Source organism: Actinoallomurus soli (assembly GCF_024055715.1).
GTDB lineage: Bacteria > Actinomycetota > Actinomycetes > Streptosporangiales > Streptosporangiaceae > Actinoallomurus > Actinoallomurus soli.
This window is the reverse complement of sequence record NZ_JAMXMV010000010.1, coordinates 278,349-322,246: the sequence shown is the minus strand read 5'-3', so window position 1 is coordinate 322,246 and position 43,898 is coordinate 278,349. Positions and strand designations below refer to the sequence as shown.

Sequence of the window (43,898 nt, the reverse complement as noted above, 5' to 3'; positions counted from 1 at the left end):
AGGGCCGACCTGTCCACGGATCGCCGATCCGCCTCTCGGCGGCGTCGGTGCGCCCGGGACGCGAGGGAAGGCCCGGCTTCTCGACTCGGAGGCGCCGGCCCGGACGCGCCGAGGCTCGGCGTCAGCGACGCGCCTGCGGTCCGATGACGGACAGCACCTGCAGCTTCTCGTGGCTCTCAGTGCCGGGGACGGCGGTGTAGACGAGCAGCGAGTGACCCTCGTCGGGGTCGACCAGTCGCTGGCACGTCAGCTCCAGGGCGCCGACCTCCGGGTGGATGAAGTGCTTGACGTGGTGGGGGCGGATCCCGACCTCGTGCTGCTCCCACACGAGCCGGAACTCCTCGCTGCGGGCGAGGAGCAGGTCGGCGAGGTGCGCGGCTCGGGAGTCCGGGCCGCGGAGGGTGGCGATCTCGCGCAGCCCCGAGGCGTACATGCGGGTGAGGAACGGATGCTCCTCGGGCGCGTAGAGCCGCCGGGCGGCCGGATCGGTGAACCACCGGTACCCCGCGCTGCGGGCGGGCCCGGTGTACCGCGTCGTGTCGCCGGTGAGCGCGACGCCCATCGGGGTCTGCCGCAAGGTCTCGCCCAGCTCGGTGACGATCTCCGCGGGGGTGTCGGTCAGGCGATCGAGGATGCGCAGCAGGCCCGGACTGATGTGCGCACTGAACGCTCCCCTGGGCGGCGGGTTGTGCCCGGCAAGGCGGAACAGGTGGTCTCGCTCGTCGAGCGACAGGTGCAGCCCCTGCGCGATCGACGTGAGCATCTGGCTCGACGGCTGCGGCCCGCGCTCCCGCTCGAGCCGGGAGTAGTAGTCGGTCGACATGAGGCACAGCGCCGCGACCTCCTCGCGCCGCAACCCGTCGGTCCTGCGACGAGGACCGCGGGGAAGACCGACATCCTCGGGTTGCAGAGCCCCCCGGCGACTCCGCAGAAACTCCGCGAGCCCGGTGCGATCGATCATGGATTTCCCCTCATCTCGCGGTGACAGTCGGTTTCTACCGCCTGCGGTCAGAGGCATCCATGGGCCACCGATCCCCCCCATACCGGCGCTCAGCCTCCTTCGAGTTCCCGGCGCACGGTAGCGGCGATGCGGGTGAGTGCGGCCCCGAGGTGGCGGCGCTGAGCGGCGCTGAGCGGGTCGAACACGAGCCGCTTCACCTGTGCGACGTGTTCCGGCGCGCTCTCGACGAGCTTCTGCCGGCCGGCGTCGGCCAGGGTGGCGAGGGTGTATCGACCGTCGCTCGGGTCGGGTCGGCGGGCGACCCAGCCGCGGGCTTCGAAGCGATCCATCACCTTCGACAGGCGGGGCTGGGTGCTGTCGCAGACCCGGGCCAGCTCGCTGAGCCGCATCGTGGCCTCGTCGGCCATGGACAACCGGGCCAGAACCCCGTACTCGAAGTTGGAGATGCCCGCCTCTCGCTGCAGCTGGCGGTCGAGGGCCGCCGGGAGTGCGATGACGACTGTGAGGAGCGCCTGCCACAGGTCCTGCTGGTCGTCGTCGAGCCAGGCCGACTGGGTGTTCATGAGCCCCATCATACTTGCCCAGGCAACTCGTATCACTTGCCTGGGCAAGTCATGATGGACTACCTTTCACTTGCCTCGGAAAGTGAAAAAACTTGCCGAGGCAAGTGAAGGAGCTGATTTCGATGACCACCAGGAGCAGCCTGGCCTCCCCGAACGGCCTGACGTCCCCCTTCCCGTCGTCCCCACCGGCCGCGGCGTACGACGACCTCCTCGCCCGGGTCCTGCCACAGGCGCGCGAGCAGCGGGTGTGGAACCCCTCCGACGGTCCCCTGCCCAGCCTCTTCGTCAGCCACGGGGCCCCGTTCACCCTCGACGACCCGCAGTGGCTCGGCGACCTGTTCGACTGGGCCCGGTCGATGCCCAAACCCCGGGCCATCGTCGTCATCTCGGCTCACTGGGAACGGGCGCCGGTCGCGATATCCGGAGCCGCGGCCGGCACCCCGCTCTTCTACGACTTCAGCGGCTTCCACCCCCGCTACAAGACCCTTCCCTACGCGACCCCGGACGCCACCGACCTGGCCCGGCGGCTCACCGGCCTGCTGGGCCCGACGCCGGTGCACGAGTTCGCCGGCCGCGGCCTCGACCACGGCGCCTTCATCCCGCTCATGGCCATGTACCCCGCGGCCGATGTCCCGGTCGTGCAGCTGTCGATGCCCAGCCTCGACCCCGGCGCTCTGCTCGAGCTCGGGGTACGCCTGCGGCCGCTGCGCGAAGAGGGCATCCTCGTTCTCGGCTCGGGCTTCATGACGCACAGCTTCGCCGTCTTCCGCCGGCCGGAACTCGCCGCCGACACCAGGGCCTTCGACGAATGGGCCGTTGACGCCCTGGCCCGGGGCGACGCCGACGCCCTCGCCGACTACCGGCACAAGGCGCCCAGTGCCGCGGTCGCCCATCCGACGGCCGACCACTTCGTCCCGCTGCTGCTCACCGTCGGCGCCGCCGATGACCCCGGCAGCGCCGTGAGCGCCATCGACCGCATGGTGATGGGCAACTCCACCCGGTCGGTGCAGCTCACCTGAGCACCTCGACGTGCCTCACCTTTCTGATCGCCTCATCCCTTGGCGATGACATCACTACACACTGGAGAAAGTGCCATGAAGGCAATGCGTTTCCACGAGTTCGGCAGCAGCGAGGTCCTGCGCTACGAGGACGTCGACCGTCCCGCTCCCGGCACCGGGCAGGTACTGGTGCGGGTTGCGGCCACGTCGTTCAATCCGGTCGATGACCACATCCGCGCCGGTGTCCTGGCCGAGATGATCCCGATCACCCTCCCGTACGTGCCGGGGATCGACCTGGCGGGCACCGTCGCCGAACTCGGCGCGGACGTGAGGGGACTGGAGGTCGGCGACCGGGTCGTGGCGATGCTGCCCCTCGACTCCGCCGGCGGCGCCGCCGAGTACGTGCTCGCCCCGGCCGAGTCCCTGGCCCCGGCGCCCCGGACGACCGAGCTGGTCGACGCCGCGGCGCTGCCGCTGACCGGCCTGGCGGCCTGGCAGACGGCGTTCGAGCTGGCCGAGCTGAAGCCCGGTCAGACCGTTCTGGTCAACGGGGCGGGAGGCGCGGTGGGCGGCCTCGTGGTGCAGCTCGCCGTCGACGCGGGAGCGCACGTGACCGCGGTGGACGCGCCGCAGCACGCCGACCGCCTTCGGGACTACGGCGCGGACCAGGTCGTCGGCCCCCTCGACCTCACCGCGGGCCCGGCCGCCGTGGGCGGTCCGTTCCAGGTCGTGGTGAACCATGTGCGCGTCTCCCCGGAGGAGCTCGCGCAGCTGACGAACTACGTCGCCGATGGCGGGGTCGCCGCCAGCACGGCCGGCTCGATTCCCGAGGACCCCGCCCGGGGGGTGCGCAGCGCGAACCTGTGGGTCCGCAGCGACGGAGCCCAGCTGGCCGAGCTCGTCGCCAAGGTGGATGCCGGCAGGCTCCGGCTCCACGTCGCCGCCCGTCGCCCGATGGCCGAGCTGGCCGCCCTGCATGAGGATGCCGGCGCCGGGCGGCTGACCGGCAAGACGGTCGTGCTCGCTCCCTGATCACACCCTGACCGCACCTGACCGGGCCGCCCACCGTTCGTTCCCGCCGGTGGCCGGCCCGGAAGTTCGACGGCGGCCGCACCCGCGACCCGTCGACACCGGCGAGGCCATGCGGCAGGTCCTACGCTCGGCCCGGCCGGACGGTGACGTCGGCTTCGTCGGCGCCGGCGTTCCTGCGGTCACTCGGCGGTCGTGCAGACCGTGCCGTTCAGGCGGAAGACGCCTGGGGGGATGTTCGGGCCGGTGTAGGCGCCGACGAAGCCGATGCTCACGGTGGCGCCGGCGGCCAGTTGCCCGTTCGTGTCGAGGCTGGTGGCCTTGACGTCCCGGCCGTCCTGGGTCCAGGTGGCGTTCCAGCCGCTGCTCACCTGCTGCCGGCCGGTGGGCCAGGTGAAGGTGAGGGTCCAGCCGTCGAGCGGGTCGGGGCCGTTGTTGGTGACGTCGACGCCGGCGACGTAGCCGCTGGCCCAGTCGTTCTGGTCGGTGAAGCGGACCGTGCACGCGCTGGTCGCCGGGCTGCCGGTGGTGAACGTCAGCGGCGGTGAGGCCCAGGACACCTTCCCGGCGGTGTCGCGGGCCAGCACGTTGACCGTGTACGGGGTGCCGGGGTCGAGGTTGTGGACCGTCAGGGAGGTGCCGGCGGTCTCGCCGAGCTCCTCGCTGGTGGTGCCGTTCTGCCGGTACACCTCGTACTTGGCGATCGGGTGCGTGCCCGCGGTGGCCGCCGGCCAGGAGATCGTCGCGGTCCGGTCGGTGACCGCCGAGGCGGTCGGCAGGCCGGGCGCCGTGGGCGCTCCGGTGGGCTCGCTCGCCGGGTGCAGGACGAGGGTGGTCAGGGAGTACGGCGGCAGGGTCTGGCTCGTCGCGCTGCCGGTCTGGGTCGAGTGCACGGACGTGTCGCCGTTCCCGAACGAGTACACGGTGGGCGTCGCGGCGGCGGGCGTGTAACCGGCGTAGTCGATGCTCACCGGGTGGGCGTTGTCGGGGTCCTTGTTCACCAGCAGCACCGCGAGGTCCCCGTTGGGACGGCGGGCGGCGTGCGCGGTGACCAGGGCCTGGTCGGTGCCGACCCGGACGAACTGGTCGCCGGGGCGGGCGAACTGGTTCATCATGGCCAGGCCGTAATACGGCGCGAAGGGCGTGTCGAGCGGCGGTTCACAGGTCGTGCCGTCGGAGGTGCAGGTGCCGCTGGACAGCATGCCGAAGTCGCCGTAGTCCGTCTGGCCGGCCACCGTCGAGATCGTGCCGATGCCGTTGTGGACGTCCCACCAGTCGACGGTGAAGACGCCGTTCGCGAGCAGTCCGCTGTACGCGTCGGCGAGGAAGAGCGCGCCGGGCTGGGTGTCCTCGCCCACGCCCACGTTCGTCTCGGTGAGGCTGATGCCGATGCGGTCGGCGCCGGCCCCGGCGTACCGGGCGATCTGCCGCCGCAGCAGGTAGACGGCGTCGTCGATCTGCTCCGGTTTGGCCAGGGCCTCGCCGGCCGTGGTGCCGCCCGGGTACCAGTGCACGTCCACGAAGTCGATCTTCGACCCGGCGATGGACAGCAGGGTCTGGTTCCAGTTGGCCGCGTCGCCGTCGCCGACCACCGCGTCCGGCCAGTTCGCCGGCATGGTGAGCACCGCCCCGACCTTGATCGTCGGGTCGACCGCCTTCATCGCGTCGGCGTACGCGACGACGCCCTTGGCGTACGCGGCCGGGCTCTTGTCGGCGTGGTCGTCGGCCTCCCAGCCGGACCCGTAGTGGCCGTTGCCGTAGTTCTCGTTGCCGACCGTCCAGTACTTCGCGCCGTACCCCTTGGTCACGTTGGCGTACCGGACCCAGTCGGCCGCCTCCTCGGGCGTCCCGGTGCCGTAGTTGGCGATGATCATCGGCTGGGCGCCGATCCGCCGTACGGAGGCCATGAAGGTGTCGAAGTCGGTGTTCGGGGCGACGTACCCGCCGGGAGCGGTGTTGGTCTTCCAGTGGTAGATGTCGCCGTACGAGCCGCCCGGATACCGGATCATCCGCACGCCGGCCGCTCCCAGCCGGTCGGACACGGCGGTCGTGCCGAGTTCGGCGTCCCAGATGGCGTCGTTCACGCCGAGCCCGGTGCCGGGCATGGTCGCCAGCCCCGCGCGGGCGTTCACGGTGACCTGCACGGGCGTGTCGGCCGCGCTCGGGCGGGCCGAGGTGAGTCCGGCCGGTGAGACGGCCGCGACCAGTGCGGTCAGCGCCGCGGCGACGGCGGGACGTAGGCGCATCCTCATCAGGGGTCCAATCACGGGTGATCAAGGTCGCCTCATGCTGAGATCCCGCCCCAGGACTGTCAACGGACCTCGTCGGCACCGGGGAACGGCCCGAACGGGCGCCGTCGAGGAGCCGGGGAATCCGGCCTGGTACGGGGCCGGGAGGCCCACGACGGCTCCCCGCCTCGTACGCCGGGTGCGGCCCGCCGGGCATGAAACTTTCGCGCGGGAGACCAGGTCGGGGGCACCTCCCCGCCCACGGCGTTGACCGTTCCGTCGAACGGTTCTTACCGTTCGACCCGTCCGGAATACCGAACGGATTTCCGTATACCGCACGGCGCTGTCCCACCCAGCCCACCGCATCGTGAGGAGGACCGACGCGGCCATGAAGCTGAGGACGAGAGGTCTGGCGACGGCGCTCGCCGCACTGCTGGCCGCGGCCGGTGGGCTGGCGTCCATGCACAAGGCGTCGGCGGCGTCGCTGGTCGAGGTGACGAACTTCGGCAACAACCCGACGAACCTGCGGATGTATGAGTACGTGCCGAGCTCGGTCGCCGCACACCCGGCGATCCTCGTCGTCTCGCACTACTGCACCGGCTCGGGGCCGGCGATGTACTCGGGTCGCCCGGAGTTCCCCCAGCTCGCGGACAGGTACGGGTTCATCATCGTCTACCCCTCGGCGACCCGCAGCGGCTCCTGCTTCGACGTGTCGACGGCCGGCGCGCTCAAGCACAACGGCACCAGCGACCCGGCGGGCATCATGTCGATGGTCCAGTGGGAGGAACAGCACCGGAACGCCGACGCGAGCCGCGTGTACGCCACGGGCGAGTCCTCCGGCGCGATGATGACCAACGTGCTGCTGGGCGACTACCCCGACGTCTTCAAGGCGGGAGCGGCCTTCGCCGGGGTACCGTTCGGCTGCTTCGCCACCACCGACGGCTCGCTGTGGAACAGCGCCTGCGCGAACGGCCAGATCAGCAAGACGCCGCAGCAGTGGGGCGACCTCGTCCGCGCCGCCTACCCCGGCTACACCGGACCCCGTCCGCGCATGGAGGTCTGGCACGGCACGGCGGACGCCACGCTGAACTACAACAACTTCGGCGAGGAGATCAAGGAGTGGACCAACGTGCTCGGTGTCAGCCAGACGCCGAGCTACACGGACCACCCGCAGTCCTCCTGGACCCGCACCCGGTACGGAGGGACGGGCACCACCGCGCCGGTCGAGGGGATCAGCGTCTCGGGTGCCGGCCACGGCGTGTACCAGACCGGAATGGGCGAGCTGGCCCTGCGCTTCATGGGCCTCATCGGCGACGGCTCGACGCCCACCCCCACTCCGACGCCCACGCCGACGCCGCCGGGCGGGTCGGGCCCGTGCACGGTCAGTGACACGGTGAGCGCCTGGAACACCGGCCTGACCGAGAACATCACCATCAAGAACACCGGCAGCTCGGCGATCAACGGCTGGTCCCTGGCCTTCACCCTGCCCGGCGGCCAGACGATCACGTCCGGCTGGAACGCGACCTTCACCGGTTCGAGCGGCCAGGTCACCGCCGCCAACGTCTCCTACAACGGCTCGCTGGCACCGGGCGCGTCGACCAGCTTCGGTTTCCAGGCCGACCACACCGGGAACGCCGCCGCGCCGTCCGCCTTCACCCTGAACGGAACCGCCTGCACGGTCTCCTGACCCGGAGACCCCGAGAACGGCTGATCCCTGGCGCCCGCCGAGCGGAGAGATAGGGCGGACGCCAGGGATCAGCACTGCCCGCATCGAGCGCCATCCCACGCCGAAAGCGGCCGCGTCCGGCCTCCGCGTACTCCGATGCCGCTGTTGTCGCGTCTCTCGCAGGGGCTCTTCGGAGCAAAGGGTGATTCAGGGAGGCGCGATGCAGGGCTACGCCGTCGTCGACGTGGAGACCACTGGGCTGTACGCCGGCGGCACCGACCGGGTGATCGAGGCGGCCGTCGTCCATGTGGACCCGTTCGGCACGGTCACCGGCGAGTGGGCCACACTCGTCAACCCGCAGCGCGATCTCGGCCCGACCGGTATCCACGGCATTCGCGCGATCGACGTCCGGCAGGCACCGTCTTTCGCAGCGATCGCTCCCACCCTGGCCCGGCTCCTCGCGAGGCGCGTGACGGTCGCGCACAACCTTCCGTTCGACGCCAGGTTCCTGGCCGCCGAGTACGCACGGCTCGGTGTGACGCCGCCGCTGGACCATCGGAGCGGTCTCTGCACCATGCGGATGGCGGCTGAGTTCCTGCCGGGTTCAAAACGGGCGCTGGCCGCCTGTTGCCAGGCGGCCGGTGTCCCCCTGGAGAATCGACACGACGCCTTGAGCGACGCCCGCGCGGCGGCCGGGCTGCTCTCCTGCTACCTGGGCAAGGTGGGCACCCCGCCACCGTGGACCGACCTGCTGTGGCGAGCGCTCGCCATGCCCTGGCCGGCGTTGCCCCCGGTCGACGTCGCCCCGGTCCGCAGAGGCTGCGCCTCCGCCGTTCCGAACGACTTCCTCGCCCGCCTGGCCGAGCGACTCCCGCGGTCCTCCGATGCCGTCGTCGACTCCTACCTCGCCCTCCTGGACGAGGCCCTCCTCGACCGGTACATCAGCGTGACCGAGGCGGAGCGCCTCGTCGCAGTCGCCCATGACCTGGGGATCGATCGGGCCTCGGCGCTGGCCGCGCACCGCCTCTACCTGAGGACGCTGGCCGAGGCCGCCTGGGCGGACGGCGAGCTCACGCCGGAGGAACTGGGGGACATCCGGGAGGTGGCGGCGCTTCTGGGCCTCGATGACTCCGACGTCTCTGACGCGCTGGAGGAGGGACGGACATCACCAGGTGCCCGAGAGGGGACGACCCGATTCCGGCTCCGTCCCGGAGACGTCGTCGTCTTCACCGGCGAGATGTCCGAACCACGCGATGTGTTCGAGCGGCGCGCTGAGGCGGCGGGCCTGGTGATCGGCTCCGGCGTGACGAAGAAGACGGCGCTCGTGGTGGCCGCCGACCCGGAGTCGCTGTCCGGTAAGGCGCGCAAGGCCTCCACGTATGGCATTCCCATCGTCGCCGAGAGCGCCTTCGACACACTACTCGCCGACTTGTTCTGAGCGCTCGGCCGTCTCAGTGGCCCGCCACAGATCCTTGCATCGGCGGTGCTCCGGTGAAGGCCGGGCAGCCTCGGCGGCGAAGTCGACAGTGGGTGGAGGGAACCGTTGCTCGATCAGACAGTGGGCGTGGTTCGAACTCGAGCGCCGCTCGTCATCGGCGCCTCTTACCGTCGGCCATGACTCCGGCGGATCATCCGGAGGAGCGCGACTGTAGCGGCGCCTGCGCTCATCCAGAACAAACGTTCCCTCACCGAAACCGCAGGTTCGACGATGGGTGTCGCGGTGGTGCGTCCCGTGGTCATCGGCGGCTGGGTGCCCTGGTACTCCTCGTCGAGGATCTCGTGAAAGCGTCGCTCACGGCGGCTCGCCGACGTGGAGAGCCGGGTCTCTCGGGCATTGCTCCAGTAAACACGTCCTACGTGCCCCTGGAACATCTCGTTCGCGATGACGCGCAGGCGAGCTTCCGGGAGAGCCCTCGTCTCGAATGACAGTGACCACTCAGCGATGATCATGTTGGTGTAGAGCAGTTGCTTCCGCGTCTTCGGATCGTCGGGCTGTGGCACCGGGCCCCAGCACTCGTCGAGGTCGGGGTCCTCCATCGCCATTTTGAGGAGATCGCCGATGGCCTGGCGGCGGGTCTCTTCCCGGGGCGAGTTTCGTCTCCCGCGCCTGATAGCTCAAGGTCAGGACGATGCCGACGAGCGCCAGCACCGAGATGATGGCGGATGCCGCACCGTATGTCTGGCCGATGAAGCTCAGCCGCTCCCATCTATCCGTGGCACCGTGGAAGGCACCCAGCGCGATCGGGGATATGCCGATCAGGGCGACGGCCGTCAGAGCGATGAGCAGGAGAAGAGTCGTGGTGAGCGCGCCTTTGACGCTTCGGTTACTGAGGCTTCGGCTCATACCTCTTGGTGGATCCGGCTGGTCACGGGGCCGATGGCAGGAGCGTCATGATCTCACGGGTGAAGTAGCGCGCGAACGGCTCCGCCGACTCCCAGAGCGCCGCGATCTCCCGCGTGGCTTCACGCATCACGTGAGGATCGTCGATGCGTCTGGCTCCGCAGGCCCGCCAGTCCTCGTCGTAGCTGACGTGGTAGAGCGCATGCTCGTCGACGACGACCTCGGGGAGAACGGCGTCGTGCTCGAGGGCTTCGATCTGCGTCGCGTCAAGGACGCGAATCAAGGTTCCTTCCTCGGCCAGGATCCTGAACCATTGCATCTCCCACAGCAGGTACGGCGACACCGGCCGCTCGACGACGCGTAGGCGCCGAAGCTCACTGCCCTGCCGGGCGTAGCTCTCCACCTCGGCCCGTGCCTCGGCTCGTTCGCTCTCGAACACGGCGATGACTCGTGCCCAGTCATTCTCGACGAAGGCCCGCCAGCTGGGGTCGTCGTCGGGTTCGTGGAAATACTGGGAGCGCTCGAGCTTCCAGATCGGTTTGGTCAGGTGCTGAGTTTCCTCTCGCCGTAGGGCGTGGTAGGACGCGACGTCCAGCGTCTGTCCCGGAATACTGCGGATGCGGTCAAGCATCCCGAATATCCGGTTTCGCGGCGCTCAGCATGTTGCCGGGGATGACGACCAGGCGTTCGTCGGCGCCGATGCGGACGTCTGCGGGCAACCGGTCGGTGAACGCCGTCGTCATGTCCCGCCCGACGATCGCGATGTCGCCATTGTCCAGCTCCCAGATGTCCGGGCAGTCGTTGGTGGTGCGGCTGTTTCCTAATTCGGCTGCGGTCTTGCCGAGCCGGCGACTGAACCGCGCTTCGCTGTCCGCTTCCCAGGGGCGTGGCACGGCGATCTCCTTTGGCCTGTGGCGGCAACTCGTCAGAACTGTCGCACGCCGTAGGGGGCGACACAACCTCTGTCGAGGTGCGTCACTCCTTCCGTTACCGGCATCTCGACCGGCTCCGGGCCATCGACTTCGTGCCGGTGATCTCTCCCGGGACCGCAACGACGAGGACCGCTACTCCGAGTGGACGGGGGAGAAGCAGCAGAAAAGCCGTATCAAGGCATTCACCCAGCCCTTCCCCGAGGAGATCGATGAGGGTGATCGGCCGATCACCTTCCTCATCGTCAAGTCGATGCTGCTCACCGGCTTCGACGCGCCGATCGAGCAGGTGCTGTACGTCGACCGTTCGCTGAAGGAAGCCGAACTCCTGCAGGCGGTCGCGCGGGTCAACCGGACGGCGGACCGCAAACTGTGCGGCTACGTCGTCGACTACTACGGAGTCGCCAACCACCTCAATCAGGCGCTGCAGGTGTAGTTCGGCGGCGACCTGGCGAGCGTGCTGGGGTGTCCGCGGAGGCGCCGCTACGGACAACAGGAGTGTGTCGAAGCCGACGGAGACGACGCAGGCGTCGAACCGCTTCTCCCAGGAGCGAAGGACCGCCGAGATCTCCTGCGTGTGATCGGTGATGAAGGGAATCGCCGGCACTGCCCGCCTCCCGGGCCGCCTTCGGCCGTCTCGCGGGCGGAAGGGGCCGCGTCCGGCCGCCACTTACTCCGACGCCGCAGGTGCCGCGTCTCCTGCAGGGGCCCTTGGCGCACATCGACGCGCTGAAGCATGCGTGACCCGGACCGTGGTGTGCTGGGGGCGACATTCCTCCGACTACTTGCCTTGCTGGAAAGTAGCGAGTAGTTTCCATGTAGGCAAGTAGTCGAAGGGGGCTGTCATGAACGAACAGAGCGAGCGTCAGGCGGCAGAGGCGCTGGCGATGGTCCGCACGTACCAGGAGCGGACCCGACGGGCGGCCCGCCTTCCGTGGTGGGTCTATGCGGCGATCTTCGTGCTGACCGCCGGGGGAACGGCGGCCAACGACTTCGTCGGTGTCGGCGGCGCCAAGCTGATCGCCCTCGTGGTCCTGGCCGCGCTGGTCGTCGTGCTCGTGACCAGCTTCGCCGGCCGGACGTCGCTGCTGGGTAGGATGCGCGGAGTGGAACGTCGGCAGTCGTTCGACCCGCGGGTCTTCGGAGCAGTTCTCATCGTCGCGGCTCTCGGCACATGGCTGGTCTCCCGTTACGGCACCGATCTCACCGGCCACGTCGCCGGTATGGTCGGCCTGCGCGACTACCCCAACACCGTGGACGGGGTTCTCTACGGCGTCGCCTTCACCGCGCTGTTCGGGCTGAGCCGGCTGCTGACCGCGGTCTCGCAGCGGCGAAGGAACCAATGACATCTCCGCCGGGCGGGGCACCGGGACTGGACCGCCTGCTGTCGGACCCGACACGGCTGGCGATCATGTCGGTGCTCTGCGCGGCGGAATGGTGCGACTTCGCCTTCCTGCGAAGCGAGGTGTCCCTGTCGGACTCCGCACTGTCCAAGCAACTGGCCACCCTGAGGAAGGACGGATACGCCGAGCAGCGCCGGACGTATCTCGGCCGGGTGCCCAAGACCACGGTGCGGGCCACCGACCCGGGACGAACCCGATTCCTCGAGCACGTCGAGGCGCTGCGGCTGATCGTCGAGCGAGCCCAGCGCCCGCAACCCGGCGACAGGGGCTGAACGGCCGGGGCCTGATCATGGTGGGCGGCGTCGCCACTGTGACCTCCGGCGTGACGAAGAAGACGGCGCGCAGCGCTACGCCATGGGCGACATGCCGATGGGTGCTGATCAGTCCCACCAGAAGGACCAGGAGTCCTCGTCGAGGAGGCCGTCGGCGTACATCTCGAGGTCTCCGCAGCCCTGCCAGATGTTGTCGGGGCAGAAGGCGAGATGCTCGGCGGTGACCTGGAGGGCATGCTCGAACGTGCGTGGGGGCGCGGCCACGGACAACTGGAGCGTGTCGAAGCCGACCGACACGACACGGGCGCCGAACCGCTCCTCCCAGGAACGAAGCACCGCCGAGATCTCTTGCGTGTGATTTGTGTGGTTAATCGGCCCGGACCAGCCGCACAACGTGACCGAGTCCGCTCCGCGAGTCGCGGGGACCAGGCCGAGCAGCCAGTGCCGGGAAGCGCCGAGAGACTCCGCGAACGCGGCCGCCGTGTCCGCATCCGGGCCCCCGACCCCCGGCGGTGCCAGCCCGGGCCAGGGGCCGGACGGCTCCTCCTCGGCGCCGTCTTCGGAATCCGGGACCACCGAGTCCCAGAATCGGCGGAGTACGCCCTCCGCGGTCAGCATGTCGATGGCGCCGGCGGGCGTCGGGGGCTTGAGCTCCCCATCGTGCCACGGTCGGCCGGGGTCGCCCCGAAGGGTGTCCAGGAGCAGTGGGTACAGGCCGGTCCGCTCGTGCTGCGCGAACAGCTCGATCCAGCGGGTCCCCGCGTCGGGCAGCGGCTCGTCCGACACCCAGAGCGCCGGGCCGGTCGGCCGGGCAGGCCGTGCGAAGCTTCGCTGAGGCGTCACCAGACGGCCGGGCGGAAGGTATTCGGGGAGGGCTTCGAACGGCGATTCACGGCGCATGCCCGCGAAACTAGCCGCCGGCTACGACGTTCTCCGGCGGGTCACGATCGGCCAGGCTCCTTCGCGCCGGTGACGGTGTCACCGCCAGGCTCGCTCTTCGCCGCCGGCCGGCGGGCATCACGGCCGGCGATTGGGCCGTCGGTCATGCCGGCGATTGAGCCCTGGGTCACTGTCGGGCCGGATCGCGGGGTGGAACGATCATCCGAGTTTCAGCCCCCCATCCCCCTCTTCCAGGGAGAAGACGTGGCGCGTACCCCTGTTCGTGTCGCTTCCGTACTGATCGCGGCCGGTGTCGTGGCGGCGAGCCCGTCGGTCGCCTCCGCCGCTCCGAAGGCTCCCGCCGCCGGATCCCCGCGGGCGGTGGCGCCCGCCGCCGCGCAGGTCACCGAGGGCGGTCATCACTACAAGCTGCTCGCCGAGCCGCCGTCGGACGTCACCGCGGCGGCTCACTACTGGAAGTCCATGTCCATCAAGGGCCAGAAGCAGAAGAAGGGCAACTGGTGCGGCCCGGCCGCCGCCGCCTCGGCGCTGACGTATCAGACGGGCGTCAAGGTCACGTCGAGCACCCAGAGCTATCTGGCGAAGAAGATGGCCACCGACAAGATCGGCTTCACCTCGCCCATCGCGATGGGCCGGGAGATGACCAACTACATCAACAAGGCGTGGCACCGGAAGGGTACGAAGTACAAGGCGTACCGGAGCATCACGAACCCGAACCTGTGGGACGGCGTGCGCGGCGCCTACTACTACGGTGAAGGACCGGTCGTCATCACGGTCTACTCCAGGAAGAGCTGGTACCCGAAGGCGCCGAAGACCATGGCCCACTACGTGGTGATCTACGGCTTCGACGACACCACGAGCTGGGACCAGTCGACCTACCTGATCTGGGACCCCGCGCACGGCAAGCGCACGCTGAAGGCGACCCAGTGGCAGAAGATCGCCTACGCGGGCCGGTTCGTCGTCGCGTGGAGCGGCCTGCCGTTCTGACGCACGGCCCGCGGCGGGGGAGACGGGCTCGGCCGTCTCCCCGCTCGCCCGACCGGCCGGTGCCGGAACCCTCGGCAGGGCGGCGGCGTCGAAGATCGCATCAGGCCGTGAGGGGTGGATGAATGCTGAGACTGGCCGACGAGCTCCTCCTGCTGGCCCTTCGGGAGCAGGACGGTGTCGCGATGATCGGGTCCGCCGAGCTCGACTGCGGCGTGGCGGGTGCGCTGTTGGTGGAGCTCGCGCTGGCCGAACGCGTTCGGCTCACCGACGGGCGCATCGTCGCGGTCGACTCGTCCCCGGTCGACGATCCCGACCTCGACGCGCTCCTGGCGCGGATCGCGGCGGACGGCGAGCCCCGCAAGGCCGAGCACTGGGTGAACAGAAGCCGCCGGGACGAGGTACGGAAACGGCGCCTGGCCAGGCTGGCGGCGATGGGCGTCCTGGAGGAGCGCGAGCGCAAGGTGCTCTTCGTCCGGCACACCAACTATCCGGAGCGGGACCCGGGGCCCGAGCAGGAGCTTCGCGCCCGGCTCGGAGCGGTGCTGGGCGGCGCCCCGGCCGACGTACGGTCCAGCGCCCTGCTCGCGATCGTGCACGCCTGCCGCCTCGACCGCAAGGCGTTCCCGGAGGTCGACGGCAAGGTCCTGCGGACCCGTGTCAAGGAGATCACCGAGGAGCAGTGGGCGGGCCGGGCCGTCGCGAAGGTCATCGCGTCGATCCAGGCCGCCGTCATGGCCGCGACGTCCGCCGTGGTGATCGCGACGAACGCGAGCATCGCTACCGGCGGCTGAGGCGATCTCGGCCCACGTGAGCATCGCGACCGGCGGCTGAGGCGATCTCGGCCCACGTGAGCATCGCGACCGGCGGCTGAGGCGATCGCGACCGGCGCGGGCATCGCGACCGGCGGCTGAGATGATCCGGTCGGCGTCACCGACGCGCCGGCCGGGCGTCCGTCCGGGCGGATGACCGAGGTGATCCGAGTGGCGTCGCCGGCGGCGCCCACCGGGCGTCCATCCGGGGCAGACTCATTCTCATGGGGACGCTCGACGAGCTGCGGGACGCGGAGTGGCGGCGGCTGCTGGCCGCGGCCCGCCGTCGGCTGCTGAGGACCGGAGGAGAGCCGGTCGGAGTCATCGCGCTCACCGATCCCTCCGAGGACGAGCGGCGGATTGTCGCCCGGATCACCGATTCCGCCGCGGACGGGACGCGCGCGCGGCGGCTCACCGTCTCGATGAGCGACCTGGACCGCATGCTGCGCCGGGCGTACGGCATCGGCCTGCTGGCCGTCCTGGCGCGGATGGACGCGCCGCAGCCGCCGGCGGGCATGGCCGCGGCGCTGCAGGCCGCGTTGCGCGGTCGGCACGCGGGCGAGGGATGGTACTCGGCGTGGCTGGGCCAGGTCTCGCGGGACGGGACCGCCGCCCGGCTCGTACGGGAGGGGCGTGGCGAGCTCTTCGCCCAGGCCGGGGCCGTGCTGGACCGGCTGCCCGCCGAGGACGTGCCGCTCCCCGTGCTCGCGGAGTGGGCGACGGGCGACGCGACGGCGCTGTACGCCACTCCGCTGGCCGACCTGGTGCTGCGGGCGCTGCGGCTCTGGCAGGGGGCGTCGCAGCCGTCCGACCGGGCGGCCGAGCGCCGGATCTGGAACGACGCCGGCGTGCTCGTCGACGACCTGACGAGCCAGGTCCTGGTCCTCAACCTGCGCGTGGCCGAGGAGCACGCGGTCGCCCGGTGGCTGGGGGAGGCGGCGGCCGGGGGGCTGCCGTTCCGCGCCACTCTGCAGCAGCTGATGAGCGGTCCGCTGACGCCGCAGGCACGGGAGGTCTTCGTCTGCCAGAGCCCGGCGGTGGTCCGCGCGGCGGCCGCCCGGCTGGGCGCCGGGTGCGCCACGCTGGTGTGCACGGAGGGCCGGGCCTCCGTGGCCTGCCGCCGTCTCCTCACCGCGGCGGTCGTCGCCGGGGCGCGGATCCGGTGGCACAGCGACTTCGACTGGGCGGCCCTGCGCATGACGGCCGCGGCCGTGCACCGGTACGCCGCGCTGCCCTGGCGGATGGGCGCCGAGGACTACCTGGAGGCCGTGCGGACGGCCCGCGACCCGCTGCGCGGCGTCCGCACCGCCACTCCCTGGGACGAACGCCTCGCGATCGAGATGGCCAGGGAGAGGTGCGCCGTCCGCGAGGACCGGCTCGTGCCGGTGCTGCTCGACGACCTGCCGGCCGACACCGCCTGATCCCTGTCCGAATGAGGGGCATTGGGTCCGGGGTCCCGGTTCGGATGGGGACCGCAGGATCTAGTGCGGTTGGCCCGAAACCCCGATTCTGTATCCAGGGTCTCCGGCCACGGCTGGAAGACAGAGGGTCGCGCCGGTCCGGCGGCGCGGCCCTCTTCTCACGCGTCGGCCCTCGTTGGGAGAGCCGTCCCGGGCACACGCGGGGCGGGCCCCCGTCTGAGCGCGTCGGCCCTTGTCGAGGGCGCCGTCCCAGCCCACACCGGGGCGGGCCCCCGTCTGAGCGCGTCGGCCCTTGTCGAGGGCGCCGTCCCAGGCCACGCCGGGCCGGGCCCTCGTCTGAGCGTCAGCCTTCGTCGAAGGAACCGTCCCAGGCCCACGCCAGGGCGCGGGGCAGACCCCAGTGGCCGAGCGGCGTGAGGCGCCGGTGCTCGTCCAGGGCGCCGAGGGCCTCCCAGACGGGAACGATCAGCTCGAATCCCTGCTCCACCGGTTCGCGGTCGTCCGGGTCGTAGGAGCCCTCGATCTCGGGGCAGCCGTCCGCGTACCCGAACAGGTCCGAGGGCCGGGCCGGCGCGCCGACGCCGGCCCTGGCCAGGCCGATCACCGCACCCGCCCAGTCGGCGTGCTGGAGGTTCATCAGCGCGCTCTCCTCGTGGGTGCCGAGCCCTGACTCGCCGTTCATGGCGATCAGCGCCCCGGCGGCCTGGGTCCACAGGACCTCGTCGTCCGCGGGCGGCCCCCCGCGCCAGCCGGCGGCCGTGGCCAGGTGGCGGTAGGGCCAGTCCTTGAGCGCGCCGCGGATGCGTGCGGCGGCCGGGCGGAGGTGCTCGGCGGGAACGGCGGTGGCCACCACCTCGGGCAGTGCCTCCCGTAGGATCTCCACCGCCGCACGGTCGGCCTCCTGCCACTCCCGCAGGAACTCGTCCGCGTCGAATTCGAGGAGGTCGTCGTATCCCTCGACCTCGCTCGTCGGGAGCCGTGTGACGTTGTCGTCCTTGTCGCTCACGACACCGAGGGTATAGGCGTTCGCGAGCGCTGATCGCAGCTTGCGGAAGTCGCCTGCGCCCGGCGCCGGTCCTACGAACCCGGCCGGAGCAGCGGGAAGGTGATGGTCTCGCGGATGTTGCGGCCGGTCAGCGTGATGAGCAGCCGGTCGACGCCCATGCCGAGGCCGCCGGAGGGCGGCATGCCGTACTCGAGGGCGCGCAGGAAGTCCTCGTCCAGGTCCATCGCCTCCGGGTCGCCGCCGGCCGCCAGCAGGGACTGCTCGGTGAGGTTGCGGCGCTGGACGATCGGGTCGATGAGCTCGGAGTACGCCGTGCCGAGCTCCAGGCCGAAGACGATGAGGTCCCATTTCTCGGCGAGCCGCGGGTCGTCCCGGTGCGGGCGGGTGAGCGGCGAGGTGGCCGCCGGGTAGTCGCGGACGAAGGTCGGCGCCTGCAGCGTGTGCTCGACCAGGCACTCGAACAGCTCCTGGACCAGTTTCCCCTGCTCCCACGACGGGTCGTAGGCGAGGCCGACCCGGTCGGCGTGCTTCTGCACGGTGCGCAGCGAGGTGCCCGGAGTGACCTGCTCGCCGAGCGCGTCGGACACCGATCCGTACACCGTGATCTCGCGCCACGGCTCGCCGAAGTCGTACTCCACGCCGTCGCGGACGACGACGGTCGAGCCGTTCGCCGCGAGGGCCGCGTCGGTGACGAGCTCGCGGGTGAGCACGGCCATCGTGTCGTAGTCGCCGTACGGTTCGTACGCCTCCAGCATCGTGAACTCGGGGTTGTGCCGTGGGGACACGCCCTCGTTGCGGAAGTTGCGGTTCAGCTCGAACACCTTGCCGGCGCCGCCGACGAGCAGCCGCTTGAGGTACAGCTCGGGCGCGATCCGCAGGAAGAGGTTCATGTTGTAGGCGTTCATCCTGGTGGTGAACGGCCTGGCCGCCGCGCCGCCGTGCACCGGCTGCAGCATGGGCGTCTCGACCTCCAGGAAGCCCTCCTGCCGCAGGCGGTCGCGCAGGGCCGTGACGACCTCGCCGCGCATCCGCAGCATGCGCCGGCTCTCGTCGTTGACGATCAGGTCGACGTACCGCTGCCGGACCCGGGACTCGTCGGACAGGGCCTTGCCGGGGCCGCTGAAGCCGCTGGGGAGGGGGCGCAGGCACTTGGCGGTGAGGGTCCAGGAGGAGGCCAGCACCGACAGCTCGCCCGTACGGGACGTCACGATCTCGCCGCGCACGCCGACCTGGTCGCCCAGGTCGATCAGCTGCTTCCACGCCCGCAGGGCCTCGGCGTCGACGACGTCCGCGGCGAGCATCACCTGCAGGTCGCCGGTCTCGTCGCGCAGCCGGGCGAAGATCAGCTTTCCGTGCTCGCGGGCGAGCATGACCCGCCCGGCGATCGCGACCTTCTCGCCGGTGCGGGTGTCCGGGGCCAGGCCGCCGAACCGCTCCCGGACCTCGGCGGCGGTCGCCGTACGCTCGAAGCCGAGCGGATAGGGCTCGATGCCGGCCTCGCGCAGCCGGTCGAGCTTGGCGTGGCGCACCCGCTCCTGCTCGGACAGGCGCCGCGCCGGTATCCGGGCGGCGTCCGCGGACTCCTCGATCTCCTTGATCCGTTCGACCAGCGCCGGGGAGGGGGTCGGCGTGTCGAGGCGGGGCCCGAACGGCGTGGGCAGGAAGCCCTCGGCGCGGGCCATGGAGAGGCCGATCCGGATCAGCTCGCGGTTCTGCTCGAAGCACACGAAGCGCGGGGTCCAGACCGGGTTGTACTTGGCGTTCGCCAGGAAGAGCGACTCCAGCTGCCAGAACTTCGAGGCGAAGGAGAGCAGCCGGTACGCCAGCCGGCTGACGGGCCCGGCGCCGATCGCCGACCCGCGTTCGAACACCGACCGCAGCATGGCGAAGTTCAGCGAGACCCGGGTGACGCCGATGACGGCGGCGTTCTCGGCCAGCTTGGCGACCATGAACTCGTTGAGGCCGTTCTCGGCGTCGCGGTCGCGGCGCATCAGGTCCAGGGAGAGGCCGGGGCGGCCCCAGGGCACGAAGCTGAGCAGGCCGCGCCGTCGCCCCACGCCGTCGAACGCCTCGACCATGACGCAGCGCTCGTCCGTCGGATCGCCCAGGCGGCCCAGCGCCATGGAGAACCCGCGCTCGGTGTGGCCGTCGCGCCACCGGTCGGCGTCGGCGATCAGCTCGGCCATCTCCTCCGGGTCGATCGCCCCGTGCCGGCGGATGCGGACGGTGTAGCCGGCCCGTTCCACGCGGCGGACGGCCTGGCGCACCTGCCGCATGTCGCGGCCCTCGAGGTTGAACTCGCGCAGGTCGAGGATCGCCTCGTCACCGAGTTCCAGAGCGTCGAGCCCGCACCGGCCGTACGCGGCGGCGGCGCGCTCGCTGGCGCCGATCACGCCGGGGATCCAGGCGTGCGCGCGGCACTCGGCGAGCCACTCCTTGATGGCGGCGTCCCAGGCCTCCGGGTCGCCGAGCGGGTCGCCGGCGGCGAGGGAGACCGAGCCCTCGACCCGGTAGGAGATGCCGGCCCGGCCGTTCGGGGAGAAGATGATGTCCTTGTCGCGGCGGAGCGCGAAGTAGCCGAGGGAGTCCTGGTCGCCCCACTCGGCGAGCAGGGAGCGGGCGGGCAGCTCCTCGTCGGGCGTGAGGACGGCGTGGCGCTGACCGGGCCGGAACAGCGCCCACACGGTGATGACGAGCAGGCCGCTGCCGAGCACGCCGAGGATGCCGTCGACCCAGCCGGGGACGTCGACGTTGAGCTCGTGGCCGCTGACGCCCGCGCCGAGGAGCGTCTGCAGGCCGGCGTACACCAGGTGCGTCCACTCGGCGCCGCGCGGGTCGCGGTCGGTGAGGAAGACCAGGCTGGTGCCGACCACGCCGCCGACGATCAGCAGCCCGGTGAAGACCAGGAGGGCGAGCCGCCGGTTGGCACGGTCCGGCAGGGCGGAGAACTGCCCGCGCGCGGCGACGAGCACCACCACGATGATGCCGAACGCGGCGGCCGTGGCGAGCTCGCCCCCGCCGCCGGCGGTGCTGGCCAGGGCCCAGACCGCGAAGAACAGCAGGAAGAAGACCACGCTGATGCGCCAGGCGGCCCTCTTGCGCCGTCGGACGCCGACCGACAGCAGGATGAGCAGCAGGCCGTACGGGAGGCTGGAGTACCAGCCGAAGTAGTTGATCGAGCGCAGCACCCAGATGCCGGACAGCCACTGGATCAGGCCGGATGACAACCAGGCCAAAACGGACAAAACACCCGAAACGCGGAGATACCAGAAGAGGGCCGTGGGTACGGCCTCGACGACCCGCTGCCATCCCCGGGCCACCGTGGTCTTCATCGCACCCCCGTCGTCATGCCGCACATTCTTTCTTTGTACCGGGGATTAGGTGAGCGTCAGGCCAAATGAACGCTCCGCCTGTCGGTATCGTGCATGGACTATGCCGGAAAAACCCCTTCTTGCCCAGCGTTACCGCCTGCTCACCGAAGTGGGGCGTGGTGGCATGGGGACGGTCTGGCACGCCCGAGATGAAGCGCTCGGCCGGGACGTCGCCGTCAAAGAGGTGATCCTCCCGCACGGGTTCTCCGACGAGGAGCGGGAGATCCAGCACAAGCGGACCTTCCGTGAGGCGCGCACCGCCGCCCGGCTCAGCCATCCCGGCGTCGTGACCGTCTTCGACGTCGTCGAAGAGGACGGGCGGCCCTGGATCGTCATGGAGCTGATCCGGGCCCGCTCCCTCGAGCAGATGATCAAGCAGGACGGCCCGCTCTCGCCCCGGCGCGCCGCCGAGATCGGGCGGCAGATGCTGAGCGCCCTGATGACCGCCCACGAGGCGGGCATCCTCCACCGCGACGTCAAACCGAGCAACGTCCTGGTCATCGACGGGCGGTCGATCCGGGCCGTGCTGACCGACTTCGGCATCGCCCGGGCGCAGAGCGACGCGACGCTCACCCAGACCGGCATGCTGATCGGCTCTCCGGCCTACATCGCCCCCGAGCGGGCCAAGGGCCGCCAGGCAGTGCCCGCCTCCGACCTGTGGTCGCTCGGCGCGACGCTGTACGCGGCCGTGGAGGGCAAGTCGCCGTTCGAACGGACCGAGGCGATGGCGAGCCTCGTCGCCGTCCTCACCGAGGAACCCCCGCCGGCCCCGCACGCCGGGCCGCTGGCCCCCGTCATCGCCGGTCTGCTCCGCAAGGACCAGGAGACGCGGCTGACCGCCGCCGAGGCCGGGGTCATGCTCGACCGGATCCTCATGGACACGTCCGGCTCGACCCGGGTGATGGAGACGGCCGGCGCTCAGGCCGCGAGCACCCGGACGGATTCCGGCGATCCCGCGGCCATGCCGATCACCGGCCAGGTCATGACCCCGGCGGACCCCGGCGAGACGGCGACCGACGACCCGGCGGCCCGCGACACGCCGGTCGACCGCGCCGGACACGGTGCGGCGGTCGATCATGCCGGACACGGTGCGGCGGTCGCCGGGGACGGACGGCCGGTCTGGCTCTCGGGCCGGCATGGGAATCTGGCGATCGCGGTCGTCCTCGCCATGATCGTCATCGGCCTGATCATCCTTACTCTCGTGCGGTGACTCACGGCAAACGGTGCCGATCCGTCATCTTGGATCGGTATCGTCCTCAGCTATGCCACTGGGGGAGGGTTCCGTACTCGGCCGTCGTTATCGACTGCTCTCGCACATCGGGCGAGGCGGCATGGGCACCGTATGGCGTGCCCATGACGACCTCCTCGCGCGCGACGTCGCGGTCAAGGAGGTCCTCTTCCCGCCCGGGCTGACCGACGACGAGCACAAGGTGCTGTACGAGCGCACGCTCCGCGAGGCGCGCTCGGCGGCCCGGCTCAACCACCCGGGGATCGTCACGGTGCACGACGTCGTCGAGGAGGACGGCCGGCCGTGCATCGTCATGGAGTTCGTGCCGGCGCGCTCCCTGCAGGAGGTCATCGACGAGGAGGGCCGGCTCCCGCCCGCCCAGGTCGCCGAGATCGGCGCGCAGGTGCTCGCCGCCCTGCGCACCGCGCACGCCGCGGGCATCACCCACCGGGACGTCAAACCGGCCAACGTGCTGCTCGCAGGGGACTCGAAAGAGCCGATCTCCCGCTCCACGCGCGTCGTCATCACCGACTTCGGCATCGCGACGATGGAGGGCGACTCGACGCTGACCCAGACCGGCCTGATCATGGGGTCGCCCGCCTACGTCGCCCCCGAACGGGCGCGCGGCGACAAGGCCTCGCCGGCCTCCGACCTGTGGTCGCTCGGCGCGACGCTGTACGCCGCCGTCGAGGGGCAGTCGCCGCACCACCGGCCCGAGGCGATGGCGGCGCTCACCTCGGTGATCTCGGAGGAGGCACCGCCGCCCCGTCACGCCGGTGCGCTCGCGCCGGTGCTCATGGGCCTGCTCGACAAGGATCCGACACGGCGCCTGACGGCGGACCAGGCCGCGGAGGGCCTGACCCGGGCCGCGCAGAGCACCAGGCTGCTGCCGGCGCCCGGGCCCGCGACCGGCGACGGACCGGCGCCCGGTGACGTGCCGGATACCGGACACGACCGGCCGGCGCCCCCCTGGCGCCTCGCCGCCGATCCTCCGCCGCCGCATCATCCCTCGGTCGCGATGGCGGATCCGGGGTCCGGCGTGCCGCCCTACGGCGCGGCCACGGTACGGGACCCGGCGCCGTCCGGTGCCGGCCGCCCGGAGCCGAGCGGACCCGCGCAGTCGATGCCCGGCCCGGCCGGCGGATCGCCGTCCGGATCGCCGTCCGGATCGCCGTCCGGATCGCCGTCCGGATCGCCGTCCGGATCGCCGTCCGGACCGGCGGCCGGGCCGCCGACCGGCTCGGCAGGCGGTCCGGCGGGCCCCACGCGCTCCGTCTCCGCCGCGCAGGACGAGCCGTGGATGCGGACCTACGACCAGCCCGCGCAGGCGGCCACCGCCGCCGTGAGGGGCGCGCGGAGGGGACGGACGGTGGCGATCGCCCTGGGCGCCGTCCTCGTCGCGGCCGGGATCGTCGTGGCACTGGTGATCTACTATTCCGGCCGGGGCGACGGCGGCGGCGGCCCGCAGCCGTACGACGCGGCGACGAAGCAGTCGACCCCGTCGCCGCGCCCGTCGCCGACCAAGAGCCCGGCTCCCGCCGTTCCGGCGGGCTACCACAAGGTCACCGCCCAGGACGGGTCGACGCTCGTGGTGCCCAAGGGCTGGGAGCACAAGGTCAACAGCCCCCGGTCCGAGAGGTGGCAGGACCCGCGGACGGGAAGCCACGTCCAGATCGACACCATCCCCTGGGAGACGCCCGACCCGCTGAAGCACTGGGAGATCTTCGGCACCAGGGCGCCGGCGAACCTCTCCGGGTTCCAGTGGGTCGAGCGGCCCCACTACGTGACGGTGCACGGCGTGAGAGGGGCCAACGGCGAGTACACCTGGAACTACGGCAGGTACGGGAAGGTCTACGCCTTCGACTCCGGATTCACCGTGAACGGCACCCAGTACTCCCTCATGGCCGCCGACGGCGACGGCGGGGTCGCGTCCGACCGCTTCGACAAGGTGCTCGCGTCCTTCCATCCGGGCGGCCGTTGACGCCGGCCAGCCGCCATTTCTCTCACAATGAGTAATCGATCACCACTCTCTGTCACGATGTAAGGCGCAGACGAGGCGAAGAGACTTCGTGAAGGGAGTTCCCGTGCATACGACTGTGCGGGCGGCCTATCCGGCGGACCGCACCGCCGTGGCGCAGGCGCGCCGGTTCGTCCGGGACACGCTCACGGCGTGGGGGGCGGAGGACGCGCTCGACGACGCGGTGCTGCTGACCAGCGAACTGGCGACCAACGCCATCACGCACGCGGGAACCCCGTTCGAGGTGATCTGCCGCGTGGACGACTCATCGGTGCAGGTTGAGGTGGTGGACCACGATCCGGCGCGGCTGCTCCCCGCCCCCAGCGAGGCGGACGACCTCAGCGTCAGCGGGCGCGGACTGCTGATGCCCCTGCTGCTCGCGGCGGCCTGGGGGGTGACCTACGCGGCCGGTTCCAAGACGGTCTGGTTCCGCCTGGCCACCCGGTCGGCGTCGGCCTGGGCGCCGGCGCCCTGCGGCTGCGCCACGCCGGTGCGCTGACCGGCCTCCCGGCCCGCCCTCGCCGCCCCGCCGGCCGGAGCCGGTCGGCGCGTCGCCGGGCAGCGCCGCGCGGCGCGCCCGCCGCGAGGCCCTACTGCAGCCATCCCGGCTTGACCAGGCCGGTCTCGTACGCCATCACCACCAGTTGGGCGCGGTCGCGGGCGTGCAGCTTCACCATGGTCCGGCTCACGTGCGTCTTGGCGGTCGCGGGGCTCACGACCAGGCGTTCGGCGATCTCCTCGTTCGACAGCCCCTCCGCCACCAGCGCCATGACCTCGCGCTCCCGGTCGGTCAGGCCGCGCAGTTCCGCTGCGGACCGGGGCTTCCTGGCCTTCGCGGCGAACTCCGCGATGAGGCGCCGTGTCACCCCCGGTGACAGCAGCGCGTCGCCGGAGGCGACCTCCCGTACCCCGCGGATCAGATCGGTCGGCTCGGTGTCCTTGACCAGGAAGCCGCTGGCCCCGCCGCGGATCGCCTCGAAGACGTACTCGTCGAGCTCGAACGTCGTGAGGATGACGACCCGGGTACCCGCGAGCCGGTCGTCGCCGACGATCTCGCGGGTCGCGGCCAGCCCGTCCAGCACCGGCATCCGGATGTCCATCAGCACGACGTCGGGCCGCTCGCGCCGCGCCAGGCGCACGGCCTCGGCGCCGTCTCCGGCCTCGCCGACGACCTCGACGTCGGGCTGCGCGTCGAGGAGCGCCCGGAATCCCGCCCGCACCAGGGCCTGGTCGTCGGCGAGCAGTACGCGGATCACTCGTGCTCCTTGTCCCCGGCGGGCATCCCCGCCTCGTCCTGGGCGGCCGTCCCCGCCTCGTCCTGAGCGGAGGTCGCCGCCTCCTGAGGAGGGGCCTCCATCGTGTCGCGGGCGGGAGGCCCCGCCCTCGTCGCGTCCGCGGGCACCGGGAGGGTCGCGCGGACCCGGAAGCCGTCGGCGCCCGGCCGCGGCCCCGTGACGATCTCACCGCCGAGGGCGGTGACGCGTTCGCGCATCCCGGGGATGCCGTCGCCCCCGCCGGGCAGGTCCCCGGGGGCGCCGCGTCCGTCGTCCTCGACCTCCAGCCGGAGCGCGCCGGGGCCGTACGCGACGCGCACGGTGGCGGTGACGCCCGGCCCGGCGTGCCGTGTCACGTTCGTCAGCCCCTCCTGGAGGATGCGGAACGCCGCCAGGTCGATCCCCGCGGGCAGCGGGTACGGCCGGCCGGTCACGCGGGTCCGGACGGTGATGCCCGCCGCCCGCGCTCGGGAGACCAGGTCGTCGAGGCGGCCCAGGCCCGCGGTGGGCGCCCGTGGCGCGTCCTCGTCCACCTGCCGCAGCACGCCGAGCACGGAGCGGACCTCGGTCAGCGCATCCTTGCTCGCCTCCTTGATGGCGGCCAGGGCCGTACGCGCCTGCTCGGGGCGTTCGTCCATGAGGTGCAGGGCCACGCCCGCCTGAACATTGATCATCGAGATGTTGTGCGCCAGGACGTCGTGCAGTTCGCGGGCGATGCGGAGCCGTTCCTCGCTGGCCCGGCGGCGTTCCTCCTCCGCACGGGTGCGGCGCGCCTCGGCCGCGCGTTCGCTGCGGATGCGGACCAGTTCGGCCCCGGTCAGCACCAGCAGCAGCCAGGTCAGCGTGACCAGGGCGTGCGTGGCCGACCAGGTGCGCAACCGGAACGGCCCGAACGGCGCCAGCTCGCCCAGGAGGGTGAGAAGACCGGACCCGATGCCCGTGGCGATCCAGGCGGCGACGCGACGCCCGGCGCCCACCGCCGCCACGATGGCGACGACCACGCTCAGGAAGACCGGGCCGAGGACGTACCCGCGGAGGACGTAGCAGCCGGTCACGGCGAACACCACCGCAAGGGCGACGACCGGGAGACGCCGCCGCGCGAGCAGGGCGAGCGGCCCGGCGACGAGGAGCGCGTACGCGAGCGCGTCGAGGTGCCCGGTCTGGTAGCGCATGTGGACGTCGGCGCCCGTCGAGCCCATCACCTGGATGAAGCCGACGATCGGCGGGACCACCCACACCGGCAGCGCGCCGGGCCGCCATCGCGTACTCACAAGGGGGACTCTAGAATGCGGCCGCGCGGTGGGCATCCGGTCGCGGTCGGCATCCCGCGTACACCCTGGGGAGTACCCGTTGCGCTGCACCTGGGTTTACCGGCCGATAGCCCTCGAGTCCCGATACTGGCGTGGGCCCGCCTGTTTTGCACGGTTCTGGGCAACTTTTTCGGTGCCTCAGGCATCTTGTGATTAGGGAGTGCGGGTTCGCCGATACCGTAGTCGGCTGAGCGCGGCATTGCGCGATGCTGAGAGCTCGATGAGTTTCAGGCACGTTCCGTCGGCGGACGAGCCGGATCTGAGAGGACACCCAGTGGGACTGACGAGCGGGGGCTTCTTCGGTTTTCTGATCGTGGTGGCCGTGGCGGCGACGGCCGCGATCATCTGGTGGTGGCCGAAGTTCGCCAGGTCCGGCATCGGCCCGTTCCTCGCCCGGATCGGGCTGTTCCTGACCGCCCAGTTCGCGTTGATTCTGGTGCTGCTCGCCGGGGTGAACAACTACTTCCTGTTCTACGCCTCCTGGTCCGACCTGATGGGCACCAACAACCAGGGCGTGAACGTGCAGCTGAACAACAACAGCAGCGGCCCGAGCCGGCCCCAGGGAGCCGGTCAGCCCCTGGCCCGCCAGGTGACGACCATCGGCCAGAAGAAGAAGGCCGACCCCGCCAAGGACGGCCAGATCGAGCAGGTGGAGATCCGCGGTGACCGCACCGGGCTGACCACCCAGGCGTACGTCTACCTGCCTCCGCAGTACTTCCAGAAGAAGTTCGACAAGCGCCGCTTTCCGGTGATGTTCGACTTCACGGGCTTCCCCGGCGTCCCCGAGCAGCTCATCACCCGGATGAACGTCCCGGCCACCGCCACCAGGGAGATGAACGCCGGCCAGGTGCAGCCGATGGTCATCGTGATGCTGCGCCCGACGCCCACGTCCCTCATGCCGAAGGACACCGAGTGCACGGACGTGCCCGGAGGTCCGCAGGTGCTGAGCTTCTACTCCCAGGACCTGCCCGAGCGCCTCATGTCCACCTACCGGGTGGCGACCGGCGAGCACAGCTGGGGCGTGATGGGCGACTCGACCGGCGGGTACTGCGCCGTCAAGCTGGCCATGACGCACTCCGACCGGTTCACCGCGGCGGTCTCGATGGCCGGCTACTTCTACCCGCGGCAGGACTGGCAGACCGGCGACCTGTACGCCGGCAACAAGCAGGTGAAGTCGGACAACAGCCTGATCTGGCGGCTGCAGCACCTGCCGCCGCCTCCCATCTCCGTGCTCGTCACCACCAGCCCGGACGGCGAGAAGGACTACGGCGAGGCGCGCAAGTTCCTTCAGCTCGCCGCGGCGCCCATGGCCACGGACAAGATCCTGGTCCCCGGCGGCGGCCACAACCCGCACACCTGGAAGCGGGTCACGCCGAGCGCCCTGCAGTGGATGAGCGCCCACCTGGCCCACGAGGGCCCCTGACCGCCGCAGGGCGTACGGACGGCCCCTGAGCGCCGCACAGCGCACGGACGGCCCCTGACCGCCGCAGGCCGCACGAGGCGCGCAGCCGGCCCCGGCCGCGCGCTCGGCGCCTCTCCCGGGCGTCTGTCCTACGCGGAGCGCGCCCCGAACGCCTCGGGCGCGCGGCCGCGCGGCTGCCAGCGGATCGGCAGGTGCGTGATGCCGTTGTGGACGCTCGACCGCAGCCGCCGGGCGTCGCCGGCCGGTTCGATCGCGTCGAACCGGTCGAGGACGGCCGCGAACATCGCGCGCATCTGCATCCGGACCAGGTGCGCGCCCAGGCAGGCCCGTGGCCCGCGGCCGAGGGCGACATGGTCGTTCGGCGCCCGCCCGACGTCGAACCGCGCGGGCTCCTCGAAGACCGGCTCGTCGCGGTTGGCGGAGGCGAGCCAGACGACGAGCCGCTCGCCCTTGCGGACCGGAACGTTGCCGACGACGGTGTCGGCGGTGGCCGTACGCCCGACGCGGATGACCGGGGACCACCAGCGCAGCATCTCCTCGACCGCGCCGTCGAGGAGGCCCGGATCGGCGCGCAGGCGCGAGACCTCGGCCGGATTCTTCAGCAGGGCGAGCATCCCGCCGGACAGCCCGCCGCGGACGGTGTGGTTCGCCGCCGCCGCGAACATCCGGAAGAGGCTCTCGAACTCCTCCACCGGAACCGGGCCGTTCTTGCCGCCGGAGTGCTGCACGAGGACCGTCATGAGGTCCTCGGCGGGGTGCCGGCGCTTGTACTCGGCGAGCTCGTCGGCGTAGAGACGCAGGTCGGGCAGCCCTCCCTCCGCCTCCGCCTCCGCGCCGGGCCCGCCCGGCGCGGTCGCTCCCGCACCGGGTCCACCCTGCGCCGCCGCCCCCGCGCCCTGCCCGCCCCGCGCCGTCGCCTCGGCGCCGGGCCCGACCGGCGCGGCCGTCTCCGGATCGAGCGGGCCGTGCGGCCGCGCGGCGACCGCACGGCGGGCCATCTCGGTGCACGCGGCCGGATCGGCCGTCGTCTCGGGGGAGTACCCGACCGGATACCCGGCGACGGGGCGGCCGGTGACCCGGTCGGACCAGTCGGACAGCAGCCACCGGTCGGACTCCGGCACCCCGAGAAGGTCGCCGAAGCTCAGGAGCGGCAGATCCGCCGCGATCTCGGTCGCGAAGTCCGCCTCGCCCTTCTCGGCCACCGCGTCCACCAGGGCGTACGCCCGGCGCTCGATGCGCTCGGCCAAGCCCTCGACGTTGCGCGCGCCGAACGCCCTGGGCAGTCGCCGGCGCAGCCGGGAGCGTACGGGCGGGGCCGTGGCGGACGTGCTGCCGCGGCCGTGGCCGGAGTCCTCATCGGTCGACCCGCGCGCGGCGAAGAGCTTGGGATTGTGCAGGACGTGGCACGTGTCGGCGTGCCGGAGCACCGCCCAGAACCCGGAGCCGGCGGGCTCGTGGTCGGCCGGTCGCTCCTCGATCCACACGACCGGCGTGGATCCGCGCAGCCGCGCCAGCGCGTCGTACGGCACGCCCCGGACGTAGGTGTCGGGACTGTAGATCAGGTCGGTGTCGGAGACCGGCGTGGCGACTCGTCGTTGAGTCATGGATTCCCCTCCCGCGTCTAAGGACCGTATCCCGCACGCCGGTCGAAGACCAAGGGCCGGTTCCGGCCGTCACTTCGATCGCATCGAGGGCCGGGGGCCGTCGACGGGGAGCCGGGAGGGCCGAGGGTGCCGTCGACGGGTGAGCCGGGAGGGCCGAGGGTGCCGTCGACGGGTGAGCCGGGAGGGCCGAGGGTGCCGTCGACGGGTGAGCCGGGAGGGCCGAGGGTGCCGTCGACGGGTGAGCCGGGGAGGCGGCCGGCCTCAGGCGGGGACGACCTTGACGCCGGCCTCTTCGAAGCCCCGGGTGTCGGCGCTCGCGTCGGTGACGAGGATGTCGATCTCGCCGATTCCGCAGATCTTGGCGAAGGCGCGTTCGCCCAGCTTGGAACTGTCCGCCGCGACGACGACCCGCTCCGCGCGCACCGCCATCTGCCGGTTGATGTTCGCCTCGTCCTCGTTGTGACAGGTGGCGCCGCGCTCCACGTCGAGGCCGCTGACGCCGAGGAACGCCATGTCGAGCGTCACCTGGTCGAACACGCCGTTCGCGAGCGGCCCGACCAGCTCGTACGACTGCGGCAGCGCCACCCCGCCGGTCAGCACGATCTTCACGTGCGGCCGTACGACCAGCTCGTTGGCGATGTTGAGGGCGTTCGTCACGATCGTGATGGCGGGGGCGCCGTTCTCGGCGTGCAGGTCGGCACGCGTGGCGAGGGCCCGCGCGATCTCGGTGGTGGTCGTGCCGCCGTTGACGCCGATGACCGCGCCCGGATGGACGAGCTCGGCGGCGGCCGCCGCGATCCGCTGTTTCTCCGACGCCTGCCGCGCGCTCTTGTAGCGCAGCGGCAGGTCGTACGTGACCGTGTGGGCGACCGCGCCGCCGCGGGTGCGGGTCAGCATCTGCTGCTGCGCGAGCTGGTCGAAGTCGCGGCGGATCGTCGCCGTCGAGACGGTCAGCTCGGCGGCGGCCTCCTCGACGCTGAGCCGTCCCCGGCTCGCCAGCAGCGACAGCAGGTCGTTCCAGCGCTCGTACCTGCTCACCCGCGCCTCCCTCCGCCAGTTGCTCAGAGCGATGGGCAGGGCGCAGGTCAACGATTAGACCACTTGCCACCCCTGAGCTTTGCTGATCGTACATCGCGCGGACCGCGCACGAATGTGCATGTGACCGGAGTGATGCCGGTGACCTGCGCAGGCGGTGGGGAACGGCACGTCTTCCGAGGTGGCCGGCCTCAGGGCAGCAGCCACTCGCCGGTGCTCACGCTGACCAGGCCGTGCCGCGCGGCGACGATGACGGCCTCCCGCTGGGAGTGGACACCGAGCTTGGTGAGCACGCTCTGCACGTGGCTGCGCGCCGTGCTGCGGGTGATCTCCATGCCGCGGGCGAGGGTCGCGGTGTTCTCGCCGCGGACCAGGCGGGTGAGGACCTCGCGCTCGCGGGGGGTGAGGTAGTTGGCGAGCCGCTGGGCCTCGGTACGCGGACGCGCCGGGAGCCGGCCCGCCGTCTCCGGATCGACGACGACCTCACCGGCGTGGACCCGGGTCAGCAGGTCGACGATCTCGCCGGCCTGCTGACCCTTGTGCGCGAAGCCGCGCACCCCCGCGGCCAGCCCCGTCTCGACCGTCCCGGGGTCCGTCGAGCCCGTCAGCACCACGAACCTGGTGCCGGGAACCGCCGCGACGAGCTCCGGCAGGCTGCCTAAGACCGAGCCGGTCGGGAACCTCAGGTCGATGAGGCACACGTCGGCGCGTACGCCCGGCAGCAGCCGCAGCGCGGCCTCGGGGGAGTAGACCACGCCGACCACGTCGTGTCCCTTCTCGCGCAGCACGACGGCGAGCGAGTCGGCGAACACGGCGTGGTCGTCGCAGATGAACACCCTCATGGGCGGTCCGAGGAGGGCAGCAGGATTCGCACGCGCGCCCCGCCGAGCTCGCACCCCCGTATCTCGATCAGACCGTCGTACTCGGACACCAGGTCGGCGACGATCCCCAGGCCGAGGGACGCCAGCCCGCCGGTCCCCGCTCCGAACCCGGGGCCGTCGTCGTCGACCTGGACGACCGTCCAGCCCGCCTCCACGCCCACCCGCACCTCGACGCGGTCCCGTGCGACGCGGTGGGCGTTGTCCAGGACGTTGCGGACCGCACGCCAGAGCGCGAGCGGATCGATGTGCGCCCAGGCCGGATCGCCGGTGTAGGAGACGCTCCGGGGCGAGGACAGCCGCAGCCCGGCGGTGATCTCGCCGACGAGCCGATCCACCCGTACCCGCTCCGGACCGGCCGGGACGGGACCCTCCTCCTCCGCGTCGAGCTGCCGGAGCAGATGGTCGAGCCAGCGCGTCTCGCCGAGCAGCGCCTCGACGCGCTCCCGGCTCACCGGGCCGATGTCGTCGGAGACCGCGACGGCGGACGCGAGCATGATGATCGTGCCGAGTTCGTGGCGGATGTCGTGCCGGATCCTGCGGCGCCACAGCGTGGCGTCGCAGGAGTCCCTGTCGAGAAGCGGTGATTGCGGCGCGCCGGTGGAGCCCGCGACGCGGCCCGTACGGGCGGACGCGTGCGGTGGCGAGGACCTGGCCTGCGCACTGATCATCGAAGACCCCCGTCTTGTGTAGTGACCGACCGTACCGACGGTCACCCTGTACGACGCGGGTGTCCAGGAGAGTGGCCGTAACCAGACCCAACCTGGCCACAGGTGGTCACGTCGTCACCGTGAGTGAACCGTGCTTGAAATCGCGGCGTCGGAAGGGAAATGCGCGTCAGCGCGGGGGGTCCTCGCCCGGATCGGTGGGCGCGACCCCGGCGCGCATCGCGATGGTGATGGCCTCCACCGCCGAATGCGCGCCGAGCTTCGCCAGGAGGTTCTGGGTATGAGTGCGGACCGTGTTGGCGGACAGGCCGAGGCGCTCGGCCAGCCGCGTCCGGCTCATGCCGTCCACCATTCCCTGGAGCACCTGGCGTTCGCGGGGGGTGAGGTCGTTCAGTACTCCTTCGCACTGCTCGCCCGGGGCCACCAGACGGCGCAGCACGTCGCCGAGGACGTCGGGCGGGATCCACCCGCCTCGGCCCGCCGCGCCGCGGATCACCCGCGCGACCAGGTCGGCGCTCTCGGTCTTGGGAACCCAGGCGACCGCGCCGTGCCGCAGGGCGGTCACGATCGGGGAGATGTCGGTGATCGCGCTGAGGATCACGACGCGCGCCTCCGGGCGCCGGCCCCGCAGAAGGTCGAGCGCGTCCAGTCCGCTCTCCTCGCCGAGGACGAAGTCGAGCACCACGACGTCGGGCGACTCGGTGGCGACGAGCGCCGCGGCGCGCCGGACGTCGCCCGCGACGGGGAGCACCTCAAGGTCGGGTTCCGCGGCCAGCCGGGCCGCGAGCGCCTCGGCGAAGAGCGCGTGATCGTCGACGATGAGGACACGGATCGACCTCATGAGGACCTCATGGACCGAGGATGCCGGATCCGGCAGCCCCGCAGATCCTCAATCTGACGGAGGCGACCCGATCTTTTCGGCTGATACCACGAGACCGACCAACCGATGGGTACGCTCATCGCCCCGGCGGTCCGGACCCCATGTCCGCATCCGGTCATCGCGAACCGCGATCATATGACTACTGATAGTCATATCGGGACTCCCGCTCCGCTCCTGCATGTGAGATGCTGCGAGGCGGGGTGCTCTGACCTGGTCAAAGTTCCCGCGAAGGCGATGCGATGCCGAATAGGCCCAGGCATCCGAAATCGGACCTCGAGGCGGTCCTCAAGGAAGCCGAGAAGAAGGGTTGGCGTGTCGAGAAGGGTAGGAGGTACTACAAGATGTACTGCCCGTGCGAGACCAAGCACCTGAAGACCGTCAAGCTAACGCCGTCGGATCGGAACTACCTGACTAACCTCCTCGGTCAGTTGAAGCGCGCGACCTGCTGGGAGAAGGAAGAATGACTGTCCACCACCTGGGAGTCGACCTGTCCTTCGCGCCCGCGAGCGGTCCGGACAGAGACGAGGACTTCGACGCGTTCGTCGAAGCGGTCATGGACGCGCTCTGTGACCTGGAGAAAGTCGACTCGGGTCTCGTCGATCCGGACATCACCGCCGCCATCGCCGACCGCTCCATCTCGGTGGTGATGGGCGTCGAGGCGGATACGTTCCGCGATGCCGTGCGGCTGTTCTCCGCGAATGTCCGGACCGCCCTGCACGCCGCGGAGTGCGCGACGCCCGAGTGGCAGGTGCCGTTCCGTGTCGTCGACGACGACATTCCCCTGGCGAGCCGGGTCGACTTCGCCGACGTGTGACCGCACGCCCTGCCCGGGTCCCGGGGTGATCAGGCGATGGCGCCGCGTGCGCGGAGGGCGGCGATCTCGTCCTCGGTGAGGCCGAGGCCGGCGAGGGCGGCGTCGGTGTGCTCGCCCGGCCGGGCCGGTGGGCGGGGCGTCTCGGCGGCGGTGCGGCCGAAGCGGGGCGCAGGGGCCGGCTGGGGCAGGCCGCCGATGTCCAGGAAGCCGTCGCGCGCCCGGTTGTGCGGGTGGGCGGGCGCCTCGCCGAGACCGAGCACCGGTGCCACGCAGGCGTCGGTGCCGTCGAAGATCGCGGTCCACTCGTCGCGGGTGCGCTGCTTGAAGACCTCGGTGAAGCGCGCCCGCAGCTCGGGCCAGCGCTCCTGGTCGAGCTGGGCGGGCAGGTCCTCGTCCTCCAGGCCCAGGCCGCGCAGCAGGGCGGCGTAGAACTGTGGTTCCAGGGCGCCGACGCTGACGTACCGGCCGTCGGCGGTCTCGTACGTGTCGTAGAACGGCGCGCCGCCGTCGAGGAGGTTCGTGCCGCGCTCGTCGCGCCAGAGGCCCTGGCCGCGCATGCCGTGGATGAACGAGGTCAGCAGGGCGGCGCCGTCGACCATGGCGGCGTCGACGACCTGGCCCCGGCCGGACCGCGAACGCTCGTACAGCGCGGCGAGGATGCCGAGCGCGAGGAGCATGCCGCCGCCGCCGAAGTCGCCGATGAGGTTGAGCGGGGGGACGGGCCGCTCGCCCGCGTGACCGATCGGGTCGAGCGCGCCGGCGATCGCGATGTAGTTGATGTCATGGCCGGCCATGGCGGCCATGGGGCCTTCCTGGCCCCAGCCCGTCATCCGGCCGTACACCAGGCGGGGGTTGCGCTCGAGGCAGACGTCGGGGCCGAAGCCGAGGCGTTCGGCGACGCCCGGGCGGAAGCCCTCGACGAGGACGTCGGCCGACTCGATGAGACGCAGGAGCAGGTCGACGCCGGCCGGATCCTTGAGGTTCAGCCCGATGGAACGGCGACCGCGGCTCAGCGGATCCGCGGTCGCCTCACCGCCGACGACCGTGGCCGCGCCGGCCACGGTGGACGGACGGTCGACTCGGAGCACGTCGGCACCCAGATCGGAGAGCACCATGCAGCCGAACGGCGCCGGCGCCAGGCTCGCGATCTCGATGACGCGAACACCGTGCAGTGGTCCCATGTTCACTCCTCAGGTCGGCCTCGCGGCTCACTCTAGAACGTCGTTCTAGAGGAGCGCGCGGCGACCTGCGGGGACCGGGCATGAAAAGAACCCCGGACCTCGGCGGCGATGGGGGACCAACGGGGACGTAGGGCGTGGCGCGAGGGGGCCTCGCGCCGTCAGGGGGTCACAGTGCGTTGACGAACCTCGACAAGGAGTTGCCCGCCGACACCAGCCCGCCGAGTGCGTTGTGCACGACGTGGGCTGCGCCATTGGGGGATGTAAGCAGGTAGAAGATGACAAAGGCTATAAGTGCCCAGGTCAGGTACTTCTTCATTGGCGCTCCCGCCTCCCATCGAACGCCGCTATTGTCGCCCATCTGTGGCGCGGACGGCAGTCATTCGTTGTCCAGTTCTTCCACCGGCCGGGCCGCCCCCGTGGGCGACCGCCCTCGCGGCCGTACGTCTCCTCCAGTTGAGTATCACCGCTTCCCAGTGTTCTGTCGCGTGTCAACTCTGACACAGATGCGTGCATCGAGACGACCCGTAGTGGGCGACCTTTGCCACGTTCCATTCAACGAATCGGACGTACCGGGCATGGCGCTGCTCAAACCCGTATGCAGGTGCGTCGTCCTCGTGGCAGTCCGAAAAGGAACCCGTCGAGATTCCTCCTGAGGGGCGGACGATTCTCTCGTCGCGTCCCGGTTCCCGCAGGTTCCCCGGCCGACGGCCGGAGTGCTGCGGTGTCCGGACGGGCGGCCGACAGTGGCCGTTCGGCCGCGCCGCGTGTACACCGCAGGGTGACGGAATGCATAGGGAGTCCCCCGCTGGGTAGTTGTCCGGTGCTGTGGCATGGCTCAGGGGGCGCCGTGGCCGCGGGGGACAGCCAGTGCGACACAGGGACCAGACGATCCGACAGCGCGCCACCGTCATCGCGATGACGGTGACGGGGGTCGTCGCGGTGTTGGTCTACATCGGGGTGCTCGCCCTGATCCAGTACCAGGTGGCCGACCGGCTCTCGACGGAGCTGACGTACACCACCCGGCAGGTGGCCGCGCTCGCCCGCGCCGGGCACCTGACCAATCCCGTCATCGTCGGCGGCCATCAGCTCGTCCAGGTGCAGAACGACCGGGGGCAGGTCGTCGCGGCGACCCGGAGCGTGTCCGGGCTGCCCGCCCTGCACGCCCGCCGCCCCGTCGACGGCGAGCGCATCGAGCAGCGGGTGTGCGTGGACCGGCGCCACTGCCTCACGGTGGTCTCCCAGCGGGTGACCGGTCCGGGGCAGGCGGTCATCATCCACTCGATCGCGCCGGAGCCGGGACTGTTCCCGCGCCCGGGCCTGGCCGTCCTGCTGGCGCTCGGCATCCCCGTCAGCATCGGCGTGGGCGGCGTCTGGCGGTGGTGGGCCGCCGGGCGGCGGCTGCGGCCGATCGAGGCGCTGCGCGACGAGCTGGACGCGATCAACGCCGCGGACCTGCGGCGGAGGGTCTCGATGCCGCAGCGGCGCGACGAGTTCTACTGGCTGGCGATGGCCGTCAACGCGACCCTCGACCGGCTGGAGGCGGCCGTCGAGCAGCAGCGCCGTCTCGTCTCCGACGTCTCCCACGACCTGCGCAGCCCGATCGCCGGGCTCCGCGCCGAACTGGAGGTCGCGCTGATCGACCCGGAGGGCACCGACCTGCGGGAGGCGCTCGGCAGGACGCTGACCAACATCGACCGGCTGCAGAACATCGTGACCGAACTGCTCGCACTCGCGCGCCGCGACGCGGGCCTGCCCAGCCGCAACGGCCCCGTCGAGCTCGGCGACCTCGCCGAGCGCGAGGTACGCCGCGTGCCACGGCGGATCACCGCGAAGGTCGTCACCGAGCCGGGCGTGGTGGTCCGGGCGAACCGGCTGGACATCAGCCGGGTGCTCACCAACCTCCTCGACAACGCCGCGCGGCACGCCGATTCCGAGGTCACCGTGACCGTACGGCGCCAGGGCGGCGAGGCGGTCGTGGAGGTGTTCAACGACGGCAAGCCGATCCCCCCGGCCGACCGTGAACGGATCTTCGAGCGGTTCATCCGGCTGCCGGACGCGCGGCAGCGCGACCCGGGCGGCAGCGGCCTCGGCCTGGCGATCTCCCGCGAGATCGCGCACGCGCACGGCGGCACGCTGAGCCTCACCGACAACGACAAGGGTGCCTGCTTCGTGCTGACTCTTCCCCTGCTGTCAGAGTTATCCGCATGAATGCTGTGGTCTTCGACCTCGACGGCGTGCTCGTCGACTCCGAACCGGTCTGGGAAGAGGTACGGCGGGCTTTCGTCGCCGACCACGGCGGGCGGTGGCAGCCCGACACCCAGCAGCGCCTGATGGGGATGAGCACCTCCGAGTGGGCCGCCTACCTGAGCGGTGAGCTCGGCGTCCGGATGCCGGCCGACGAGGTCGCGCGCGGCGTCGTCGAGCAGATGGCCCGCCGGTACGAGGACGGCGTCCCGCTGATGCCGGGCGCCGTCGAGGCCGTACGGCGGCTGGCGGCCCGCTGGCCTCTCGGGCTGGCCAGCTCCTCGCCGCGCCTGCTCATCGACGTCGTCCTCGACCGTACGGGGCTCGCGGCGTCGTTCCGGGCGACCGTCTCGACCGAGGAGGTCGCCCGGGGCAAGCCCGCGCCCGACGGGTACCTCCTCGCCGCGAGCAGGGTCGGCGTCGACGCCGCCGGCTGCGTCGCCGTCGAGGACTCCAGCAACGGCCTGCGGTCCGCGCACGCCGCCGGGATGCGCGTGATCGCGGTGCCGCACCCGAGGTACCCGCCGGCCCCGGACGCCCTCGCCCTGGCGGCGTACGTCGCCGAGGACCTGGGGGACCTCACCCCCGAGCGCGTCGCCACCACGATGGACGCCGTCGCCTGATCAGGGGATCTCACTGCCGAGCGCGTCGCCGCCGCGCCGGACGCCGTCGTCTGATCAGCGGGCGGCCTGCCAGGCGGTCAGGCCCTCCGGCGTGAGGAAGGCGTCGAAGGCCAGCTCCGAGGCTCCGACGAGGGTCGCGTCCCCGCCCAGCGCGGCCGGGAGCACCGGCGGCGGCTCGTCGCGGCGGAAGGCCATGAGGCCGGTCTCGTAGGCGGCCTGGAACGTGTCCGCCGCCTCCTCGTGGAGCCGTACGCCCAGGCCGGACAGGGTCACCCGCTGCGGGTCGAGGGCGTTGACGAGAGCGGCGGTGCCGGCCCCGAACGCGCGGGCGACCTCGTCGAGCGCGGCGGCGCAGCGAGGGTCGCCCGCGGCGGCGCCGTCGAGGATCCGCAGGGCCTCCGCGCGGCCGCGCGCAGGCTCGACCGGGATGCCCATCGCCCGCAGCAGCGCGTTCGCGCCGACCTGGAGCGCCCAGCACCCGATGGCGCCGCAGTCGCACGGCAGGTCCGAGCCGCCCAGCGGCATGTGACCGACCTCCCCGGTCGTGCCGCGCGCGCCCCGCAGCGGGCTCCCGTCGACGAGCAGGGTGCCGCCCAGGTCGAAGTCGACGTGGAAGTGCAGGCCGACGGCGACGCCGCGGAGCGCGCCGCGCCGGGCCTCCGCCAGGCCGGCGAGCGCGGCGTCGTTGCCCAGGAAGATCGGCGTCGCGTCGGCCCGCAGGATGTCCGCCGCCGGGACGTCCCGCCAGGACAGGTGCGGGATGTCCACGACGCGGCCGTCCCGGATCGGGCCGGGCAGCGCGACGCCGACGCCCACGACGCGGGAGCCGAGCTCGGTGAGGTGCCGGTCGATCGCCGCGGCCAGGCCGCCCAGGGCGATCTCCGGCGGGTTCCCGGGATGCGGGCGTTCCTCGCGCACGGTGAGATCCCCGCCGATCTCGGCCGTGGCGATCGTCCAGGCGTCCTCCCGCAGGTCGACGGCCAGGGCGAGGGGGCCTTCGGGGTGCGGGCCGAGGATCGCGGTGGGGCGGCCGCGCGCCCGCTGCGGCGCGGGCCGTTCCTCGGCCAGCCGCGCCTCGGCGAGGTCGGCGACCAGGACGGCGGCCGCTCCGCGCGAGAGTCCCAGACCGCGGGTGAGCTCCGAGCGGGTGGCCCGGCCCGCCCCGTCGTGCGCGGCCCGCAGGAGGCGCGCGAGGTTGTGCGGGCGAAGCTCGCCGCTGGTCGTCGCTCCGGTCACCGTACGCACCCGTCGATTGTGTCAGCCCCCTCCCATCAATTATGTTCTCGGCGAGAGCAAATTAGGAGGGGACCGTGTTCGATTCCGTGGCCAGGCGCGCCCGCGTCGGCGTCTTCGGCTACTTCGGGCTCTGCGGCCTGAACGTCGGCATCTGGGCCGCGAGCCTGCCCGCCCTCGCCGACCGGCTCGACCTGAGCCCCGGGCGGACCGGCACCGCGCTGCTCCTGGTCTCCCTCTCCGCGCTCGTCTCGATGCAGGCCGCGGGACGGCTGGCGGACCGCTGGTCGAGCCGGCGGCTCACCTGGGCGGCCGGCCCCCTGCACGCCCTCCTCCTGCTCGGACCGGCGCTCGCGGGATCCTACTCGGCGCTTCTCGCCGGGGCGGTCGTCTTCGGTCTCGGGTTCGGGCTGCTCGAGGTCGGGATGAACGCCCACGCCGTCGAGGTCGAGGTCCGCTACGGCAGGCCGATCATGTCGGCGTTCCACGGCATGTGGAGCCTCGGCGGCGCGGTCGGCGGCGTCGTCACGTCGGCCGGGCTGGGCGGCGGCCTCGGCGTCCAGACCCTGCTCGTCGGCACGGCGTTCACCATGGCGGCGCTGTTCCTCCTGCCCGCCCGTCTCCTCCTCCCCGGCCGCCCGGCGCGCGAGGCGGCGGACGCGTCTCCGGAGACCGGTGCGTCTCCGGCGGCGGGCGCGTCCTTGGAGACGGGTGCGTCTCGGGAGACCGCTGCCTCTCGGGTGGCGGGTGCGTCCGCGGAGACGGGTGCGTCCGCGGCGGCGGCGCGTACGGGGCGTGGCCGCGTCCCCACGGTGATCCTGCTGCTGGGGGTCGTCATGCTCGCCGGCGCGATCTGCGAGGGCGGCGCGATGGACTGGGCGGCGATGCACGCCCGCCGGGTGCTGGGCGCCTCGGCGGACCTGGCGCCGCTGTCCTTCACGGTGTACTCGGTGGCGATGACCACCATGCGGCTCCTCGGCGACCGGCTGCGCGGCCGGCTCGGCGCCGGCCGGACCCTGCGCCTGGCGGGCGCCGTCGCCGCCGGCGGCTACGCGCTCGTGCTGCTCGCCCCCTCCGCCGGAGGCGCGGCGCTGGGATGCGCGTGGGCGGGCTGGATCCTCGTCGGGATCGGCCTGGCGACGGTCGTGCCGGTGGGCTTCAGCTCCGCCGGGGCGGACCCGGCCTCGGCCGGCCGGACCATCGCGCTGCTGACCAGCTTCACCTACGGCGGGCTGCTTGCCGGTCCGGCGATCATCGGCCACCTCGCCGAGGCGACCTCACTGCGGACCGCGCTGGCGCTCCCCGGAGTCCTCGCCGTCTTCGTCGCGATCGCGGGCCCTCCGGCCATCGCGATCCTCGCCGCCCGCCGGACCCCCGCCGCCGACTCCGCGGCGCCGGCGAGGGCGTCCTGACCGTCGGGCCGTCCAGGACGCCCCGTACGCCGGACCCCTCCGTCCCGCCTCCGCCGCCGGGACGAGGGCGGGCCGCAGAGACCGGTGCGGCCGGTCACGGCGCCGGGCGAGGGGCGGAGCCGGTGCTGGCGCGCAGGACGACGGGGGGCGTGAGCAGCCGGTCGCGCGGCGGCGCGCCGGCGTCGGCGACGCGCTCCAGGAGCAGTTCGATGGCGATGCGGCCCATCTCGTGGGCGGGTACGTCGGCCGCGGTCAGCGCGGGGGTCACGGCCTCGGCCCACCGGGCGCCGGCGATGCCCGTGACGGAGACGTCGTGGGGGATCCTGCGGCCGGCGTTCGCGAGCCCACGGTAGAGCCCTCCCAGGGACGCCTCGTTCACGGTGACGATGCCGGTGGTCTCGGGATCGTCGGCCAGGATCCGCTCCGCGCACCGCTCGCCCGCCATGGCGTCGTCGTCGCACGGATAGGCGGCACCGGTGAGCCCGAGGTCCCGGACGGCGTGTTCGAACCCGTCCTGGGCGCGGTGGGCCGACTCGTATCCGGCTCGCAGCAGCGTCTCGGACCGGTTGACGAACGCCAGGTGCCGATGGCCGAGGTCGGACAGGTGCTGGACGCACCGTCGTACGAGCGTCCGGTGGTCCAGGTCGACCCAGGCGGTGCCGTCGGGTTCGCCGATGCGGCCTATGGTCACGAAGGGGAAGCCGCTCTCCCGCATGCGCTCGACGCGGGCGTCCCGCAGCCGGATCTCCATGAGGATCGCGCCGTCGACGCGCCGCTCGCCGATCAGTCGCTGGAAGGACTGCTCCTCACCCGCGTCGGCGACGGACAGCAGCACGTCGTAGTCGCGGGCGGCCGCGGCCTCCGTGACGCCGCCGATGAAGTTCAGCTGCATGTCGGTGTAGTGGCTGCCCGCCGGCGGGAACACCAGGCCCAGGGTCCTCGTCTCCCCGCGGGCCAGCGCGCGGGCGAAGGCGTTGGGCCGGTACCCCATCTCGTCGATGACCTGCTGGATGCGGCGGCGGGTCGCCTCCGAGACCGGTCGCTTGCCCGACAGCGCGTAGGAGACGGTGCTGCGCGACACCTTGGCGCGGCGCGCCACCTCACGGATGTTCACCGACGAAGCTTCGAGCCGACTCAAACATGCCTCCGGAGGAGAGTTCACGAGCGCCCGGCCGGATCCGCGGGCGCGAACCGGTTCGGAACGAGAAACAGTCTAGCGAGCCGCCCTTATTGACCTCTCCTGTGACCAGGCCTAGGGTCTGTCAAACCGAGAGGCGAACCGGTTCGACCCAGCGGGCGGGCCGGTCGCACGGCACCCCCTGGCGAACCGAGGCCGGCGCCGCCCGGCCCGCCGGCGCTGAACGCGGTTCGGCGTGAGAGGAGAAGCCCAGTGAGGACACCACCGGTGAAACGACGCATCGTCGGCTGCGGTCTCGTCACCGTCGCGCTGGCCGGGAGCATGCTCGGCTGCGCGTCGTCCGGCGATGACGCGGGGCAGGCGTCCGGCGGCGGCACGTACACGATCTGGGATCCGTACCCGCAGTTCGACGGCGGCTCGGCCTGGGCGCGGCTGCTCGGCAAGTGCGGCAGCGGAGCCGGGGTGACCGTCAAGCGGACCGGATACGACACGAGCGACCTGACCAACAAGGCGCTGCTCGCGGCGCAGCAGGGCAACGCCCCGGACGTGCTGATCGTCGACAATCCGGTCGTCTCGACCCTGGCCCAGGCGGGCGTGCTCACCTCGAACGACGAGACCGGGATCGACACGTCCGCGATCGAGCCCAACCTGCTCGGCGCCGGCCGGATCGGCGGGAAGACGTACGGCACCCCGATCGGCGCGAACACGCTCGCCCTCTACTACAACAAGGCGGTGCTCAAGAGCGCCGGCGTGGACATCGCGTCGGTGCGGGACTGGGCCTCGCTGACCGCGGCGCTCGCCAAGGTGACCGCGGCGGGGAAGAAGGGCATCACGTTCTCGGCCATCGGCACCGAGGAGGGGAGCTTCCAGTTCCTGCCGTGGTTCTGGGGCGCCGGAGCGCAGCTGACACGGCTCGACTCCCCGGCGGGCGTCTCGGCGGTGTCGCTGTGGACGGACTGGGTGAAGAAGGGGTACGCGCCCAACTCGGTGCTGAACAACACCCAGACGACGAGCTGGCAGGAGTTCGCGACCGGGAGGTTCGCGTTCGGCGAGAACGGCACCTGGCAGCTGGCGAACGCGAAGAAGGCCGGCTTCGACTACGGCATCATCCCGATCCCGGGCGCGCAGGGCGGGACGGCCCCCGCGCCGACGGGCGGTGAGTTCGTCACGGTGCCGGTGCAGAAGAAGACCGGCCGCTACGCCGCCTCCGAGAAGATCGTGGCCTGTCTGACCAGCACCGACAACCTCTACGCGACCGACACGACGCTGTCCTACATCGCGCCGACCGACGCGGTCCGGGCCAAGCAGGTCGCCGCGACCCCCGCCCTGAAGGTCTGGGCGGACGCCGTGCACGCGGCGAAGGCGCGGACGGGCGACGACCTCGGCACCAAGTACCCCAGGATCTCCCAGCCGATGTGGACGGCGGTGCAGGCGGCCCTCAGCGGCTCGAAGCAGCCGCAGGCGGCGCTCACCGCCGCGCAGTCCACCGCGGCGGCCGCGACCCGGTGAGCGCCCGGTCGCGACGAGGATCCTCCGGCCAGTGGGCGGCCTGGGCGTTCCTCGCCCCCGTCACCGTCTACCTGCTGCTCTTCTACGCCTATCCCCTCTACCGCAATCTCGATCTCAGCCTGCGGAACTACACCGTGCGCTCGTTCGTGCAGGGCGACGCCCCCTTCGTCGGAGGGAGGAACTACGGCACCGTCCTGCGCGACCCGGTCTTCGGGCCCGCGCTCTGGCACACGGTCGTGTTCACCCTCGTGTCGCTGGCGTTCCAGTTCACGATCGGCATGGCACTGGCCGTGTTCTTCGCACGGCACTTCCGGCTGTCGGCGACGCTGCGCGCGCTGTTCCTGGTGCCGTGGCTGCTGCCGTTGATCGTGTCGGCGTCGACGTGGTCCTGGATGCTGAACAGTGAGTCCGGCGTGGTGAACGCCGTGCTGCGGTGGGGAGGCGTCGCGCCGGTCGACTGGCTCACCTCGCCCCAGTGGTCGCTGACCTCGGTGGTCATCGCGAACGTCTGGATCGGCATCCCCTTCAACCTCGTCGTGCTCT

Annotated in this window: 42 protein-coding genes and 1 pseudogene (1 of these 43 only partly in view); 21 read left to right on the top strand and 22 right to left on the bottom strand. The window is 71.8% G+C overall.

Translation table 11 applies throughout. The features are described 5' to 3' along the window. Nucleotides 1-121 precede the first annotated feature (121 nt). Complete coding sequence (locus tag NDW01_RS25460; protein ID WP_252824446.1) at nt 122-961, bottom strand: helix-turn-helix transcriptional regulator; 840 nt, start codon at nt 959-961, stop codon at nt 122-124. A gap of 89 nt (nt 962-1,050) precedes the next feature. Continuing rightward, nucleotides 1,051-1,524, bottom strand: coding sequence for a MarR family winged helix-turn-helix transcriptional regulator (locus NDW01_RS25455; protein ID WP_252824444.1), 474 nt, complete (start codon nt 1,522-1,524; stop codon nt 1,051-1,053). A gap of 122 nt (nt 1,525-1,646) precedes the next feature. Here NDW01_RS25455 and NDW01_RS25450 point away from each other — a divergent pair, with 122 nt between their 5' ends. Both NDW01_RS25450 and NDW01_RS25445 read left to right on the top strand, forming a co-directional pair. Then, nucleotides 1,647-2,543, top strand: coding sequence for a DODA-type extradiol aromatic ring-opening family dioxygenase (locus tag NDW01_RS25450; RefSeq protein ID WP_252824442.1), 897 nt, complete (start codon nt 1,647-1,649; stop codon nt 2,541-2,543). 75 nt (nt 2,544-2,618) lie between these two features. Beyond that, entirely contained in the window at nt 2,619-3,554 is a 936-nt protein-coding gene (locus NDW01_RS25445; protein WP_252824440.1) for an NADP-dependent oxidoreductase, read from the top strand. A gap of 179 nt (nt 3,555-3,733) precedes the next feature. On the opposite strand, the gene NDW01_RS25440 is transcribed toward NDW01_RS25445, so the two are convergent. Then, nucleotides 3,734-5,797 carry a cellulose binding domain-containing protein gene (locus tag NDW01_RS25440; protein WP_252824438.1) on the bottom strand — a complete coding sequence of 688 codons (2,064 nt, stop codon included), beginning with the start codon at nt 5,795-5,797 and terminating at the stop codon, nt 3,734-3,736. Between the two features lie 370 nt (nt 5,798-6,167). Between NDW01_RS25440 and NDW01_RS25435 the strand changes: the two genes are divergently transcribed. Beyond that, a complete protein-coding gene (locus tag NDW01_RS25435) occupies nt 6,168-7,466 on the top strand; it encodes an extracellular catalytic domain type 1 short-chain-length polyhydroxyalkanoate depolymerase (RefSeq protein ID WP_252824436.1) in 1,299 nt (432 codons plus the stop codon). A gap of 199 nt (nt 7,467-7,665) precedes the next feature. Next, the gene (locus NDW01_RS25430; protein ID WP_252824433.1) at nt 7,666-8,883 is read left to right on the top strand and encodes an exonuclease domain-containing protein; all 1,218 of its coding nucleotides are present in this window, start codon (nt 7,666-7,668) and stop codon (nt 8,881-8,883) included. Nucleotides 8,884-9,047: 164 nt separating this feature from the next. Here NDW01_RS25430 and NDW01_RS25425 read toward each other — a convergent pair whose 3' ends face one another. The 4 genes from NDW01_RS25425 to NDW01_RS25410 are packed head-to-tail and all read right to left on the bottom strand — an operon-like array spanning nt 9,048 to nt 10,679. Further along, nucleotides 9,048-9,488 (bottom strand): DUF6082 family protein, encoded by a 441-nt coding sequence (locus tag NDW01_RS25425; RefSeq protein WP_252824431.1) that lies wholly within the window; start codon nt 9,486-9,488, stop codon nt 9,048-9,050. Continuing rightward, complete coding sequence (locus tag NDW01_RS25420) at nt 9,382-9,789, bottom strand: DUF6082 family protein (protein WP_252824429.1); 408 nt, start codon at nt 9,787-9,789, stop codon at nt 9,382-9,384. The genes NDW01_RS25425 and NDW01_RS25420 overlap by 107 nt, the downstream gene beginning before the upstream one ends. Nucleotides 9,790-9,811: 22 nt before the next feature. Continuing rightward, complete coding sequence (locus NDW01_RS25415) at nt 9,812-10,417, bottom strand: DUF6879 family protein (RefSeq protein WP_252824413.1); 606 nt, start codon at nt 10,415-10,417, stop codon at nt 9,812-9,814. Beyond that, on the bottom strand, nt 10,410-10,679 hold the full coding sequence (locus NDW01_RS25410) for a hypothetical protein (protein ID WP_252824410.1): 270 nt from the start codon (nt 10,677-10,679) through the stop codon (nt 10,410-10,412). The genes NDW01_RS25415 and NDW01_RS25410 overlap by 8 nt, the downstream gene beginning before the upstream one ends. Between NDW01_RS25410 and NDW01_RS44435 the strand changes: the two genes are divergently transcribed. After that, nucleotides 10,573-11,151: a type I restriction enzyme subunit R domain-containing protein gene (locus tag NDW01_RS44435; protein ID WP_406567759.1), complete on the top strand. Its 579-nt coding sequence runs from the start codon at nt 10,573-10,575 to the stop codon at nt 11,149-11,151. The two genes, NDW01_RS25410 and NDW01_RS44435, sit on opposite strands and share 107 nt — an antisense overlap. 9 nt (nt 11,152-11,160) lie before the next feature. Here NDW01_RS44435 and NDW01_RS43950 read toward each other — a convergent pair. Further along, nucleotides 11,161-11,322: pseudogene (locus NDW01_RS43950) on the bottom strand (DUF4253 domain-containing protein); the annotation flags it as partial. 238 nt (nt 11,323-11,560) lie between these two features. On the opposite strand from NDW01_RS43950, the gene NDW01_RS25395 reads away from it, so the two are divergent. Then, a complete protein-coding gene (locus NDW01_RS25395) occupies nt 11,561-12,061 on the top strand; it encodes a hypothetical protein (protein ID WP_252824408.1) in 501 nt (166 codons plus the stop codon). Continuing rightward, nucleotides 12,058-12,390, top strand: a complete 333-nt coding sequence (locus NDW01_RS25390) for a winged helix-turn-helix domain-containing protein (protein WP_252824406.1) — start codon at nt 12,058-12,060, stop codon at nt 12,388-12,390. Before NDW01_RS25395 ends, NDW01_RS25390 begins: the two co-directional genes overlap by 4 nt. A 108-nt stretch (nt 12,391-12,498) precedes the next feature. Here the strand turns inward: NDW01_RS25390 and NDW01_RS25385 are convergent, their stop codons facing one another. Beyond that, nucleotides 12,499-13,290: a DUF4253 domain-containing protein gene (locus tag NDW01_RS25385; protein ID WP_252824403.1), complete on the bottom strand. Its 792-nt coding sequence runs from the start codon at nt 13,288-13,290 to the stop codon at nt 12,499-12,501. 243 nt (nt 13,291-13,533) lie between these two features. Between NDW01_RS25385 and NDW01_RS25380 the strand changes: the two genes are divergently transcribed. The 3 genes from NDW01_RS25380 to NDW01_RS25370 all read left to right on the top strand — a co-directional run bounded on the left by NDW01_RS25380 (nt 13,534) and on the right by NDW01_RS25370 (nt 16,507). Then, nucleotides 13,534-14,277: a C39 family peptidase gene (locus tag NDW01_RS25380; protein WP_252824401.1), complete on the top strand. Its 744-nt coding sequence runs from the start codon at nt 13,534-13,536 to the stop codon at nt 14,275-14,277. A gap of 122 nt (nt 14,278-14,399) precedes the next feature. Further along, nucleotides 14,400-15,068 carry a GOLPH3/VPS74 family protein gene (locus tag NDW01_RS25375; protein ID WP_252824399.1) on the top strand — a complete coding sequence of 223 codons (669 nt, stop codon included), beginning with the start codon at nt 14,400-14,402 and terminating at the stop codon, nt 15,066-15,068. Nucleotides 15,069-15,310: 242 nt separating this feature from the next. Beyond that, nucleotides 15,311-16,507, top strand: a complete 1,197-nt coding sequence (locus NDW01_RS25370; RefSeq protein WP_252824397.1) for a TIGR02679 family protein — start codon at nt 15,311-15,313, stop codon at nt 16,505-16,507. A gap of 343 nt (nt 16,508-16,850) precedes the next feature. Here the strand turns inward: NDW01_RS25370 and NDW01_RS25365 are convergent, their stop codons facing one another. Both NDW01_RS25365 and lysX read right to left on the bottom strand, forming a co-directional pair. Then, nucleotides 16,851-17,513, bottom strand: a complete 663-nt coding sequence (locus NDW01_RS25365) for a hypothetical protein (RefSeq protein ID WP_252824395.1) — start codon at nt 17,511-17,513, stop codon at nt 16,851-16,853. 71 nt (nt 17,514-17,584) lie between these two features. After that, a complete protein-coding gene (gene lysX / locus NDW01_RS25360) occupies nt 17,585-20,845 on the bottom strand; it encodes a bifunctional lysylphosphatidylglycerol synthetase/lysine--tRNA ligase LysX (RefSeq protein WP_252824393.1) in 3,261 nt (1,086 codons plus the stop codon). Between the two features lie 100 nt (nt 20,846-20,945). On the opposite strand from lysX, the gene NDW01_RS25355 reads away from it, so the two are divergent. The 3 genes from NDW01_RS25355 (at nt 20,946) to NDW01_RS25345 (ending at nt 24,628) form a co-directional block, all read left to right on the top strand. Next, nucleotides 20,946-22,094, top strand: a complete 1,149-nt coding sequence (locus NDW01_RS25355; protein ID WP_252824391.1) for a serine/threonine-protein kinase — start codon at nt 20,946-20,948, stop codon at nt 22,092-22,094. Nucleotides 22,095-22,146: 52 nt separating this feature from the next. Beyond that, the gene (locus NDW01_RS25350; protein ID WP_252824389.1) at nt 22,147-24,093 is read left to right on the top strand and encodes a serine/threonine-protein kinase; all 1,947 of its coding nucleotides are present in this window, start codon (nt 22,147-22,149) and stop codon (nt 24,091-24,093) included. A 103-nt stretch (nt 24,094-24,196) separates the two neighbouring features. Beyond that, nucleotides 24,197-24,628: an ATP-binding protein gene (locus NDW01_RS25345; protein WP_252784362.1), complete on the top strand. Its 432-nt coding sequence runs from the start codon at nt 24,197-24,199 to the stop codon at nt 24,626-24,628. Between the two features lie 91 nt (nt 24,629-24,719). On the opposite strand, the gene NDW01_RS25340 is transcribed toward NDW01_RS25345, so the two are convergent. Together NDW01_RS25340 and NDW01_RS25335 are read right to left on the bottom strand one after the other, a co-directional pair. Next, nucleotides 24,720-25,385: a response regulator transcription factor gene (locus NDW01_RS25340; RefSeq protein ID WP_252784363.1), complete on the bottom strand. Its 666-nt coding sequence runs from the start codon at nt 25,383-25,385 to the stop codon at nt 24,720-24,722. After that, on the bottom strand, nt 25,382-26,674 hold the full coding sequence (locus NDW01_RS25335; RefSeq protein WP_252824387.1) for a sensor histidine kinase: 1,293 nt from the start codon (nt 26,672-26,674) through the stop codon (nt 25,382-25,384). The genes NDW01_RS25340 and NDW01_RS25335 overlap by 4 nt, the downstream gene beginning before the upstream one ends. 313 nt (nt 26,675-26,987) lie before the next feature. On the opposite strand from NDW01_RS25335, the gene NDW01_RS25330 reads away from it, so the two are divergent. Then, on the top strand, nt 26,988-28,136 hold the full coding sequence (locus tag NDW01_RS25330; RefSeq protein ID WP_252824385.1) for an alpha/beta hydrolase: 1,149 nt from the start codon (nt 26,988-26,990) through the stop codon (nt 28,134-28,136). A 128-nt stretch (nt 28,137-28,264) separates the two neighbouring features. On the opposite strand, the gene NDW01_RS25325 is transcribed toward NDW01_RS25330, so the two are convergent. From NDW01_RS25325 to NDW01_RS25305, 5 genes are all read right to left on the bottom strand, one after another. Continuing rightward, nucleotides 28,265-29,740 (bottom strand): cytochrome P450, encoded by a 1,476-nt coding sequence (locus tag NDW01_RS25325; protein ID WP_252824382.1) that lies wholly within the window; start codon nt 29,738-29,740, stop codon nt 28,265-28,267. A 261-nt stretch (nt 29,741-30,001) separates the two neighbouring features. Further along, nucleotides 30,002-30,778, bottom strand: coding sequence for a DeoR/GlpR family DNA-binding transcription regulator (locus NDW01_RS25320; protein WP_252824365.1), 777 nt, complete (start codon nt 30,776-30,778; stop codon nt 30,002-30,004). A gap of 188 nt (nt 30,779-30,966) precedes the next feature. After that, on the bottom strand, nt 30,967-31,617 hold the full coding sequence (locus NDW01_RS25315) for a response regulator (protein ID WP_252824362.1): 651 nt from the start codon (nt 31,615-31,617) through the stop codon (nt 30,967-30,969). Further along, nucleotides 31,614-32,324, bottom strand: coding sequence for an ATP-binding protein (locus NDW01_RS25310; protein ID WP_252824360.1), 711 nt, complete (start codon nt 32,322-32,324; stop codon nt 31,614-31,616). The genes NDW01_RS25315 and NDW01_RS25310 overlap by 4 nt, the downstream gene beginning before the upstream one ends. A 166-nt stretch (nt 32,325-32,490) precedes the next feature. Next, on the bottom strand, nt 32,491-33,162 hold the full coding sequence (locus NDW01_RS25305; protein ID WP_252824358.1) for a response regulator: 672 nt from the start codon (nt 33,160-33,162) through the stop codon (nt 32,491-32,493). Nucleotides 33,163-33,440: 278 nt separating this feature from the next. On the opposite strand from NDW01_RS25305, the gene NDW01_RS25300 reads away from it, so the two are divergent. Together NDW01_RS25300 and NDW01_RS25295 are read left to right on the top strand one after the other, a co-directional pair. After that, nucleotides 33,441-33,665 (top strand): hypothetical protein, encoded by a 225-nt coding sequence (locus tag NDW01_RS25300; RefSeq protein ID WP_252824355.1) that lies wholly within the window; start codon nt 33,441-33,443, stop codon nt 33,663-33,665. After that, complete coding sequence (locus tag NDW01_RS25295; protein WP_252824353.1) at nt 33,662-34,015, top strand: hypothetical protein; 354 nt, start codon at nt 33,662-33,664, stop codon at nt 34,013-34,015. Before NDW01_RS25300 ends, NDW01_RS25295 begins: the two co-directional genes overlap by 4 nt. A gap of 29 nt (nt 34,016-34,044) precedes the next feature. Here NDW01_RS25295 and NDW01_RS25290 read toward each other — a convergent pair whose 3' ends face one another. Together NDW01_RS25290 and NDW01_RS25285 are read right to left on the bottom strand one after the other, a co-directional pair. Then, nucleotides 34,045-35,196, bottom strand: a complete 1,152-nt coding sequence (locus NDW01_RS25290) for a CaiB/BaiF CoA transferase family protein (RefSeq protein WP_252824351.1) — start codon at nt 35,194-35,196, stop codon at nt 34,045-34,047. Nucleotides 35,197-35,362: 166 nt separating this feature from the next. Further along, on the bottom strand, nt 35,363-35,512 hold the full coding sequence (locus NDW01_RS25285; RefSeq protein ID WP_252784379.1) for a hypothetical protein: 150 nt from the start codon (nt 35,510-35,512) through the stop codon (nt 35,363-35,365). A gap of 551 nt (nt 35,513-36,063) precedes the next feature. On the opposite strand from NDW01_RS25285, the gene NDW01_RS25280 reads away from it, so the two are divergent. Both NDW01_RS25280 and NDW01_RS25275 read left to right on the top strand, forming a co-directional pair. Next, the gene (locus NDW01_RS25280; protein ID WP_252824348.1) at nt 36,064-37,404 is read left to right on the top strand and encodes a sensor histidine kinase; all 1,341 of its coding nucleotides are present in this window, start codon (nt 36,064-36,066) and stop codon (nt 37,402-37,404) included. After that, a complete protein-coding gene (locus NDW01_RS25275) occupies nt 37,401-38,063 on the top strand; it encodes an HAD family hydrolase (RefSeq protein WP_252824346.1) in 663 nt (220 codons plus the stop codon). The genes NDW01_RS25280 and NDW01_RS25275 overlap by 4 nt, the downstream gene beginning before the upstream one ends. Before the next feature lie 54 nt (nt 38,064-38,117). On the opposite strand, the gene NDW01_RS25270 is transcribed toward NDW01_RS25275, so the two are convergent. Further along, the gene (locus NDW01_RS25270) at nt 38,118-39,308 is read right to left on the bottom strand and encodes an ROK family protein (protein ID WP_252824344.1); all 1,191 of its coding nucleotides are present in this window, start codon (nt 39,306-39,308) and stop codon (nt 38,118-38,120) included. Between the two features lie 65 nt (nt 39,309-39,373). Between NDW01_RS25270 and NDW01_RS25265 the strand changes: the two genes are divergently transcribed. Further along, complete coding sequence (locus NDW01_RS25265; protein WP_252824342.1) at nt 39,374-40,708, top strand: MFS transporter; 1,335 nt, start codon at nt 39,374-39,376, stop codon at nt 40,706-40,708. Between the two features lie 94 nt (nt 40,709-40,802). Here NDW01_RS25265 and NDW01_RS25260 read toward each other — a convergent pair whose 3' ends face one another. Beyond that, nucleotides 40,803-41,822 carry a LacI family DNA-binding transcriptional regulator gene (locus NDW01_RS25260; protein WP_252824339.1) on the bottom strand — a complete coding sequence of 340 codons (1,020 nt, stop codon included), beginning with the start codon at nt 41,820-41,822 and terminating at the stop codon, nt 40,803-40,805. A 291-nt stretch (nt 41,823-42,113) separates the two neighbouring features. Here NDW01_RS25260 and NDW01_RS25255 point away from each other — a divergent pair, with 291 nt between their 5' ends. Both NDW01_RS25255 and NDW01_RS25250 read left to right on the top strand, forming a co-directional pair. Beyond that, nucleotides 42,114-43,355: a sugar ABC transporter substrate-binding protein gene (locus NDW01_RS25255; RefSeq protein WP_252824337.1), complete on the top strand. Its 1,242-nt coding sequence runs from the start codon at nt 42,114-42,116 to the stop codon at nt 43,353-43,355. Next, a protein-coding gene (locus tag NDW01_RS25250) for a carbohydrate ABC transporter permease (protein ID WP_252824335.1) crosses the window boundary here: on the top strand, nt 43,352-43,898 show its 5' portion. 356 nt of this gene lie beyond the right edge of the window; 547 of the gene's 903 nt are visible here — the first part of the coding sequence; it begins with the start codon at nt 43,352-43,354; its stop codon lies beyond the right edge, outside the window. Before NDW01_RS25255 ends, NDW01_RS25250 begins: the two co-directional genes overlap by 4 nt.

What these genes read in the sequence shown, in the direction of transcription:
- NDW01_RS25460 (WP_252824446.1), bottom strand. Translation starts at nt 961, where the DNA reads ATGATCGATCGCACCGGGCTCGCGGAGTTTCTGCGGAGTCGCCGGGGG.
- NDW01_RS25455 (WP_252824444.1), bottom strand. Translation starts at nt 1,524, where the DNA reads ATGAACACCCAGTCGGCCTGGCTCGACGACGACCAGCAGGACCTGTGG.
- NDW01_RS25450 (WP_252824442.1), top strand. Translation starts at nt 1,647, where the DNA reads ATGACCACCAGGAGCAGCCTGGCCTCCCCGAACGGCCTGACGTCCCCC.
- NDW01_RS25445 (WP_252824440.1), top strand. Translation starts at nt 2,619, where the DNA reads ATGAAGGCAATGCGTTTCCACGAGTTCGGCAGCAGCGAGGTCCTGCGC.
- NDW01_RS25440 (WP_252824438.1), bottom strand. Translation starts at nt 5,797, where the DNA reads ATGCGCCTACGTCCCGCCGTCGCCGCGGCGCTGACCGCACTGGTCGCG.
- NDW01_RS25435 (WP_252824436.1), top strand. Translation starts at nt 6,168, where the DNA reads ATGAAGCTGAGGACGAGAGGTCTGGCGACGGCGCTCGCCGCACTGCTG.
- NDW01_RS25430 (WP_252824433.1), top strand. Translation starts at nt 7,666, where the DNA reads ATGCAGGGCTACGCCGTCGTCGACGTGGAGACCACTGGGCTGTACGCC.
- NDW01_RS25425 (WP_252824431.1), bottom strand. Translation starts at nt 9,488, where the DNA reads ATGGCGATGGAGGACCCCGACCTCGACGAGTGCTGGGGCCCGGTGCCA.
- NDW01_RS25420 (WP_252824429.1), bottom strand. Translation starts at nt 9,789, where the DNA reads ATGAGCCGAAGCCTCAGTAACCGAAGCGTCAAAGGCGCGCTCACCACG.
- NDW01_RS25415 (WP_252824413.1), bottom strand. Translation starts at nt 10,417, where the DNA reads ATGCTTGACCGCATCCGCAGTATTCCGGGACAGACGCTGGACGTCGCG.
- NDW01_RS44435 (WP_406567759.1), top strand. Translation starts at nt 10,573, where the DNA reads ATGTCCGGGCAGTCGTTGGTGGTGCGGCTGTTTCCTAATTCGGCTGCG.
- NDW01_RS25395 (WP_252824408.1), top strand. Translation starts at nt 11,561, where the DNA reads ATGAACGAACAGAGCGAGCGTCAGGCGGCAGAGGCGCTGGCGATGGTC.
- NDW01_RS25390 (WP_252824406.1), top strand. Translation starts at nt 12,058, where the DNA reads ATGACATCTCCGCCGGGCGGGGCACCGGGACTGGACCGCCTGCTGTCG.
- NDW01_RS25385 (WP_252824403.1), bottom strand. Translation starts at nt 13,290, where the DNA reads ATGCGCCGTGAATCGCCGTTCGAAGCCCTCCCCGAATACCTTCCGCCC.
- NDW01_RS25375 (WP_252824399.1), top strand. Translation starts at nt 14,400, where the DNA reads ATGCTGAGACTGGCCGACGAGCTCCTCCTGCTGGCCCTTCGGGAGCAG.
- NDW01_RS25370 (WP_252824397.1), top strand. Translation starts at nt 15,311, where the DNA reads ATGGGGACGCTCGACGAGCTGCGGGACGCGGAGTGGCGGCGGCTGCTG.
- lysX (WP_252824393.1), bottom strand. Translation starts at nt 20,845, where the DNA reads ATGAAGACCACGGTGGCCCGGGGATGGCAGCGGGTCGTCGAGGCCGTA.
- NDW01_RS25355 (WP_252824391.1), top strand. Translation starts at nt 20,946, where the DNA reads ATGCCGGAAAAACCCCTTCTTGCCCAGCGTTACCGCCTGCTCACCGAA.
- NDW01_RS25350 (WP_252824389.1), top strand. Translation starts at nt 22,147, where the DNA reads ATGCCACTGGGGGAGGGTTCCGTACTCGGCCGTCGTTATCGACTGCTC.
- NDW01_RS25325 (WP_252824382.1), bottom strand. Translation starts at nt 29,740, where the DNA reads ATGACTCAACGACGAGTCGCCACGCCGGTCTCCGACACCGACCTGATC.
- NDW01_RS25315 (WP_252824362.1), bottom strand. Translation starts at nt 31,617, where the DNA reads ATGAGGGTGTTCATCTGCGACGACCACGCCGTGTTCGCCGACTCGCTC.
- NDW01_RS25310 (WP_252824360.1), bottom strand. Translation starts at nt 32,324, where the DNA reads ATGATCAGTGCGCAGGCCAGGTCCTCGCCACCGCACGCGTCCGCCCGT.
- NDW01_RS25305 (WP_252824358.1), bottom strand. Translation starts at nt 33,162, where the DNA reads ATGAGGTCGATCCGTGTCCTCATCGTCGACGATCACGCGCTCTTCGCC.
- NDW01_RS25300 (WP_252824355.1), top strand. Translation starts at nt 33,441, where the DNA reads ATGCCGAATAGGCCCAGGCATCCGAAATCGGACCTCGAGGCGGTCCTC.
- NDW01_RS25295 (WP_252824353.1), top strand. Translation starts at nt 33,662, where the DNA reads ATGACTGTCCACCACCTGGGAGTCGACCTGTCCTTCGCGCCCGCGAGC.
- NDW01_RS25290 (WP_252824351.1), bottom strand. Translation starts at nt 35,196, where the DNA reads ATGGGACCACTGCACGGTGTTCGCGTCATCGAGATCGCGAGCCTGGCG.
- NDW01_RS25285 (WP_252784379.1), bottom strand. Translation starts at nt 35,512, where the DNA reads ATGAAGAAGTACCTGACCTGGGCACTTATAGCCTTTGTCATCTTCTAC.
- NDW01_RS25275 (WP_252824346.1), top strand. Translation starts at nt 37,401, where the DNA reads ATGAATGCTGTGGTCTTCGACCTCGACGGCGTGCTCGTCGACTCCGAA.